This is a genomic window from Mesorhizobium sp. M1399, assembly GCF_040317735.1.
In the GTDB taxonomy this organism is placed as follows: domain Bacteria; phylum Pseudomonadota; class Alphaproteobacteria; order Rhizobiales; family Rhizobiaceae; genus Mesorhizobium.
Map to the genome: position 1 here is coordinate 1 of NZ_JAMYKZ010000017.1, position 56,487 is coordinate 56,487.

At 62.9% G+C, this 56,487-nt stretch carries 49 protein-coding genes and 4 pseudogenes (1 of these 53 only partly in view); 23 read left to right on the top strand and 30 right to left on the bottom strand.

What is annotated here, in order from left to right; genetic code table 11:
* Positions 1-312, top strand: a pseudogene (locus tag NKH05_RS25705) (hypothetical protein); the annotation flags it as partial.
* Positions 313-431: 119 nt separating this feature from the next.
* On the opposite strand, the gene grpE reads toward NKH05_RS25705, so the two are convergent.
* Complete coding sequence (gene grpE, locus NKH05_RS25710; RefSeq protein WP_023675250.1) at positions 432-1,067, bottom strand: nucleotide exchange factor GrpE; 636 nt, start codon at positions 1,065-1,067, stop codon at positions 432-434.
* A 236-nt stretch (positions 1,068-1,303) separates the two neighbouring features.
* Here grpE and NKH05_RS25715 point away from each other — a divergent pair, with 236 nt between their 5' ends.
* The gene (locus tag NKH05_RS25715; protein ID WP_023718943.1) at positions 1,304-1,507 is read left to right on the top strand and encodes a hypothetical protein; all 204 of its coding nucleotides are present in this window, start codon (positions 1,304-1,306) and stop codon (positions 1,505-1,507) included.
* Positions 1,508-1,627: 120 nt separating this feature from the next.
* Positions 1,628-2,650 carry a fatty acid desaturase gene (locus tag NKH05_RS25720; RefSeq protein ID WP_023675248.1) on the top strand — a complete coding sequence of 341 codons (1,023 nt, stop codon included), beginning with the start codon at positions 1,628-1,630 and terminating at the stop codon, positions 2,648-2,650.
* A gap of 146 nt (positions 2,651-2,796) precedes the next feature.
* On the opposite strand, the gene NKH05_RS25725 is transcribed toward NKH05_RS25720, so the two are convergent.
* From NKH05_RS25725 to cysG, 6 genes are all read right to left on the bottom strand, one after another.
* Positions 2,797-3,417: a DJ-1/PfpI family protein gene (locus NKH05_RS25725; protein WP_352483597.1), complete on the bottom strand. Its 621-nt coding sequence runs from the start codon at positions 3,415-3,417 to the stop codon at positions 2,797-2,799.
* 137 nt (positions 3,418-3,554) lie between these two features.
* A complete protein-coding gene (locus tag NKH05_RS25730; RefSeq protein ID WP_023718941.1) occupies positions 3,555-4,091 on the bottom strand; it encodes a DUF934 domain-containing protein in 537 nt (178 codons plus the stop codon).
* Positions 4,092-4,306: 215 nt separating this feature from the next.
* The gene (locus NKH05_RS25735; protein WP_023718940.1) at positions 4,307-5,071 is read right to left on the bottom strand and encodes a phosphoadenylyl-sulfate reductase; all 765 of its coding nucleotides are present in this window, start codon (positions 5,069-5,071) and stop codon (positions 4,307-4,309) included.
* Positions 5,046-6,716, bottom strand: a complete 1,671-nt coding sequence (locus tag NKH05_RS25740; RefSeq protein WP_352495494.1) for a nitrite/sulfite reductase — start codon at positions 6,714-6,716, stop codon at positions 5,046-5,048. The genes NKH05_RS25735 and NKH05_RS25740 overlap by 26 nt, the downstream gene beginning before the upstream one ends.
* Positions 6,717-6,789: 73 nt before the next feature.
* Positions 6,790-7,095, bottom strand: coding sequence for a DUF2849 domain-containing protein (locus tag NKH05_RS25745; protein ID WP_023718938.1), 306 nt, complete (start codon positions 7,093-7,095; stop codon positions 6,790-6,792).
* Positions 7,092-8,543 carry a siroheme synthase CysG gene (gene cysG, locus NKH05_RS25750; protein ID WP_353026360.1) on the bottom strand — a complete coding sequence of 484 codons (1,452 nt, stop codon included), beginning with the start codon at positions 8,541-8,543 and terminating at the stop codon, positions 7,092-7,094. Before cysG ends, NKH05_RS25745 begins: the two co-directional genes overlap by 4 nt.
* Before the next feature lie 441 nt (positions 8,544-8,984).
* Between cysG and NKH05_RS25755 the strand changes: the two genes are divergently transcribed.
* Positions 8,985-9,434 carry a baeRF12 domain-containing protein gene (locus tag NKH05_RS25755; RefSeq protein ID WP_023718936.1) on the top strand — a complete coding sequence of 150 codons (450 nt, stop codon included), beginning with the start codon at positions 8,985-8,987 and terminating at the stop codon, positions 9,432-9,434.
* Positions 9,435-9,854: 420 nt separating this feature from the next.
* Here the strand turns inward: NKH05_RS25755 and NKH05_RS25760 are convergent.
* Positions 9,855-10,351 (bottom strand): annotated as a pseudogene (locus NKH05_RS25760) (GNAT family N-acetyltransferase).
* Positions 10,352-10,802: 451 nt separating this feature from the next.
* Here NKH05_RS25760 and NKH05_RS25765 point away from each other — a divergent pair.
* The 4 genes and pseudogenes from NKH05_RS25765 to NKH05_RS25780 all read left to right on the top strand — a co-directional run.
* Positions 10,803-11,273 (top strand): annotated as a pseudogene (locus NKH05_RS25765) (cation:proton antiporter domain-containing protein); the annotation flags it as partial.
* 177 nt (positions 11,274-11,450) lie between these two features.
* The gene (locus tag NKH05_RS25770) at positions 11,451-12,161 is read left to right on the top strand and encodes a hypothetical protein (protein WP_353026362.1); all 711 of its coding nucleotides are present in this window, start codon (positions 11,451-11,453) and stop codon (positions 12,159-12,161) included.
* A gap of 78 nt (positions 12,162-12,239) precedes the next feature.
* Positions 12,240-12,860, top strand: coding sequence for a DUF488 domain-containing protein (locus NKH05_RS25775; protein WP_352742220.1), 621 nt, complete (start codon positions 12,240-12,242; stop codon positions 12,858-12,860).
* 4 nt (positions 12,861-12,864) lie between these two features.
* Entirely contained in the window at positions 12,865-13,311 is a 447-nt protein-coding gene (locus tag NKH05_RS25780; protein ID WP_352742222.1) for a DUF488 domain-containing protein, read from the top strand.
* A gap of 267 nt (positions 13,312-13,578) precedes the next feature.
* Here the strand turns inward: NKH05_RS25780 and NKH05_RS25785 are convergent, their stop codons facing one another.
* The 5 genes from NKH05_RS25785 to NKH05_RS25805 all read right to left on the bottom strand — a co-directional run bounded on the left by NKH05_RS25785 (position 13,579) and on the right by NKH05_RS25805 (position 19,504).
* A complete protein-coding gene (locus NKH05_RS25785) occupies positions 13,579-14,331 on the bottom strand; it encodes an SDR family NAD(P)-dependent oxidoreductase (RefSeq protein WP_352717420.1) in 753 nt (250 codons plus the stop codon).
* A gap of 60 nt (positions 14,332-14,391) precedes the next feature.
* Positions 14,392-16,647 carry a transglycosylase domain-containing protein gene (locus NKH05_RS25790; RefSeq protein ID WP_353026365.1) on the bottom strand — a complete coding sequence of 752 codons (2,256 nt, stop codon included), beginning with the start codon at positions 16,645-16,647 and terminating at the stop codon, positions 14,392-14,394.
* A 291-nt stretch (positions 16,648-16,938) separates the two neighbouring features.
* Positions 16,939-17,190: a hypothetical protein gene (locus tag NKH05_RS25795; RefSeq protein WP_352483601.1), complete on the bottom strand. Its 252-nt coding sequence runs from the start codon at positions 17,188-17,190 to the stop codon at positions 16,939-16,941.
* A gap of 204 nt (positions 17,191-17,394) precedes the next feature.
* Complete coding sequence (locus tag NKH05_RS25800) at positions 17,395-18,015, bottom strand: ribonuclease D (RefSeq protein ID WP_031193995.1); 621 nt, start codon at positions 18,013-18,015, stop codon at positions 17,395-17,397.
* A 103-nt stretch (positions 18,016-18,118) separates the two neighbouring features.
* Positions 18,119-19,504, bottom strand: a complete 1,386-nt coding sequence (locus NKH05_RS25805) for a M20/M25/M40 family metallo-hydrolase (protein WP_352483602.1) — start codon at positions 19,502-19,504, stop codon at positions 18,119-18,121.
* 445 nt (positions 19,505-19,949) lie between these two features.
* On the opposite strand from NKH05_RS25805, the gene polA reads away from it, so the two are divergent.
* The gene (gene polA, locus NKH05_RS25810; RefSeq protein WP_352643906.1) at positions 19,950-22,898 is read left to right on the top strand and encodes a DNA polymerase I; all 2,949 of its coding nucleotides are present in this window, start codon (positions 19,950-19,952) and stop codon (positions 22,896-22,898) included.
* A gap of 223 nt (positions 22,899-23,121) precedes the next feature.
* Here polA and NKH05_RS25815 read toward each other — a convergent pair whose 3' ends face one another.
* On the bottom strand, positions 23,122-23,526 hold the full coding sequence (locus NKH05_RS25815; RefSeq protein ID WP_023721937.1) for a Fur family transcriptional regulator: 405 nt from the start codon (positions 23,524-23,526) through the stop codon (positions 23,122-23,124).
* 211 nt (positions 23,527-23,737) lie between these two features.
* On the opposite strand from NKH05_RS25815, the gene NKH05_RS25820 reads away from it, so the two are divergent.
* From NKH05_RS25820 to NKH05_RS25830, 3 genes are all read left to right on the top strand, one after another.
* Positions 23,738-25,939, top strand: a complete 2,202-nt coding sequence (locus NKH05_RS25820) for a caspase family protein (protein WP_352847353.1) — start codon at positions 23,738-23,740, stop codon at positions 25,937-25,939.
* 111 nt (positions 25,940-26,050) lie between these two features.
* Positions 26,051-26,422: a hypothetical protein gene (locus NKH05_RS25825; RefSeq protein ID WP_352483640.1), complete on the top strand. Its 372-nt coding sequence runs from the start codon at positions 26,051-26,053 to the stop codon at positions 26,420-26,422.
* Positions 26,419-27,123, top strand: coding sequence for a DUF4760 domain-containing protein (locus NKH05_RS25830; RefSeq protein WP_352964123.1), 705 nt, complete (start codon positions 26,419-26,421; stop codon positions 27,121-27,123). Before NKH05_RS25825 ends, NKH05_RS25830 begins: the two co-directional genes overlap by 4 nt.
* A gap of 151 nt (positions 27,124-27,274) precedes the next feature.
* Here NKH05_RS25830 and NKH05_RS25835 read toward each other — a convergent pair whose 3' ends face one another.
* Complete coding sequence (locus NKH05_RS25835; RefSeq protein ID WP_031194911.1) at positions 27,275-28,357, bottom strand: trypsin-like serine peptidase; 1,083 nt, start codon at positions 28,355-28,357, stop codon at positions 27,275-27,277.
* 350 nt (positions 28,358-28,707) lie between these two features.
* Here NKH05_RS25835 and NKH05_RS25840 point away from each other — a divergent pair, with 350 nt between their 5' ends.
* Positions 28,708-29,841, top strand: coding sequence for a S1 family serine peptidase (locus NKH05_RS25840; RefSeq protein ID WP_352495500.1), 1,134 nt, complete (start codon positions 28,708-28,710; stop codon positions 29,839-29,841).
* Positions 29,842-29,914: 73 nt separating this feature from the next.
* Here NKH05_RS25840 and NKH05_RS25845 read toward each other — a convergent pair whose 3' ends face one another.
* Positions 29,915-30,265 (bottom strand): hypothetical protein, encoded by a 351-nt coding sequence (locus tag NKH05_RS25845; protein ID WP_353026369.1) that lies wholly within the window; start codon positions 30,263-30,265, stop codon positions 29,915-29,917.
* Between the two features lie 191 nt (positions 30,266-30,456).
* Here NKH05_RS25845 and NKH05_RS25850 point away from each other — a divergent pair, with 191 nt between their 5' ends.
* The gene (locus tag NKH05_RS25850; protein ID WP_352592770.1) at positions 30,457-30,786 is read left to right on the top strand and encodes a DUF2934 domain-containing protein; all 330 of its coding nucleotides are present in this window, start codon (positions 30,457-30,459) and stop codon (positions 30,784-30,786) included.
* Positions 30,787-30,867: 81 nt separating this feature from the next.
* Here NKH05_RS25850 and mgrA read toward each other — a convergent pair whose 3' ends face one another.
* From mgrA to NKH05_RS25885, 7 genes are all read right to left on the bottom strand, one after another.
* Positions 30,868-31,914 (bottom strand): L-glyceraldehyde 3-phosphate reductase, encoded by a 1,047-nt coding sequence (gene mgrA / locus NKH05_RS25855; protein ID WP_352495501.1) that lies wholly within the window; start codon positions 31,912-31,914, stop codon positions 30,868-30,870.
* Positions 31,915-32,043: 129 nt separating this feature from the next.
* Entirely contained in the window at positions 32,044-33,192 is a 1,149-nt protein-coding gene (locus tag NKH05_RS25860; RefSeq protein ID WP_352816858.1) for a Gfo/Idh/MocA family protein, read from the bottom strand.
* A 12-nt stretch (positions 33,193-33,204) separates the two neighbouring features.
* On the bottom strand, positions 33,205-33,951 hold the full coding sequence (locus tag NKH05_RS25865; RefSeq protein WP_023721947.1) for a sugar phosphate isomerase/epimerase family protein: 747 nt from the start codon (positions 33,949-33,951) through the stop codon (positions 33,205-33,207).
* Positions 33,952-34,038: 87 nt separating this feature from the next.
* Positions 34,039-35,169 carry an ABC transporter ATP-binding protein gene (locus NKH05_RS25870; RefSeq protein ID WP_353026372.1) on the bottom strand — a complete coding sequence of 377 codons (1,131 nt, stop codon included), beginning with the start codon at positions 35,167-35,169 and terminating at the stop codon, positions 34,039-34,041.
* A gap of 5 nt (positions 35,170-35,174) precedes the next feature.
* A complete protein-coding gene (locus tag NKH05_RS25875; protein WP_352483609.1) occupies positions 35,175-36,110 on the bottom strand; it encodes a carbohydrate ABC transporter permease in 936 nt (311 codons plus the stop codon).
* Positions 36,103-36,996: a carbohydrate ABC transporter permease gene (locus tag NKH05_RS25880; RefSeq protein ID WP_353005913.1), complete on the bottom strand. Its 894-nt coding sequence runs from the start codon at positions 36,994-36,996 to the stop codon at positions 36,103-36,105. Before NKH05_RS25880 ends, NKH05_RS25875 begins: the two co-directional genes overlap by 8 nt.
* Before the next feature lie 107 nt (positions 36,997-37,103).
* On the bottom strand, positions 37,104-38,342 hold the full coding sequence (locus tag NKH05_RS25885; RefSeq protein WP_353026374.1) for an ABC transporter substrate-binding protein: 1,239 nt from the start codon (positions 38,340-38,342) through the stop codon (positions 37,104-37,106).
* Between the two features lie 397 nt (positions 38,343-38,739).
* On the opposite strand from NKH05_RS25885, the gene NKH05_RS25890 reads away from it, so the two are divergent.
* The gene (locus NKH05_RS25890; RefSeq protein WP_353026375.1) at positions 38,740-39,810 is read left to right on the top strand and encodes a LacI family transcriptional regulator; all 1,071 of its coding nucleotides are present in this window, start codon (positions 38,740-38,742) and stop codon (positions 39,808-39,810) included.
* Between the two features lie 207 nt (positions 39,811-40,017).
* Here the strand turns inward: NKH05_RS25890 and NKH05_RS25895 are convergent.
* Positions 40,018-40,305, bottom strand: a pseudogene (locus NKH05_RS25895) (tyrosine-type recombinase/integrase); the annotation flags it as partial.
* Positions 40,306-40,480: 175 nt separating this feature from the next.
* On the opposite strand from NKH05_RS25895, the gene NKH05_RS25900 reads away from it, so the two are divergent.
* The 3 genes from NKH05_RS25900 to NKH05_RS25910 all read left to right on the top strand — a co-directional run bounded on the left by NKH05_RS25900 (position 40,481) and on the right by NKH05_RS25910 (position 43,645).
* On the top strand, positions 40,481-41,563 hold the full coding sequence (locus tag NKH05_RS25900; protein WP_352856907.1) for a type 1 glutamine amidotransferase family protein: 1,083 nt from the start codon (positions 40,481-40,483) through the stop codon (positions 41,561-41,563).
* Positions 41,564-41,685: 122 nt separating this feature from the next.
* Complete coding sequence (locus tag NKH05_RS25905) at positions 41,686-42,708, top strand: AraC family transcriptional regulator (protein WP_353026376.1); 1,023 nt, start codon at positions 41,686-41,688, stop codon at positions 42,706-42,708.
* A 109-nt stretch (positions 42,709-42,817) separates the two neighbouring features.
* Positions 42,818-43,645, top strand: coding sequence for an SDR family NAD(P)-dependent oxidoreductase (locus NKH05_RS25910; protein WP_353026377.1), 828 nt, complete (start codon positions 42,818-42,820; stop codon positions 43,643-43,645).
* A gap of 313 nt (positions 43,646-43,958) precedes the next feature.
* On the opposite strand, the gene gnd is transcribed toward NKH05_RS25910, so the two are convergent.
* The 6 genes from gnd to NKH05_RS25940 form a co-directional block, all read right to left on the bottom strand.
* A complete protein-coding gene (gnd, locus tag NKH05_RS25915) occupies positions 43,959-45,383 on the bottom strand; it encodes an NADP-dependent phosphogluconate dehydrogenase (protein ID WP_353026378.1) in 1,425 nt (474 codons plus the stop codon).
* 139 nt (positions 45,384-45,522) lie between these two features.
* Positions 45,523-47,160, bottom strand: a complete 1,638-nt coding sequence (locus NKH05_RS25920) for a copper resistance CopC/CopD family protein (RefSeq protein ID WP_502899442.1) — start codon at positions 47,158-47,160, stop codon at positions 45,523-45,525.
* Positions 47,161-47,212: 52 nt separating this feature from the next.
* A complete protein-coding gene (locus tag NKH05_RS25925) occupies positions 47,213-47,731 on the bottom strand; it encodes a YcnI family copper-binding membrane protein (protein ID WP_352483616.1) in 519 nt (172 codons plus the stop codon).
* 25 nt (positions 47,732-47,756) lie between these two features.
* Positions 47,757-48,293, bottom strand: a complete 537-nt coding sequence (locus NKH05_RS25930; protein ID WP_352483617.1) for a copper chaperone PCu(A)C — start codon at positions 48,291-48,293, stop codon at positions 47,757-47,759.
* 99 nt (positions 48,294-48,392) lie between these two features.
* A complete protein-coding gene (locus NKH05_RS25935; protein WP_352483618.1) occupies positions 48,393-48,749 on the bottom strand; it encodes a DUF2946 family protein in 357 nt (118 codons plus the stop codon).
* Positions 48,750-48,868: 119 nt separating this feature from the next.
* Positions 48,869-49,771 (bottom strand): GntR family transcriptional regulator, encoded by a 903-nt coding sequence (locus tag NKH05_RS25940; protein ID WP_352483619.1) that lies wholly within the window; start codon positions 49,769-49,771, stop codon positions 48,869-48,871.
* A gap of 256 nt (positions 49,772-50,027) precedes the next feature.
* Between NKH05_RS25940 and NKH05_RS25945 the strand changes: the two genes are divergently transcribed.
* The 5 genes from NKH05_RS25945 to NKH05_RS25965 form a co-directional block, all read left to right on the top strand.
* On the top strand, positions 50,028-51,533 hold the full coding sequence (locus tag NKH05_RS25945; RefSeq protein WP_352789298.1) for a UxaA family hydrolase: 1,506 nt from the start codon (positions 50,028-50,030) through the stop codon (positions 51,531-51,533).
* Positions 51,534-51,865: 332 nt separating this feature from the next.
* On the top strand, positions 51,866-52,861 hold the full coding sequence (locus tag NKH05_RS25950; protein ID WP_353026379.1) for an ABC transporter substrate-binding protein: 996 nt from the start codon (positions 51,866-51,868) through the stop codon (positions 52,859-52,861).
* A 103-nt stretch (positions 52,862-52,964) separates the two neighbouring features.
* Complete coding sequence (locus NKH05_RS25955) at positions 52,965-54,518, top strand: sugar ABC transporter ATP-binding protein (RefSeq protein ID WP_023721964.1); 1,554 nt, start codon at positions 52,965-52,967, stop codon at positions 54,516-54,518.
* On the top strand, positions 54,515-55,480 hold the full coding sequence (locus NKH05_RS25960; RefSeq protein ID WP_352483622.1) for an ABC transporter permease: 966 nt from the start codon (positions 54,515-54,517) through the stop codon (positions 55,478-55,480). The genes NKH05_RS25955 and NKH05_RS25960 overlap by 4 nt, the downstream gene beginning before the upstream one ends.
* Before the next feature lie 69 nt (positions 55,481-55,549).
* Positions 55,550-56,487: the 5' portion of a zinc-binding alcohol dehydrogenase family protein gene (locus NKH05_RS25965; protein ID WP_352856926.1), read on the top strand. It continues 79 nt past the right edge of the window; only the first 938 of its 1,017 coding nucleotides appear in the window; it begins with the start codon at positions 55,550-55,552; its stop codon lies beyond the right edge, outside the window.

Below are 56,487 nucleotides of genomic sequence, written 5' to 3' on the forward strand. Positions count from 1 at the left end.
GCGAATGGTTCGAGGCCAAGACCCAGTTCGCCGTCGTCTTCGGCGAAAGGTTCGTCAGCCAATGACGAAACCGGCCTCGCGCACAGAATTCCTGACAGTTCCGGGCCACGCGATGTGCCGCACCGCTATACGGTCAAGCGTGGGCCGGCCCGGATGCTGTTCTTCTTCACGCCTGGCGGTTTCGAGGAACTTCTGAGGGCGACCAGTGTGCCCACCGCCGACAGGCGCATTCCTCCGGACGGCGAAGGAATGCCGGACATGGAGACATTCCCCGACGTGGTCCGCCGCTATGGCTGTGAACTGCTGAGCTGAGGGCAGGAAAGCCTGCACGGCGAACTGTTTGATCGCCCTGAAATCGGATAGGTTGGGGGCGGTCGATCATCCCTCACGCTTTGATGGCGGTTGCTGGCTAACGGAGCCCTACTCCCAGTTCACGCATCCTTCTCAGCCTGCTCGTTCACCGGCCCCGGCTCCACCGGCGCTTCGCTTGCCACATGCTTGGGGCCGCCCTTGGCGACGCCGACCATGGCCGGCCGCAGCACGCGCTCGCCGATCGAATAGCCGGGCTGCACGACCTGGACGACCGTGTTGGCCGGCACGTCGGGATTGGGCACCTCGAACATCGCCTGGTGGAAATTCGGATCGAATTTCTCCCCCTCGGGCTCGAGCTTCTTCACGCCGTGGCGCTCCAGCGCCGACAGCATGGCGCGCTCGGTGATCTCGACGCCGTCGATCAGCGCCTTGAAGCCGGCATCACCCGACGCCTTGGCCTCCTCCGGGATGGCATCCAGCGCACGGCGCAGATTGTCTGATACCGACAGCATGTCGCGGGCAAAATTGGCGACCGCATAGGCGCGCGCATCGTGGACGTCTCGGGCGGTGCGGCGGCGCAAATTCTCCATGTCGGCCGCCACGCGCAGCGCGCGATCCTTCAGCTCTTCGTTTTCCTTCAGTAGCCGCACAAGCGCTTCATAGTCGCCGTCGACGCCGCCTTCCCTTGGCTCCGCGGCAGCCTCGGTCTTCTCGGCTTCATCGGGCGCGCGTTCGTCTTTTGCCTGGTCGCTCATCGCCGTTTCCCGTCATTTTCAAATGGTGTGGATTTGCGCCCGATATCGAGGTTTAGCGGCCAAAAATCAAGGGGCAAGCGATACTGCAGCCGCTGTTGCGGCTCGATGGCGGACGGCGCAAACCTTTCGATTTAATTCAAACTTTACCGTAACCGCCGGCTTTGCTTGCCAGGCTACTACAATGCGGGAACCATTCCTCCCTTGGAAGAGTTTCGAAGCCGACACAGGATTTTGAGATGATGCCCCGCAGGAACGGCGAAAAACGCAACGGGCTCGCCGCCGATATCCGGCGCCAGCTCGGCACCGAAGCGACCAAGCGCTTTCTGCGCACCTTGCCGGCCTTCCGCACCGAGTCCGATATTCCCGACCGTCTGAAGGAATTGCTCGACCGCCTGGACGGCGTGGAAGCCAAGGTGGTCGCAGGCGGGCGCCGTCGGTAGGCGCCGTTGCCAGGGACGCGACCGGCAATTGTGGCCGGTTGCCATCGCGCGACGTTTACGCGCAGTAACTTTGCGTGATCTCCGTCTTGCGGCAGCGCCCTGCTCCGCCTATGTTTCATGATGAACATGATTTCCCCCGAAGCTGTGGCAAACAGCAAGCGCGCCTGGTTGAAAATCCTGTCGCGCTATAAAAAGCCCGACAGACGTCGCAGCGCTGTCGAACTCGCCATCACCCTCATCCCTTTCGCCACGTTATGGGCGCTGTCCTCGGCCGCCTATGCCTATGGCCATTGGTGGGGTCTGGTCCTCATCCTTCCGGCCGCCGGCTTTCTGGTGCGGATCTTTATGATCCAGCACGATTGCGGTCACGGCTCCTTCTTTGCCAATCGCTATGCCGACGACTGGATCGGCCGCGTCCTTGGCGTGCTGACGCTGACGCCCTACGATTGCTGGCGCCGCGCCCACGCAACCCATCACGCCAGCGCCGGCAATCTCGACGAGCGCGGCACCGGCGACATCAAGACACTGACCGTCGCCGAATACCGGCAACTGTCGTGGCGGGGCCGGCTCGCCTATCGCCTCTATCGCCATCCGCTGGTGATGTTCGGCCTTGGCCCGATATGGATTTTCATTTTCGAGCAGAGACTGCCCTTGGGCATGATGCGGGGCGGCCTCACCCCTTGGGTGTCGTCGATGTCCACCAACCTCGCCATCGCCGTCATCGCCGCTCTGCTCATCTGGTTCGTCGGCCCCGGCGCGTTCCTGGTCGTGCATCTGCCGATCGTCATTCTCGCCGGATCGGCCGGCATCTGGCTGTTCTACGTCCAGCATCAGTTCGAGGAAACGGAGTGGACAAAGGACTCCGAGTGGGAATTCCAGCACGCTGCCCTGCACGGCTCGTCCTATTACGACCTGCCACCGGTTCTGAACTGGATCACCGGCAATATCGGCGTCCACCATGTGCACCACCTCTCGGCCAAAGTGCCGTGTTACCGGCTTCCGGAAGTGCTGAGGGACTATCCGGAGTTGCGTGAGATCGGCCGCGTCACGCTTCTCGACAGCCTGCGCTGCGTCAAGCTGGCGCTATGGGACGAGAGCCGCAGCAAGCTGGTCTCGTTCCGCGAAGCGCGGATGGCCGTGTAGACGCACCGCCGCACCTAAAGCGCGTCGCGCTCGACCGGCCTCATGCGACGCGCTTTAAGTTCTTGTTTATGCATGCCGTTATCGCAAAACCGCTGCACACTTTTGCGCGACATGCATTAGGGGCGCGGCGGCTCCAAATTCCGAGCTTAAGCCGCCTGGCGTTGGTCGCGCATCAGGATCTCTCCCTGGCGGATCTCGGTGCCCAGCACTTTCAGACATTCGCGCATGAAGGCGGCAAGGCCCGGCCAGCCCTTGGCCGACACCAGATTGCCGTCGACATGGGCACCGGTCGGCGCAACATCGATATAGATGCCCCCGGCCAGCGTGACTTCCGGCTCGCAATATTGCAGCGCCGCGACTTCCCTGCCGCGCACCACGCCGTCGACCGCGATCAGGATCTGCACGCCGTGGCAGATGGTGAAGATCGGCTTGCCGGCCTCATGGAAATGCCGCACCAGCGCCTGCACGCGCTTGTCGATGCGGATATATTCCGGCCCGCGCCCGCCCGCCGCGTAGACGGCGTCGTATTCGGCCGGGTTGACCTCGGAAAACGTCTTGTTGAGGATGTAGTCGTGGCCGAGCTTTTCCGTATAGGTCTGGTGGCCTTCGAAGTCGTGCAACGAGGTCTTCAGGATGTCGCCGGCCTTCTTGTCGGGGCAAACGACATGGACCGTATGGCCCACCGCATGCATGGCCTGTTCAAAGACGAAAATCTCGTATTCCTCGCTGAACTCGCCAACGAGCATCAATATCTTCTTGCCAGCCATACCCGGTTCCTCCCTTCTGGCCACATTTATTCGGATCGCGAAATAATGGACCTATCCTAAGACGGGGACGGGCAAAATAAAAGATCGAATCGGCAATGTGGTCCGACCAGATCGTGCTTCTGGTCCCCTGGAGCAGATCAGCTGGCGCGCACCCGCCGCCAGGAATATTTCGGGCCTTTGGCCTCCGGCTTCACCGCCGGCTGGTAGAACAGCGGCAGTCCGCCGGTGCGGCCTTGCTCGAGCCGCTTCAGCAGCACCGGGTGCGAGATCTCGAATTCGTCGAAGCCGAGGCGCAGCATGTGCGGCAGCTGGTCGATAAGCACCTGCCCGGTGGCGCGCATGGCGCCGGTGAAATGGTAACGGCTGCGCAGCAATTCGCCCTTGGAGAACGAGCGGCCGTCATTGAACGCCGGGAAGGCCAGCGCCACCAGCGACAGCTGGTCGAGCAGGCCGGCGATCTTCTCGAGCTGATCGCCGGGCTGCAGCAGCACGCCGATGCGTTCCTTCGCCGACCGCCGCACCTCCCGATCGAGGCCGAGAAACGCCTGCAGCGGCAGGATGAAGCGGCCATTGCCGACCAGCGCCTCGGCGCTTTCGGCATGAACCCACTCGTCCTCGCAAAAACCATTCGGCGTCCACAGCCGGGTGGCGTTTTCCGCTATCAATTCGCTCATCAAGAAATTCCCAAGTCCACAAGGTTCTAAAGTGCAAAACACCTCAGGGGGTGTTGAGATTCAGGTCAGGCCGAGCCGGAGCCGAAGGCGGGCGCGAAGCGACCAAACTGCGTGGCTTCCGAGAACCGGAGCGGAGCGTACTTTTGGGTACGTGAGCGCCGGAAGCGCAGGAAGCCGCCGTTTGCAGGCCGGCATCACCTGAATATCAATATATCCTAAAGTGAGGCATCGGTCAGCGACTTCTCCAGCCCCGACAAATGGATGCCGCATTCGGTCTTGGCGTGCCCGGCCCAGCGGCCACTGCGCGCGTCGTCGCCCGGCTGCACCGGCTGCGTGCAAGGGAAACAGCCGATCGACAGATAGCCATAGGCGACGAGCGGGTTTTCACGCAGCGCATGTGCGCGCATGTAGCTGGCCTGGTCTGATGTCGTCCAGTGCGCCAGCGGATTGATGCGGATGCGCGAGCCGACCGCCTCGAACACCGGAAGCGCTGCCCGGGTCGCGGCCTGGAAGCGCTTGCGTCCGGTGAACCAGGCGCGGAACGGCTCGACGCCGCGCGCCAGCGGCTCGACCTTGCGCACGTCGCAGCAGGCGTCGGTATCGGTCTCGTTCAGATTGCCGGTCGGGTCGATCCTTGCCAGCGCCGCATCGTCGGGCCTGATCACCCGGATATCGGTCAACCCGAAATCGGCGACCAGCGCGTCACGATAGCCGAGCGTTTCCTCGAAATGCTTGCCGGTGTCGAGAAAGATCACCGGCAGCGTGCGGTCGATCTCCGCGATCATGTGCAGCAGCACCGCCGAATCCGCGCCGAAGGACGAGACGGCGGCGATTTCGCCGTGAAAGAATTCCCGGGCCGACCGCTCGATAATCTCCAGCGGCTTTAGATGGCCATAGAGCGCGTCGAGACCCGCCGCTTCGGCGGCGATGCCGGCCTCGACGTCGATGATCCGGTCAAGCGGCCTTGGTTTCGCCAGCATAGAGCGCCTCCTTGAACGGCGCGGGACCGACACGGCGGTAGGCGTCGATAAATCTTTCGTTTCTGTCCAGCCGAAGCCCGAGATAGGTCTCGACGATCTGCTCGATGGCATCGGTGATCTCTTCCGAACTGAAGCCGCGGCCGATGATCTCGCCGACCGAGGTGTTCTCGTCGGCCGAGCCGCCGAGCGTCACCTGGTAGAGCTCGGCGCCTTTCTTCTCGACGCCGAGGATGCCGATATGGCCGACATGGTGATGGCCGCAGGCATTGATGCACCCGGAAATCTTCAGCTTCAATTCGCCGATCTCGCGCTGGCGCTCCAGCGAGGCGAAGCGCCGCGAGATTTCCTGCGCCACGGGAATGGAACGCGCGGTTGCCAGCGCGCAATAATCGAGGCCGGGGCAGGAGATGATGTCGCTGATCAGGTTGGAATTGGCCGTCGCCAGCCCGATATCGACAAGCGTGTCATAGACCGCCTTGAGGTCGGCACGCGCCACATGCGGCAGGATCAGGTTCTGCTCGTGACTGACGCGCAGCTCGTCGAAGGAATATTTTTCGGCAATGTCTGCGACCGCTTCCATCTGGCTGTCGGACGCGTCGCCCGGCGTCTCGCCGATGCCCTTGAGCGAGATGGTCACCGCCGCATAGTCGGGATGGCGATGGGTGACCACATTCTGGTCAAGCCATTCGGAAAAGCTCTTCGAGTCGAGCCGGGCAAGCTTGACCGCCTCGTCGCCTTCCGGCCGGTCGACAAGCGCCGGCGGCGCGAAATAGGCGTCGATGGCGCGGATGTCTTCTTCCGGCAGCCTCAGCTCGGCGTCTTTCAACTCCTGCCATTCGGCCTCGACCTGACGGGTGATCTCCTCGACGCCGGTCTCGTGGACCAGGATCTTGATGCGCGCCTTGAACTTGTTGTCGCGCCGGCCATAGAGGTTATAGACGCGCAGGATCGCCGTGCAGTAGGACAACAGATCCGCTTCGGGCAGGAAGTCGCGGATCTTCTTGGCGACCATCGGCGTGCGGCCCTGGCCGCCGCCGACATAGACGGCGAAACCGAGGTCGCCGGCGGCGTTCTTCTTCAGATGCAGGCCGATGTCGTGCGTCTGGATGGCGGCGCGGTCGCGCTCGGCGCCGGTCACTGCGATCTTAAACTTTCGCGGCAGGAACGAGAACTCCGGATGCACCGACGACCATTGCCGCAGGATTTCGGCATAGGGGCGCGGATCGGCAACCTCGTCGGCGGCGGCGCCGGCGAAGTGGTCGGCGGTGACGTTGCGAATGCAGTTGCCGCTGGTCTGGATGGCGTGCATCTCGACGCTTGCCAGATCCGCCAGGATCGCCGGAATGTCCGACAGCGCCGGCCAGTTGAACTGGATGTTCTGGCGCGTCGTGAAATGGCCATAACCCTTGTCGTATTTGCGGGCGATGTGGCCGAGCATACGCAGTTGCTTGCTGTTCAGCGTGCCGTAGGGCACGGCGATGCGCAGCATATAGGCATGCAGCTGTAGATAGACGCCGTTCATCAGCCGAAGCGGCCGGAACTGGTCCTCGGTGATCTCGCCGGCAAGCCGCCGTGCGACCTGGTCGCTGAACTCGGCGACGCGGGCCTTGACGAAATCGTGGTCGAACTCATCGTAACGGTACATTTTCAGGTCTTTCCGGGCGCGTCCGCCCGTTATTTTCTTCGTTCGAGCACGATCGGGATCATGCTTGTGTCATCTATGCCGCGCGTGCGGCCTGCGGACGGGCCTGCTTGCCCAGATCGTGGCGGGTGGTCGGGCCGGCGGCACGGATCTTTTCGCGCAGCCGGACCGCCTCGACAGTGCCGTTGACCACAGTCACGTCGATCAGATTGACGTCGACCACCTCGTTGTCGGCGGAGGCCTTGGCGCCGATCGCCTCCAGCCGGTCCTCGGCCGCCTTGTCATGGGCGATGTCGGCATGGTCGATGATCTCGGCCCAGCCGCCATTGGCGTACCAGACGGCTATGCCGTCGGCGAGACGGTTCGCGGTCAGCACTTTCATTGGTTCACTCCTTCCGCGGCAGCACGGGCCACGCTGTCCTGCCTGTGTGCGGCCAGCGGCTCGGACCGTTCGAAATTGGCGCCGGCGACGGCGTCGCCGATGATCGTCATCACCGGGCCGCTGAGGTCGGCGCGCGCCTCCAGCGACGGCAGGTCGGCGAGCGTGCCGTGGAAACGGCGGCGGTTGGCAAGACTGGCATTCTCGACCACGGCGACGGCCGTGTCCGGCGACAGGCCGGCTTCGATCAGCCGGCCGGCGACCTCGGCGGCGACCGAGCGCCCCATATAGACGGCGACCGTCGCGCCCGAAATGGCGAGCTTTGCCCAATCGGGCAGCGAATTTCCCTTGAGGTCGTGGCCGGTGGTGAACACCATCGACGACGACACGCCGCGCAACGTCAGCGGCAGTTCGAAATCGGCGGCGGCGGCGAAGGCCGCGGTGACGCCCGGAACCACTTCGTAGGCGACGCCGGCATCGCGAAGTGCCGCCATCTCCTCGCCGGCCCGGCCGAACACCAGCGGGTCGCCGGACTTCAGCCGCACGGCGCGCTTGCCGGCGTGGCCAAGCTCGACCAGCAGCGCATTGATCTCGGCCTGGCTCTTGGAATGGCAGCCCTTGCGCTTGCCGACCGGCAGGCGTTCGGCATCGCGGCGGCCCATGGCGACGATGGCCTCCGGCACCAGCGCGTCATGGACGATCACGTCGGCTTCCATCAGCAGGCGATGGGCGCGCAGCGTCAAAAGGTCCTCGGCGCCGGGACCGGCGCCTACAAGCGCGATATGGCCCGATGCCGGTTCGTTCGAAAGCAGCAGGCCGACGGCGGCATCATGCGCCTGCGAAAGCTCGCCGGCCTCCACGGCACGGGCCGGCGCGCCGCCAAAGAAATCGCTCCAGAAGCGGCGGCGGGCATTGCCCTTCGGCAGCAGCTTTTCGGCGGCGCCGCGAAACGACGCGGCAAGTGCCGCTAGCGGCCCGAGCGAGGGCGACAGCATGCGGTCGATGCGGCTGCGCAGCATCTGCGCAAGCACCGGGCCGGCACCTTCCGTGCCGATGGCAATGGCGACCGGCGCGCGGTTGACCAGTGCCGGCGTGAAGAAATCGCAGAGCTCCGGCCGGTCGACGGCATTGACCGGAATGCCCAGCCGGCGCGCATCCCCGGCAACGCGGCGGTCGAGCGCCTCATCGCCGCTGGCGGCAAACACCATCACCGCACCATTGAGATGTGCTGCATTATAGGCGTCGGCAATGTGGGTGGCGCCCGTCTCGGCGATGCAGGCCAGCAGATCGGCGCTTGCGGCATCGCTGACGATGCGCAGCACAGCGCTCGACTGAGCGAGCAGCCGCGCCTTGGCCAGCGCTTCCTCGCCGCCGCCGACGATGGCGACGGCTTCGCCCTCGACCCGCATGAAGACGGGAAAGGCATTGAGCTTAGGCTTGGCTTGCGGCATGACGAGCGGAATCCTGGAACCGTTTGCCAGTTCTACGCGGGGGCGCGAAAAACCAGAAGGCACCCACTCGCGCATCGCTTCGTAGCAGGCAATCTCTTTTCTGCAAGCATAACGGTCAAGAGAAAAATATTCCACATTCAGATGCGGAGCGGATTGAAGCTGCTGTTGCGGCCCTTGATCCGCTGCCTTTCTAGCGGCTTGCCGAGCCAGCCACAAAACAGATTTTTCCAATTTCTACCAATTTAGTAGATTAAAGCCGCCGCATGCCAGCCGAGCCATCAAAGACAGCCTGGCGCTCTCGCCGGCTCCTGTCGGAGATACCGGGTCCGAGTACCGGAACATTCACGCCTCGGCACGCGTTTGCTCTATAGGGCCAAGCCCGGTCATGCCCCTGCGGCAAAGGCCCGGCTATGGGCTTGAAAAATCAAAAAGGAGCGCCCCATGAGCAACGTCAGACTGAAACGCGGACTGTGGATCGTGGTGGCAGATGGCGAAAAGGCGCTGTTCCTCGAGAACCGTGGAGACGTCCAATATCCCGACCTTCAGGTCGTGCACGAGATGGAGCAGGAAAATCCGGCAACCCGAGAGCAAGGCACGGACCGCCCCGGCCGCTACAGCGACGGCCCTTCCGTCCACCGCAGTGCGGTCGAGGACACCGATTGGCACCGCCTCGGCAAGGAGCGTTTTGCCGACGAGATTGCCGACCGGCTCTACAAGCTCGCGCATCGCGGCACCTTCAAGGAGATCGTGCTGATCGCACCGCCGCCAGTGCTGGGCGACATGCGCCGGAAACTGCACAAGGAGGTCACCGACAAGATAACGGCCGAAATTCCAAAGACGCTGACCAACCACAGCATACCCGATATCGAGAGCCTGCTGCAGGCGACCTGATCGGGCATCGGCGGTGCGTACATTCCTTATTGATCGTGAGGCTGAAGCAGCCCAGGGCAATCGCATCAGGTTTGTGCTGCCCCTCACCCTTACCCATTCCGGGGCGAGCCGCTTGTCTCGCCCGTCCTTCGGCCCCCCGTGAAAGACGGGGAGAGGGGGTTGCCAGCGTTGCGTCCAAGCCCCTTCTCCCTGTCACTTACGGGGAGAAGGTGCCGGTAGGCGGATGAGGGGCAGCGTTCCGCCCTCCCACCCCGACGCAAGGGTGAGGAGAGAAACACAAGGCGGCACGTTCACCCTCCAAGCCTCGCTCCGGAAGATCTCGAAATGGGCCTCCTTCGCCACGTTCCAATCGGTTCAAAGCTGACCGGGGGCCGGATCACGGCGACAAAACGTACTGTCGGTCGGGATGCGCCAGCATCGTCATTGACCGTCGAGCATCACGGCCATGCAGATGGTGTCGACATAGCGACCATCAATGCAAACGCTACGCCTGAGGACACCTTCCGTAACGAAACCAGTTTTTTCATACAGCGTTATGGCCCGGCTATTATCGGCGTGCACGAGAGTTCAACGCGAACGAAGTTTTCTTGCAGAGCCTTTTCTAAGGCGGCGGTGATAAGGCGACGGCCCAATCCTTGTCCACGAAAACCGGGTATGATTCCCATCGCTAAACTTCCGCGATGAGCGTGGGATGGAAAGAAATGGCGGGTGATGTCGCACCATCCCACAACGCGGTCTCCTTCCGTCGCCACGATATGCGGGTTTCGCTGCTTAATCATATTCAAAACGAAATCGCGTGTCTCAGGAAGCGGGAACGCTTCAAGCATGGTCAGGTATTTTCGCTCCCGCGCGACAACGTCGAGAGCCGCATGGAAACTCTCAATGTGCTCTGCGGCCGTATTGGCGATTTCAACCATACTTCCTCCAAGGTTCTCCGCTTTCCCAAAGTCTTTGTCGAAGATTGTCTCATCCGCAAGCGCCCGGCTTCAAAAACGCCTGTGGCGCAGTAGGAGGCTGCCACGATCTGACAGGACACGGGTTGGCGAATCGTGCCTGATGCGTCGCACCCATCTTCCATCCCGAGGACCGCTTCGGTCTGCTAACGGATGAATCCCAGTTCTATCAATGCACAATTAACAGCGTCTGCCTGCGCGAACGGGATAAGCCCTTTTCCGTATCAATCGCCTGCCTGGAGCAGGCCGCGCCGGGTGGCAACGCTTGCCGGCTCTCCGTCTTTTGCTGCCTTGTCATCGATTTCATGGGGATTGCGGGTTGTCTCGCGACTGTCCCAGCCTCCATACTGCCAAGGCGGCGGCTTTTGGACGGCGCATATCCGACATCGCGATTCCTGAAGGCGCTCCATAGACAATGCCGCATGACACGCCCCTTATCGCCACCATCGTCGCCGGTCTGGGGCTGGCTTTCGTCTTCGGCGCACCTGCCAACCGTTTTCGCGTGCCGCCGCTGGTAGGCTATCTCATCGCCGGCGTTCTGGTTGGACCGAACACGCCGGGTTTCGTCGCCGATGCCGGCCTCGCCAATGAACTTGCCGAGATCGGCGTCATCCTGCTGATGTTCGGCGTCGGCCTGCATTTCTCGCTGAAGGACCTGTTGTCGGTCCGCGCCATCGCCGTGCCCGGCGCCATTGTGCAGATCGGCTTCGCGACAGCCCTCGGCGCCGGCCTTGCCTGGATGCTCGGCTGGTCGATCGGTGCGGGACTGGTCTTTGGCCTGGCGCTTTCCGTGGCCTCGACCGTGGTGCTGTTGCGCGCCCTGCAGGAGCGGCGGCTGATCGAGACCGAGCGCGGCCGCATCGCCGTCGGCTGGCTGATCGTCGAAGGCGCGCGCAGAAATCTTCCAAGGAAGAATCGTGAAAAAGCCGGTTGGTGACGCCGGACTTGTACGGCCCGTGTCTAAAAAATAGAACGGTTGATAATAGGAAGGGAGCCAAAGAAGCGTAGCCTCATGGACTTTAACTCTGTTAGGAAGAGGTAGTATTTTCCGCGGGAGGGGATGATGACTACTTATGAGATCATTGTGACTGATGTAACTCGCTATGGCACGCTCTACTGCGTCGCTGGCTGGGATCGGATCAGAGGCGGCATGATCCGACCCGAACCATCCGGTGCTATCGCCGCGAATGAGCCTTCAAGGTTTTGGGACGGGCAACATGCGGGACCTAATAGAACGTTTGCGGTAGGCAATATCGTAAGGTTTGACGCAAACGCGCCGGCTGCCAATTTTCAATTCCCACATGCGACGGAAGACCGAATTTTAGTCGCAGGACAACCAATTATGTTGTTGGCGCAACAAACGGTGGCCCAAACCGCTCAAGCCGTAGCAGGAGGAATATCGCCGACGCTCGAAGCCGCCTTTAACAACGGCTTGATAAGGGCCGCGTCCAATAAGGCGCACGTACCCATCGGTTACAACGGGCGGTCCCTAGGAGCGATTGAAATAGCACCTAACCAAATTCAGTTTTATGTCCAGTCGTTTGATCCTGCAAAGCCGCAGCTGCGATCTAGGATTACCGTTGGAAACAACCTGTATGATCTTTCAGTGCCTGCTGACGCCGCCAAAAGCCGCTGGCAGGGTCAAGGCTTAGCCGGTTTGCAAGCCGATGCTCAGGCCAGCATGCGCATTCATGTGCGGGTTGGATTGTCACGGCCTTTCGCAGCGATGCCAAACTCGTGCTATTCACAGGTCAATGGCCTATATTTCCTGTAAGAGTCTGGTGCCTGTGCGGGAACGGCACTGGCTGAATCCATTCGGTAATGTGAAGGCATCTGAAAAAGAAGCGATCTGATGACTGACCAACTAGAGGTGCTTACGATTGGGCATTCGACACTGACTTATGAGCGGCTGCTTCACCTATTGCGGCAAGCGTCGGTAACGGCGGTTGCCGACGTGAGGTCCGCGCCGTACTCTCGCCATTTCCCTCACTTTAATCGTGACTCTCTTAGAAAGGAGTTGGCTCTGGACCAGATAGAATACAGGTTCGTGGGCGAAGCGCTCGGAGGCAGACCGACAAATACAGGATTCTTTTGTGAAGGCGTTGCTGACTATGAGAAGATGGCAAAAGCGCCGAACTTTGAACGGGGATTAGCGCTCATAGCTGAAGGGGCAAAGAAGCATCGCATTGCGATGATGTGCTCGGAGCATGATCCGCTTGATTGCCACCGATGCTTGCTGGTTGGCCGAGCATTGAACGACCGAGGCTTAGCCGTCAGACACATCCTTTCCAACGGACAAATTATCGGCCAATCCGATATTGAATCCAAGTTGCTGGAACTCGCAGGAGCGACAGATGACGATCTTTTTGATCCGAGCCACAAACGACTCGCGTTCGCGTACAGGCAAAGGGCTATGAAGGTTGCATATGTGGATACAAAGCTAGTCTCAGGGAAATCCTTGGCTGCGGAGTAATATATTGGATAATATAGAAGTCTCGACGATCGGTTTTACAAAATCGACAGCGAAAAATTTCTTCGAAAGATTGAAAAAATCCGGTATAAAGAAGGTAATTGACGTACGCCTTCATAATACATCACAGCTTTCTGGGTTTGCGAAGGCAGATGATCTTTCATATTTTTTGAAAGAAGTTTGTCATGCCGAATATGTTCATGTACCGATGCTGGCACCAACCGACAACATACTCAAAGCCTACAAGAAAGATAAGGGTGATTGGTCTGAATATGAGAGATTATTTCTGAAACTCATATCAGAAAGACAGATTGAAAAACGCCTTAAGCCGGACCTGTTTCATGGGACATGTCTCCTGTGCTCCGAGGCCACTCCGCATCATTGCCACCGCAGATTGGTTTGCGAATACTTGAATGAGAAATGGGGCGGCTCGCTAACCGTTCGCCATCTATAGTGGCGCTGTCGAAGCGCCTTGATTAGTCGCCATTCAAATGCTGGGGCGGCTCCGCCCGCGTCTGCACTCAAACTCAAACATAAGTCCTGTCGCCTTGGTGCTGCGCGTGAGGGTGGCTGATAGACATTCAAGGTCGCCGAGACTCCAGCCCGTGGTTCAAGGATGAGTGCCGATCATCTGCATTCAACAGGGAACTTGCGTATGGTCGGCAGCGCGTCCCTCAACCTCTCCCCCAGGGCAGCGTCAACGATTGATCAAACCAACCGCTCAAACGTGCTGGCCGCCGTTGATGTGGATTTCTGAGCCGGTCACGTAGGACGCCTGCTGCGAGCACAGGAAGAAGATGATGTCGGCGACTTCCGCCGTGGTGCCTAGCCGTCTCAGCGGGATGGTCCCGACGATTTTTTCCGTGCCCGGCGACAGGATCGCGGTGTCGATCTCGCCCGGCGCAATCGCGTTGACGCGAATGCCGTGCGGGCCGAAATCATGCGCCATCTCGCGTGTCAGCGAGCCGAGTGCCGCCTTCGAGGTCGCATAGGCGGTGCCGGCGAAAGGATGCACGCGGGTGCCGGCGATCGAGGTGACGTTGACGATCGAACCCTTGGCCGACGCCAGCTCCTTGAACAGGCCCCGCGCCAGCATGATCGGCGCGAAGAAATTCACCTGGAAGACGTCGCGCCAGACATGCATCGGCGTGTCGATCGAGTTCATGCGGCTGTTGCCGTCCTTGAGCTTCGGCGAGATGCCGGCATTGTTGACCAGCGCGTGCAACTGCCCGCCATGCGCCTCCAGCCGGTGGCGGATCTCGGAGATGGCGATGCCGACATCTTCCTGGTCGGCGAGGTCGACCTTGATGTGGTCTTCCGGGCCGGCCGGCCACGGGCAGTCCTCGGCAAAGGCCTGGCGCGAGCAGGTGATGACGCGCCAGCCTTCACGTGAAAAGCGCTTGACCGTGGCATGGCCGATGCCGCGGCTGGCGCCGGTCAGCACGATGGTCTTTCTGGTGTCGGGTTCAGCCATGTCGCGTCTCCAAGCGGGAGATGTAGCGGAACGCGGCAGCGGTGGCGAGGGGCCTGTCGTTCAGCCGCCTGTCAGAATGTCCAGGATCGAGGTCTGCCGCTTCTTGACCGGGCCGCCAACTTCGCCGGGCGGCACCGGATGCTTGATCGATCCGGTGGCACTGTCGACGCCCGGCATGGCAAGGCCGCCGGCATCGACCGTCTCAGCAGGGCGCACGGGACGCGAAGCGGGCTGCGTAGCTGCCGCAGGCGGCGCCGATTGGCCAACGGACGCGACCGGCGCCGGCGGTGCCGTGTCGGCCGGTATCTCGTCCGGGACGACGGTGTCGGGCGGCGTCGATTTCCAGGTTCCGGGCAGCGGCCGCACCGGCACGCCCTCATGCGCGGCGACCATGAACTCGTGCCAGGCCTGCGCGGGCAAGGCGCCGCCGGTGACCTTCTTCATCGCGCTGCCGTCATCATTGCCGAACCAGACGCCGGTGGTCAGGTTGGCGGTATAGCCGATGAACCAGGCGTCGCGCGAGTTCTGGCTGGTGCCGGTCTTGCCGGCCGCCGGCCAGGCGAACGCCGCCTTCCTGGCCGTGCCGATCTCGACCGTGCCGGTCATCATCGAGTTCATCATGCCGACGACATCGGGCTTGACGACGCGCGGCGCACCGCCGCCATTGTTTTCGTAGAGCACCTTGCCGTCGCTCGTCGTGACGCGGCGGATGAAATGGATGTCGGGCTTATAGCCGCCATTGGCGAAGGGAACATAGGCCGACGTCAGTTCCAGCGGCGTCACTTCCGAGGTGCCCAGCGCGATCGAAGTGTTGGCCGTCAGCTCGGACTGGATGCCCATGCGGTGCGCCGCCTCGACCACCGCATTCGGTCCGACTTCCATGGTCAGCTGCGCGGCCACCGAGTTCAGCGATTTTGCCAGCGCCGTCGCCAGCGTCACCTTGCCGAAATATTTGCCGCCGTAATTGTCGGGCGTCCAGTTGCCGATCTTGATCGGCGCGTCATTGCGCACGCTGTCCGGCGTACGGCCGGATTCCAGCGCCGCCATATAGACGAACGGCTTGAACGCCGAGCCCGGCTGGCGGCGCGCTTCCGAGGCGCGGTCGAACTGGCTGGTCGAATAATCATAGCCGCCGACCATGGCGCGCACCGCGCCGGAATTGTCGATCGACACCAGCGCGCCCTGGCTGACATTGAGCTTCTTGCCGCTCTGGTCGATCAGCCGGCGGATCGATTGCTCGGCGAGCTTCTGCAGCGTCAGATCGACGGTCGTGTCGACGACGATGTCGCGGCGCACGTCACCGATCAGGTCGGGCAGTTCTTCCATGATCGTATCGGCGACATAGTTTTCCGAGCCGGTCCAGTAGGACGGCGCGCGCGTCGCCGGCGCGCTCATCGCCGTGGTCATCTCCTTGGCGCTTATCTTGCCCTCGTCGCGCATCGCGGCGAGCACCAGCTGCGAGCGCTGCTCGGCCGCCTTTGGGTCGCGTGCCGGCGACAGCCGCGACGGCGCCTTGAGCAGACCGGCGAGAAGTGCCGCCTCCGACAGCGTGACGTCGCGCGCGCTCTTGCCGAAATAGCGGCGCGAGGCCGCTTCGACGCCATAGGCGCCCGAGCCGAAATAGACCCGGTTGAGGTACATTTCGAGGATCTGGTCCTTCGTATGCTTGTGCTCGAGCCACAGCGCCAAAAGCACTTCCTGCACCTTGCGTTCCAGCGTGCGGTCCGGCGTGAGGAACAGGTTCTTGGCCAATTGCTGGGTCAGCGTCGAGCCGCCCTGCGAAAAATGCCCGCCGAGCACATTGGTCACCATGGCCCGGGAAAGGCCGATCGGATCGATGCCGAAATGCGAATAGAAGCGGCGGTCTTCGATGGCGATGACGGCCTCGGGAATATAGGGCGACATTTCGTGCAGGCCGACGGCCTCGCCGCCGCTCATGCCGCGATTGCCAAGCAGCTGGCCGTCGACCGAGACGATCTTGATGTTGGGCGCGCGGTCGGGAATGGCCCAGGTGGTGGCCGCCGGCATCTTCGCGCCGTAGTAGACGACGATGCCGGCAGTGGCGATGCCGCCCCAGATGGCCAGCACGAAGCACCAGTAGAACAGCCGGCCGAGCACGCCGAACAGGCCGCGCCGGCCTTTGCCGCGCCCGCCACGCGACGGCTTGGCCTTGGACGATTTGCGCTTTGCAGTAGAGGCGTTACGGTTGCTCGGCACGACGCGGTCCTCCTCGCTCACCGAAAAACCCGCCGAGGACCTCGCCCCCGGCGATGTCTCGAAGCTGGGTTCGATGCGACTGTCTTTCCGGTTCGCCATGCGCTGTGCTGTCTTCCCCATGCCTATGGCGTTCGGGTTGAAGACTAGATGCGGCGATTTAAGGGCGGGTTAAGTCGGGAAAAATCGAAGTAAACTGTATTCAATCACTTGCGAAGCACGCGCGGCCCGCGACAGTGCCAAAGCCGAAACGAAAAAACCCGCCTCGGCGGGCGGGTCGTTGGCGCCAATAAGCACCATAGCGGGATTAATAGCATAGCTGCCGGCACAAAGCAAGAACAAAATACGCTTCGCCTCAGAATAATCACTTCAGTTCGACGGTTGCGACCACCCTCAGTCGTCCGCGTCCGGGTCGTCGGAGGCGGGCCGCCAGCTGATCGGTTCGATCTTCTTTTGCGTATGGCCGTCCGTATAGGCCCACCAGCCGGCGTCGCTTTCGTCCCAGTCGCCGCCGGCCGCCTTCAGCCGGTCGAGCGAACGGTATTGCGCGATGCTTTCGTTCATCACGCCGTCCCTATCCTGCCAGTAGACGGTGACCTTGGAACCGTCCTTGGGTGCCGTTTCGATCGGTTTTCGCGCAGCCATTTCCATTCCTCCCGGTGAAGCGAACGGAGCGCCGGGACAAGCGCCCTCGGTTCCTGGCCGATGGCCTTTATGAGAATTCGCTCCGGCGAGACATATGGCGTGGTTTTCGAGAACCGGAGCGCAGCGGACATTTGGGTCCGTGAGCACCGGAAGCGGAGAAAACTGCGCCAGATGGCCGCCGGAGTAGAATTATCATGAAGGCCATTAGCTGTGGGCGAAGATATCCTCCTCATCCCAGCCCATCAGGTCGAGTTTCGCACGCGTCGGCAGGAAGCGGAAGCAGGCATCGGCCTCCCTGGTCCGGTTGTCGCGCGCCAGCCGCGCGCTCAGCACGTCGCGCAGCCGGTGCAGGTAGAGCACGTCGGAGGCGGCATATTCGAGCTGCTCGGGCGACAGCGTCTCGGCCGCCCAGTCCGAGGATTGCTGCGCCTTCGACAGGCCGACCCCGAGAAGCTCGAAGCAGATGTCCTTCAGCCCGTGCCGGTCGGTGTAGGTGCGCGTCAGCCGCGACGCGATCTTGGTGCAGAACACCGGCTCCGGCATGACGCCAAAGGCGTTGTAGAGTACGGCGAGATCGAAGCGGCCGTAGTGGAAGAGCTTGGTGATGCTGCGATTCTTCAGCAGGCTGACGAGGTTCGGCGCCTTCCTCTGGCCGGGCGCGATCTGGATGACGTCGGCCGAGCCGTCGCCCGGTGAGATCTGCACGACGCAGAGCCGGTCGCGATGCGGGTTCAGCCCGAGCGTCTCGGTGTCGATAGCGACCGCCCCGACATCGTAATGCAGCAGGCCGGGCAAATCGTTTTTGTGGAAACGTATGTCGCTCATCGTCTTCTCCGGTCGCGGCCCCGTGCAGCGATACGCGACGGGCCGTGCCCGTCCTTGCCGTGATCCGGTGAAAAATCAACACAAAGTTGATTGTGACGCAATTTCAGCGTGTCAGCGCCTCGAGAATGCGCGCCCAGGAGCGCTGGCCCTTGTGGAAAGAGCTCATCTCGTACTTCTCGTTCGGCGAGTGGATGCGGTCGTCGTCAAGACCGAAACCGACCAGCAGCGATTCCATGCCGAGATAGGTCTGGAAATCGCCGACCACCGGGATCGAGCCGCCGCTGCCGGTCACCACCGCCGGCTTCGGCCACTCGTCGGACAGCGCCTGCTTGGCCTTGGCGAGAAAGGGCGAGTCGTAGGAAAGCTGGATCGCCGGCGAGGCGCCGTGCGGATGGAATTCAACCGAGCAGTCGGCCGGAACGCGCTGCCTGACGAATGCCTGGAAGGCGGCGCGGATTTTTGCCGGATCCTGTTTGTGGACGAGGCGGAAGGAGACTTTTGCCGAGGCTTGCGCGGCGATCACCGTCTTGAAGCCCTTGCCGGTATAGCCGCCGATGATGCCGTTGAACTCGGCCGTCGGGCGCGCCCAGGTCAGTTCGAGCACCGAGCGGCCCTTTTCGCCGGACGGAATCGACAGGCCGATCGGGCCGAGGAAGGTCTCGGCGGTCTCGCCCAGCGACAGCCACGACTGCAATATCTGCGAGGGCGTTTCCTCGACGCCGTCATAGAAACCCGGAATGGTGACGTGACCATCCTCATCGTGGATGTCGGCCAGGATTTTTGCCAGGATGCGGATCGGATTGGCGGCCGCACCGCCATACAGCCCGGAATGCAGGTCGCGGTCGGCGGCCGTCACCGTGATCTCCTCGCCGACCAGCCCGCGCAGCGAGACGCAGATCGACGGCGTATCGCGGTCCCACATGCCGGTGTCGCAGACCAGCGCGAAATCGGCCTTGAGCTCGTCCGCATTCGCCTCGAGAAACGGTTTCAGCGACGGCGATCCGGACTCCTCCTCGCCCTCGAACAGGATCGTGATTCGGCACGGCAATCCGCCATGCACCTGCTTCCACGCGCGGCAGGCCTCGACGAAGGTCATCAGCTGACCCTTGTCGTCGGCCGCGCCGCGGCCGGTGATCACCTTGTGGCCGGGCTCGATCTCCTTGACCGCCGGCGCGAACGGGTCGCTTTCCCACAACTCGATCGGATCGATCGGCTGCACGTCGTAATGGCCGTAAAACAACAGATGCGGCGCGCCGGCTGGCCCGTCGTGATGCGCGACCACCATCGGATGCCCTGGCGTGTCGCGCACGCTGGCGTCGAAGCCGATCAACTTGAGTTCGGCGACCAGCCATTCGGCGGCCTTGCGGCAGTAGGCCGCGTAGTCCGGATCGGTGGAGATCGACTTGATACTGAGCAGGCCGAACAGGCGTTCCAGGCTCTGGTCGAAGTTCTTGTCGAGGCGGTCGAGGACAGGGGAAACTGCGGACATAGGCGGGCCTTTCGATTCTGGCGGCGAATCTAGAGCCCATGCGGCCAAACGGAAAGCCCGCGAACGTTGGGCCACGGGCAGGATCGGGTCGAAAGGCAAAAAAATGCCGCCGTGGTGGAGGGGGAACCACGGCGGCCTTACTCGAAACGATGCGGCAGCCCGGAGAGGGGGGATAGGCTGCCGCAAGTGTCCGGGATAGGCGGGGGACGGGCCTTGCTCCGGACTTCGGCGAAAACTGCCGATGGCGTTTATCTGTGTCTGCGAACGTGGCGATTCAAGGGCACAAAAATTACACTTTCGTAACATAGGCGTGAGCGAACAAAGCTCCGGCCAAGCCCTCATGGGTCGGCCGATCTCGCGCCATTTGTCAGGGTGTTGCCGGAACGCTTGCCACAAGCCGCCTTTGGCATGGACCGCGGCGCTGCGCCGCGCTATCCCTCGTGCCATGAAAAAAGGCGATCATCTCTTCCTTATCGACGGCTCCGGCTACATCTTCCGCGCCTATCACGCACTGCCGCCGCTGACGCGCAAGTCCGACGGGCTGCCGACCAGTGCCGTGCTCGGCTTCTGCAACATGGTCTGGAAGCTGACGCAGGACGCCCGCAACACCGATGTCGGCATCGTGCCGACGCATTTCGCCGTGATCTTCGACTATTCGTCGAAAACCTTCCGCAACGACCTCTACCCCGAATACAAGGCCAACCGCTCGGCGCCGCCGGAAGATTTGATCCCGCAATTCGGCCTGATTCGTCAGGCGACCAGGGCCTTCAACCTGCCATGCATCGAAACGGAAGGCTACGAGGCCGACGACCTGATCGCCACCTATTGCCGGCTTGCCTGCGAAGCCGGCGCCGACACCACCATCATCTCTTCCGACAAGGATTTGATGCAACTGGTTGGCCCAACGGTTGCCATGTACGACCCGATGAAGGACCGCCAGATCGGCGTTCCCGAGGTGATCGAGAAGTGGGGCGTGCCGCCGGAGAAAATGATCGACCTGCAGGCGCTGACCGGCGATTCGGTCGACAATGTGCCAGGCGTGCCCGGCATCGGGCCGAAGACGGCGGCGCAATTGCTCGAACAGTTCGGCGACCTCGATACGCTGCTCGCCCGCGCCGGCGAGATCAAGCAGGACAAGCGGCGCGAATCGATCATCGCCAACGCCGACAAGGCGCGCATTTCGCGTGATCTGGTGACGCTGAAGAACGACGTGCCGGTGACCGAAGGGCTTGACGAATTCGTGTTGCACGCGCCGGACGGTCCCAGGCTGATCGGCTTTCTCAAGACCATGGAATTCTCGACGCTGACCCGCCGCGTCGCCGAAGCGACCGGAACCGACGCGGGCGACGTTGCGGCCACTGCCGTCACGATAGAGCGTGCCGATACCGCGCATGGCCCCGATATGGGTTTTGGCGTGCCCGCGGCCGCCGAGAGCGCACCCCCGTCGGACGAAGCGGCTTCCGAAGTCCCGGCCGAAGCCAAGCAAGGCGACACCCCATCGCTGCTTTCGGCGCTTCGCCTGGAGGCTGCGACCGCCCGCAAGATCGACACCGGCGCCTACGCCTGCATCCGCGACGCCGCGACGCTGAAGGCCTGGATCGCCGAGGCGATGGAGAGAGGCATCGTCGCCTTCGACGTTAAGGCCTCCTCGCCCGATCCGATGCGGGCCGAACTGATCGGCCTTGCCATGGCCGTCGCGCCTGGCCATGCCGCCTACGTGCCGCTTGCCCATAAAAACGGCAATGGCGACCTGCTCGGCGGCGGCGCGGTCGACAACCAGATCTCGATCCGCGACGCACTAGCGTTGCTCAAGCCGCTGCTCGAGGACAAATCTGTCCTCAAGATCGTGCACGACATGAAATACCGCCTCGTCGTCATGAGCCGTCATGGCATCGAGATCGGCCCCTATGACGACACCATGCTGATCTCCTACGTGCTCGAGGCCGGCACCCATGGTGGCCATGGCCTGGAGGCGCTGGCCGATAAATGGCTCGGCCACGCGACCATTCCGCTGAAGGAACTGGCCGGTTCGGGAAGAAACTTCGTCGGCCTCGATCAGGCCGACCTCGGCAAGGCGACGGCTTACGGCGCCGAGCACGCCGACGTCGCGCTCAGGCTCTGGCAGGTGCTGAAGCCACGCCTTGCCGCCAAGGGCCTGGTCTCGGTCTATGAACGGCTGGAACGGCCGCTGGTGCCAGTCCTGGCACGGATGGAACAACGCGGCATCTCCGTCGACCGGCAGATCCTGTCGCGGCTCTCCGGCGAACTGGCACAAGGTGCGGCGCGGCTCGAGGACGAGATCTACCAGCTGGTCGGCGAGCGCATCAACATCGGCTCGCCAAAACAGCTCGGCGACATCCTGTTCGGCAGGATGGGCCTGCCCGGCGGTTCGAAAACCAAGACCGGCCAATGGTCAACCTCGGCGCAGCTTCTCGAAGACCTCGCCGCCGAAGGCCACGAATTGCCGCGCAAGATCGTCGATTGGCGCCAGCTGACCAAGCTGAAATCGACCTATACCGATGCCCTGCCCGGCTTCATCCATCCCGACACCAAGCGCGTCCACACCTCCTACGCGCTTGCCGCGACGACGACCGGCCGGCTGTCGTCCTCGGATCCCAATCTGCAGAACATCCCGGTGCGCACCGTCGAGGGGCGAAAGATCAGGACGGCCTTCATCGCCGACAAGGGCAACAAGCTGGTTTCCGCCGACTACAGCCAGATCGAATTGCGCGTGCTCGCCCATGTCGCCGAAATCCCGCAGCTCAAGCAGGCCTTCGCCGACGGCGCCGACATCCACGCCATCACCGCCTCGGAAATGTTCAACGTGCCGGTCGAGGGCATGCCTTCGGAAGTGCGCCGCCGTGCCAAGGCGATCAATTTCGGCATCATCTACGGCATTTCGGCCTTTGGCCTCGCCAACCAGCTGTCGATCGCACGCGAAGAAGCCGGTGACTACATCAAGAAATATTTCGAGCGCTTCCCCGGCATCCGCGACTATATCGACGCCACCAAGGCCTATGCGCGCGAGCACGGCTTCGTCGAGACCATCTTCGGCCGCCGCATCCACTACCCGGAGATCAGATCGTCAAACCCCTCGATCCGGGCGTTCAACGAGCGCGCCTCGATCAACGCACGCCTGCAGGGCACCGCCGCCGACATCATCCGTCGCGCCATGATCCGCATGGACGAGGCGCTGGAGAAGGCGAAGCTTTCCGCCCGCATGCTGCTGCAGGTGCATGACGAACTGGTCTTCGAGACGGCCGAAGCCGAGGTCGAGGCGACGATTCCCGTCGTCTGCCACGTCATGGAGAACGCCGCCATGCCGGCGGTATCGATGTCGGTGCCGCTGCACGTCGACGCCCGCGCCGCCAACAACTGGGAAGAGGCGCATTAGGGCGGGGCCGATCAACTGCAATCTGTAGCGATTCGTCGCGCCCCCCTCTGTCCTGCCGGACATCTCCCCCACGAGGGGGGAGATTGGCAGCTTGGGCGCTGCGCACCATCGATTGGAAGTGGCAAACGCCGGGATGTTAGCCGATCTCCCCCCATGTGGGGGAGATGTCCGGCAGGACAGAGGGGGGCGCTGTCCCGCCAGCATCTCGCGGCTTAGTAAGCCCTCAAGCCGCCTCAGCCAAACACTTCGCACAGGTGCCGCGGAACTCGATCACCGCCTTCTTGGCGGCGAAGCCGGTCGAGCGCACCCATTCGTCGAGCCGGTGGCCGACATCGTGGTCGGAGAACTCGGTCACCTGGCCGCAGCTGTCGCAGATGGCAAACGCCGTCATCGAATGGCTGTGGTCGTGCGGCTCGGCACAGGCGACGAAGGAATTGAGGCTTTCGAGCCTGTGCACGAAGCCGGACTTCACCAGCGTGTCGAGCGCCCGATAGACCTGCAGCGGTGCACGAAAACCGCGCTCGCGCAATTGGTCGAGCAACGTATAGGCGCTGAGCGGCCCGCTGGCGGCCTCGAGTTTCTCGAGAACGCAAAGCTGGTTCTTCGTCAGTACATCCCTTGCCGCCATGATCCCGTTCCAAGCCGCTCCGTGCCGATCACTGCCAGTTCGCATGCAATTCGACCTCTTGCACTGAGATAGCGACGAACTGCTATTTTTGCTACTGTTTCTATTCGCAGCCGGTGGTCGGCTGGCCGGCGGCGCCATATTCAAAATACTGACAAAATCGTCAGCCAGGCTGGCTGTGCTTGGAAATTCGATCGGGCTTGGGGAAGCAACCATGATCAAAGTGACGCGGCGGACGCTGCTTGCCGGCACGTCTGCGCTGGCCGCTGCCGGCCTGGTGCCGTTTCGGGCATTCGCAGCGGCGCGCACCTACCATGCGCTGCTTGTTGCCTGCACCGATTACCCGAACCTGCCGAAGAAAAACTGGCTGATCGGACCGAAAAACGATGCCGGCCTGGTGCGCGATTACCTCCTGGGGAACACGCCCGCGCCGGTAAAATTCCTGGCCGAAAACGTCACGCTGCTCGCCAAGGATGTCGAAGGCGCCAACGGACCGCCGACACATGCGGCGATCAAGGCAGCACTCGCCGACCTTGCCGCCAAGGTCCAGCGTGATGATTTCGTCTATCTGCATTTGTCCGGTCACGGCGCGCAACAGCCCGCGGCGACCAAGGGCGACGAGACCGACGGCCTCGACGAAATTTTCTTGCCGTCCGACATCGACAAATGGGTCAACCGCGAACAGGGCGTGCCCAATGCGCTGGTCGACAACGAGATCGGCACCGCGCTCGACGCCATTCGCGACAAGGGCGCCTTTATCTGGGCCGTGTTCGACTGCTGCCATTCCGGCACGGCGACGCGCGCCGCCGAGGTCGACGACGAGCTGGAACGCAAGGTCGAGTTCGCCGATCTGGTCGGCGGCGACGATGCTGCCAGGGCGGCTGCGGTGAAAGCCTATGACGGGATTGCGTCGGCCGCGCCGCGCGGCTTTGACGAGGACGGGCAGCGCAAGCCGGCCTTCAAGCTGGCGCCGACCGGCGCCGAGCCGACCACCAAGGGTAGATTGGTCGCCTTCTACGCGGCGCAGACGGTGGAGACGACGCCTGAGATGCCGCTGCCCAGGGGCACGGCCGATGCGCCGCGTTTCGGGCTGTTCACCTTCACCATCCTGTCGAAACTGGCCGAGAACCCCAACATCACCTACCGCCAACTCGGTCAGTCGGTGCTGCAGCAATATTCGGCGGACGGCCGCACCCGGCCAACGCCGCTGTTCGAGGGAGAACTCGACGCACGCGTCTTCGGCACCGACAAGACCGATGCGGTCATGCAATGGCCGATCGTCGTCAAGGACGACAAAGCCACCATCGGCGCCGGACTGCTGCATCGCCTCACCCCCGGCAGCAAGCTGGCAATCTTGCCGTCGGCGCTGTCGCCGCTGTCCGAGGCGCTTGGTTATCTCCAGGTGCGATCGGCAAAGAACCTGGAGAGCCGGGTCCAGCCGGTCGAGTTCGGCGGCAAGCCGGCGCTCAAGCTGGCTGACATCCCCGCCAATGCCTATGCCCGGCTCGCCGAGCTCGCCGTCGACTACAAGCTCGTGGTCGCGCGGCCGGCAGCGGCCAAAGGCCTCGAGAAAGAGGCTGCGCTGGCGAACTCGGTTCTCGACGATCTGGCGGCCAGGGAGAACTCAGGGTTCCACATCGCGCTGGTCGAGCCGGGCAAGAGCGCAGATCTGCGTCTCGCCGTGCTGCGCGAGAATGCCATTGCCGGCGCCGCAGAAGACGCCACCGACGCGCCGGCGCTGTGGTTCCTGCCAGCTTCGGGCGACATGACGCTCAAGGATGGCAGCAAGCCGCCGCTGATCGTCATTCATCCGGACGGCCGCGAAAAGCTGATCGACGCCGCGGCCAGGAACCTGACGAAAATCTTCCGCGCCATCGGCCTGTCGAGGCTGGCCGCCGCTTCGGATTATCGGCCGGAAGAGGTCGACGTCGAGTTCCGGATCAAGCGTCTGGACAGTGACGCGCTGCAGCCTATCGAGCCGTCGACGGTGCCGCGTGTTTCGCCCGACGATCAGGTGCATGTGCTGGTCTGGAACGGCTCGACCAACCTGGTTGACATCAACGTGCTCTATGTCGGCTCCGACTATTCCATCCAGCATTTTCTTGCCGAGCGCCTGACCGAGGGCGCCGTGCTCGAGGAAGGCCTGTTCAAATTCACCGACACCAGCTTCGGCATGGAGCAGATGATCGCCGTCTTGACCGAGGCGCCGCCGCAGAGCGAGAAGCAGGACCTGAGCTTCCTGGCGCAAGCGGGGGTTGTCTCGGTAACGCGCGGACTGGGACAGCCAAGTTTCTCCGATATGCTGGCCGATATCGGCATGGCGCCGGCGACGCGGTCGGCCATGCGGCTCACCGACGACAAGGCATCGAAGGGCGCCGTGATGATCTTCCCGATGGAGACGGTGCCGCGCGCCTGAGGCGGGATCAAGCGCCCGGCCAGGCCTCTTGCCTGATCGGCTGATAATGAACATTCTTCGACCGCCGCTGTCGGCGGCCGAACGGAACGGATGAGGGCGTTCGTGAACAGGATGGTATTTTCGTGGCGCGCAACAACCGCCGGCCTTGTCGCCGGGCTGTTGCTGGCCGCCAATGCCTCGGCGGACGAGATCTGCGGCCTTTGCGCCAAGGAGGTCGTCATCAACTCCGAACTGGCGAGTTGCTTTCTCGATCAGTACGACCAGATCGCCAAAACCGGCAACACCGCCGTCGTCGTCGATCTCAGCAGCTGCACCTCACGTGGCGTGGTCGAGCCGTTGCCGTCGCCTGGCAAGCCGCAGGTGGAGCCTGACGTGCAGTTCATCGTTTCGCGGGCGCAGCTGGATTGCCTGAAGAAGAAGCTGGAGACGCCGGGCATCGTGCTCGATCCGTCAGCTATCATCGAACTGGACAGCTGCGGATGACGAAAGCAGGGAGCGACGCAACGCAGCAGGCAGGGGCGGCGCCGGTACCGCAAAAGAAGCCGGCGTCACTGCCGGAAACCGTCGAAGGCCTGCCTTGGGTGAGCAATCACGAGGTCAAGAAGGAGGCGAACCCGTTCACCGATCGCGACTGGCGCATGCTTGTCTATGCCTGGTCCGGATTGCTGGTACGGCTGGCGATCATCTTCACCTTGATCTTTTCGGTCTACCAGTTCCTGGCAAACCAGGAGCAGAAGCGTGTCGAACAGACGATGTCGCTGGTCGAGCTCTGGGAAAGCAAGGATTACCAGCAGGCGCAACGGGCCCTCAAGCAACGCCTGGCGACGCTCAATGCCAAATACGGCAATCTGCTCAGCGCCAATCCCACGCCGACCGAGGAACAGGTCTATCGGCAACGCATCGGCATCGAGGCGATGAGCGCAACCGGCGGCGACATGCCGCTTGCCGAGTTCAGCGACAATTTCGACCGCATCGTCTATTTCCTCAACCGTCTTTCCTTCTGCGTCGAAGGCAGGCTTTGCTCGCGTCAGGTCGCCGACTCGTATTTCCGCGACTATGCCGCCTCGTTCTGGAGCTATTTTGCCGACTATATCGACAAGGAGCGCAAGGCCGGTTCGCCGACCTTCGCCCTGCCAATCGAGAACTATGTCCGCCAGGCGCCACCCCCGGCCCAATCCAGATAATCCCCGAAAATGCGAAAGCCGGCGACGGAAATGCTCCGCCGCCGGCTTTGATTGGAGCATTTTGCAGCCAAGTGTGATCATATTTGGCGTCGCAGAAATGCCGCTAAAATAGATAACCCGCCCCGATGATCGCGGCGCGCACTCTGCAGGCCTATTTGTACAGGCTGTTGATCCACTGGACGTTGATGGCGTTCAGGCGCACGGCGGTATTGGCATCCGGGCTCTCGGCCACGTTCACGCCGGTGATGACGCGCTGCTTGGAGCCATTGTCATAGGCATAGACCGAGCTGCCGCTCGAACCTGGATACGTGTCGCAGTCGTACTGGAAATACTCGGTGGCGATGTTTTCGGCGTGCACTTCGCAGGTCGCCTTCCACATCGTGCCCATCGGCTTGTCGCCGGGATAGCCGATGATGTTGGCGGTGAAATCGCCGAGATCCACATAGTTGGCATAGCCCAGCCAGCCGAGATTGGTGCCGACATCCTGCTTGAGAGTGACGATGCCGAGATCCCACGGCACGACAGAGCCGTAAAAGCCTTGGTAATTGTCGATGAAGCCCTGGACGATATAGGCGCTTTCATAGGTGAAGGCGCCGAACGGAGCGTCGTCGGCGGTCTTGCCATTGAGAGCCGGCACGAACAGGATATCGTCGAGCCAGGCCTTGTCCTCGTGGCTGTAGAGGCAGTGCGCCGCGGTGAGCACCGTGCGCGGGCCGATCAGTGTCGCCGAGCAGCTGCCATAGCTGCCGCTCTTCGATTTGCCTTCGAGATAGCCGATCGCGGTGAACGGGTAGGTTTTGGTATTCTTGATCTGCTCGCGGTCGTCCGTCCCGAACACCTGGCGGCCGGCCTCTTCGCCTCCGCTTAGTCCGGAATTATCGGACTTCTGCCCGTCGGCGGGCGCGTTCATTTCCTTGATGACAAGGTCCTTCAGCGTCTCGTTCGGGTCGATCTTGATGTCCTTGCCATCGGCGGAGCGGCCGACGATGCCATAAGATTTGACTGCCGTTGCTTCGTCGGCGAGCGGCGCGGCGCGGTTGGCCTCGTCGTCGGTCAGTTTCGGCGGGGCGATCGGTTTCGCCCGGCCGGGCTTGTAATCGCCCGATGTCACGTCCCGCATGCTTTCGCCGTTGCCAGCATTGGCGGAGCCTGGATCGGCAGCCAAGGCAGGAACCGCCCACATTGCGGTGGAAAGCAACGCGGACGCAATAATGCTATGTGTCAGTTTTGTCATGGTGAGACTCTCCCAAAAGTCAGCAAGGACTGGATCAAGATAGAGAAATATTGTCGAGATCGTGGTGGTGACGAAAAATGAAATTGGTTGCCGGCGCCTTTACCGGGCCATTATTCAGTGCAGCCAGTTTAGGTCCCCGCCAAAAATGCCCGCAACGGTATACTGCCTAAATTAATCCAACATTGGCAATGACAAATTGCTTTCACATAGCCCGTGGGGGGCTATAGGATTTGGGCGGGCTTGGTTCGACAGCACGATTAGCAAAAGTGGTGCTCGGTTTTGTGACGGATCGCGCTCCGCCTTGGAGCATGATCTCACCGGCCGGTTCCATTTCAGTGGATCATGCGTCCGTGGCTGACCTGTCGGAATATTGTCTCAGGGGGTTCGAGGTGAAGATCATCCATAGGTTCAGACCGATTGCCGCCGCCGCGCTGCTCGGCATCGCGGCGGCCTTGCCGGTCGTTGATTCCGTTCATGCCACGGACGCGGCCGCCCGGCCGGAGGCGGCGATCTCGCCGATGAAACGCGTGGCCGAGGCCAGGGCAAAGGCCAGGGCGGAGAACCCCGACGGCGCCGATCGCGTCTACGGCGGCAAGCAGGCCGAGACGGGCGCCTACCCGTTCCAGGTGGCATTGCTGACCACGGGCAAGCTGGACAAAAGCCCGGCCTCGCAGGCGAATGCGCAGTTCTGCGGCGGCAGCCTGATCGCGCCGCAATGGGTGCTGACCGCGGCGCACTGCCTCAATGACGACGGCGAGCCGATTTCGCCTGATGTGGTCACCGTGCTCACGGGCGCCACCGATCTCAGCGAGGGCAAGCGCTACAAGGCGGTGGAGATCATCGTCAACGAGGGCTACAGCGAGCAGACGCTGGACAACGATCTCGGCCTGATCCGGCTGGCCGAGCCGGCCGATGCCCCGACCATCAAAATTGCCAGTGAGCCGACCCCCGACGCCGGCAAGACGACAGTCACCGGCTGGGGCAAGATGCAGGACGGAACATTTCCCACCGCGCTGATGGTCGCCGACCTGGACCTCCAGCCGAACGCAACCTGCAACAGCGGCATCAAGGCGATTTATGCGCATGATTTGAAAGCAGCGCTCGGCGAGCTCGCCCGCCGCATGCGTTATTCGGAAAGGGGCATCGAGGCGGCCGCCAACGCGATTGCTGCCGACATGGCGGATCCGCTGACCGGCAACATGATCTGCGCCGGAACGGCCAGCGGCGAGCGCGACGCCTGCAATGGCGACAGCGGCGGACCGCTGTTCATGACCGGCGCCGATGGTCCGGTGCAGGTCGGCGTCGTCAGCTGGGGCGAAGGTCCGGCCGACGGCGGCACCGCCTGCGGCCACAAGAACGCCTACGGCATCTACACGCGGCTGGCCAATTACACCGGCTGGATCGAGGAGAAGATGAAAACGGCAGCGCCCGTGCCCGCAGCACCCAAAGCCCTCGGCACGGCGCAGAAGCCGGCGACGCCCTGACCGGCGTCACTTGCTGAACCAATGAACAGCGGGAGCAATCCCGCTGTTTCTGTCCCAAAACCTGGGGTCGGGACTAGAACCAGCGATCGCGGCGCTGGTCTGTGGCGGCCAAGGCGAGGCCCAGTAGCGCCCCTACTGCCGCTCCGAGTATGAATGCGGACGATACTGTGCCAGGATTCTCCTGGACGACCCCGGAAACCGTTTGCGCCCTGTTGCGCAGGGCTTGCGCCGTCCGGGACGCGCGGTCAGCAGCGCTGTCATACCAGTCGCCGGCCTCTTCGATCGCCTCTTCCGCGCGTTCGGCCAAGGTCCGATTGATCTTGTTGATCTCACGCCTCAGCTGCGCGACCTGCTTCTCCAGGGCTTCCTGAGCTTCACGTTGAGTCATCTTCGGTGCTGCGGATTCGTTCGGGTCGTCGGCCATAGTAATCTCCTTTGCGGAAGGCTCGGCTCAACGGTCGGCCCACTGTACAGGTTCCTCGGCAAAACGATTCTGTCCGGTGTTTGTTCTGTGAGAACCCGGGATTTGTCCGGCATGTGTGCGAAATCGGCTTGAACATCGGATCGTTCCGGCGCTCCCCGCGTTGGTGAAAACGCCACAAGGGAGGAGCCGTCATGGACAACGATCGGCATGAAAAGATTCGGCAACGAGCCTATGAAATCTGGATGCGCGAGGGCCGCCCGGATGGCGCGCATGAGCGTCATTGGCAGCAGGCGAAGCAAGAGCTTGGCTACGATGAGACGATGACCGGCCAGGCTGATGATGACGCGGCCGAGCACGGTCCGGCTGGAACGATCGCCAGTTCCGACGTTCTGACGGTCGAGGCACTGGCGATGCGCACCGGGATAACCGGTGATCAGGCGCAAGAGTTGATCGACAGGCTCGGCAACGACAGAGCCGCACTCGAAGAAGCCGCGCGGAACCTCAAGGCAGCCGAAAGTTAGCCGCTGGCCACCGTGTCGAAGACAGCTATCAGTTTGCGCTGCCGCGTCTTTCGATGAAAACGGACCGCGGACCGTCTCCGCCTACTTCCTTGGCGGCCCCTTGCGCTCGGCCGACGTCGCCCAGAGATTGATGTCCGACTCGCGTGCAAAGGTGTCGATCTCGGCGAGCTCGGCATCGCTGAAGTCGAGCGTCTCGAGCGCGCCGACGCAATCCACGACCTGTTCCGGCCGGCTGGCGCCGATCAGCGCCGACGTCACCCTGCCCCGGCGCAACACCCAGGCCAGCGCCATCTGCGCCAGCGTCTGGCCGCGGCGACGGGCGATGACGTTCAGCGCCTCGATATTTGCGATCGATTTGTCGTTGATGAATGCCGGGCGCAGCGACTTGCCCTGGCTGGCGCGGCTGCCATCGGGGATGCCGCCGAGATATTTGTCGGTCAGCATGCCTTGTGCCAGCGGCGAGAACACGATGGAACCGACGCCAAGCCCCTCGAGTGTATCGAGCAGGCCGTCGTCCTCGACCCAGCGGTTAAGCATCGAATAGCTCGGCTGATGGATCACGCAAGGCGTGCCGAGCTGCTTCAAAATGTCGGCGGCTTCGCGGGTGCGCTGTGAATTATAGGAGGAAATGCCGGCATAGAGCGCCTTGCCCGAGCGCACCGCGTGATCGAGCGCGCCCATCGTCTCTTCCAGAGGGGTGTCGGGGTCGAAGCGATGGGAATAGAAGATGTCGACATAATCGAGCCCCATCCGCTTCAGGCTCTGGTCGAGGCTGGCCAGCACATATTTGCGGCCGCCCCATTCGCCGTAAGGTCCTGCCCACATTTCGTAGCCGGCCTTGGTCGAGATGATCAGCTCGTCGCGATAACCGGCAAAGTCCGTCCGCAGGATCTCGCCAAAGGCCCGCTCCGCCGAGCCGGGCGGCGGGCCGTAATTGTTGGCGAGATCGAAATGCGTGATGCCGAGATCGAAGGCCTTGCGCGTGATTGCCTGCTTGGTTCTATGCGGCGTGTCATCGCCGAAATTGTGCCACAGCCCGAGCGAGATCGCCGGCAGCTTCAGGCCGGACCGCCCGCAGCGATTGTAGACCATCTTTTCGTAGCGGTTCTCGGCGGGAACATAGGGCATGGGAAATCCTCATATCGAAACGAGCCCGACGGCTGTCGCCGCGACGCACGGCAGCCGAGCCTTCCGCACCTTTAGCCTCTCCCCGCGCAAACGGGGAGAGGCTTTTACGGTGCTTGGGAGGTGCGCCGCCTACTTCGTTTTCTTCTTCGCCAGCAGCTCCTTCGCTGCCTTGACGCCGAGTGCCGCGGGCCGCTCGCAGCTGGTCTGCATGGCGACGAACTTTCCGGTCTCGCCAGAACGCAACAGGCCGGTCATGACATCGACGGCATGCAGCGCCAGTTCCATCGAGCAGCGGTGCGGCCGGCCTTCGGTAATCGCGATCGCCATGTCGGCAAGGCCGGCGGTGCGGTAGTTGGCCATCATGCCATGCGAATGCATCTCGTTGGGCACGCCGAACGGATGCCGCCATTTCGGCAGCTTCTTCACCGGCTTGGCGGCCTCGGTGTAGCGCACCTCGCCGCCGAAGAAATTCGGATCCGGCACGAACACCGTGCCTGCCTCGCCATAGAGCTCCATCGGCGCGTGGCCATGGCTCCAGACATCCCAGCTGGTGTTGAGCGTCACCACGGCGCCGTTCTCGAATTCCAGCACGCCATGGATCGTCGTCGGCGTGGAGACCGGGATCTTTTCGCCGGCGCGCGGCTTCGAGCTGATGATGCGTTCCGTCATCGGGATCGAAGCAAAAGCCGCGACCTGCTTCACCGGCCCGATCAGCTGGATCAGGTTGGTGATGTAATACGGTCCGATATCGAGCACCGGCCCGGCGCCCGGCTGGAAGAAGAAGTCCGGATTGGGGTGCCAATGTTCCATCCCATGGCTCATCACATGACAGGTGCCGCTGGTGATCCTGCCGAGCCTGCCGGTGTCGATCAGGTCGCGGACAAGCTGGTGCGCGCCGCCGAGGAAGGTGTCGGGCGCCGAACCGATGCGCAGCCCCTTGCTTTCGGCCCGTTTCTTCAGGTCGAGCCCTTCCTTGACCGAGAGCACGAAGGGCTTCTCCGAATAAACATGCTTGCCGGCGTCGAGAATCTGCTTCGACACCTCGTAATGCACCGCCGGAATGGTCAGGTTGACGATGATGTCGATATCGTCGGCCTTGAGTAGCCCCTCGACGGTCTCGGCGCGCAGCTTGAACTCTTTTGCCCGCGCTTTCGCCGCTTCCATGTTGATGTCGGCGCAGGCGCGCATCTCGATGCCACGGAACAGCGGCGCCAGCGAGAAATACGCCTTCGAGATGTTGCCGCAGCCGATGACGCCGATGCCAAGTTTTGTTGCCATGCTGGTGTGCTCCTAATAGGTCTTGGCGGCTGCGATCGAGCGGCGGGCGAAGCGCGCGATATCGTTGGGATTGTCCTGTTCCATGACGTAGTATTTTGCGGCGCTTTTGGCGCGCAGCGCCTTGATCAGGCCGGGCCAGTCGATGGTGCCGTGGCCGACATCCGACCAGCCGTCCTCGTCGAGTCCCTCGCCCGCCTTGGCCATGTCCTTGACGTGGACGGCGACGATGCGCTTGCCGTGCTTCTCGATCCAGGGCAGCGGATCGACGCCGCCGCGCACCACCCAGGCGACGTCCATCTCCCAGCCGATGTCAGGCGCCGAGGACAGAATATGGTCCTGCGGCACCGAGCCGTCGGCAAGCGCCTTGAACTCGAAATCATGGTTGTGCCAGGCAAAGCCATAGCCGGCTTTCCTGGCCGTCTCGCCGACCTTGGCCAGGCGTTCGCCGAAGCCGCGCCAGCCGGCTGTGTCGGCCGGCCTGAACTCGGCGTTCAGGAACGGGCAGATGAGCAGCGTGATGCCGAGCGCGTCGGCCGTCCTGCGCACGCCATCGAAATCCTTCTCGAGCGCGTCGATCGAGAAATGCCCGGTCGGCATGGCAAGCCCGTTCTTGTCGAGTTCCGCACGGAATGCCTTGGGATCGTCATAGACACCACCGAACCCTTCGACTTGGCTGTAACCAAGCTCGCCCAGCATCTTGAGCACGCCCTCCCAGGGCTGGAAATTGCGGGCACTGTAAAGTTGGAATGACCAGTTCATCGTCTCTGTCCGTTTTCTTGTGGATGGTTAGTCTTGAGGGGATGAGTCTTGGGGGGAATGGAAGAGTCTTGGGTGGCTAGATCTGCTCTAGAGGCGGTTACCTGTGGCGGCGTCGAACAGCGAGGCGCGCATCGGATCAAAACCGATGCCGACCGCCTCGGCGTTGTTTGGCGTGCGCTCGGCTGTCACCCGTACCGTGAAATTCTGGCCGCCGAGCTTCAGCCAGACCAGCGTGTCGGAACCCATGGGCTCGACGACCTCGACACTTGCCGTGGCTGCGAATGGCCATCCCGTGCCGCTGTTGAACGCGACGTGCTCGGGGCGGATGCCGAACACGGCCGGCCCCGCCACCGGGTCCTTCTCGAAAGCATAGGTGGCAAGCGGAATCCGTACATCCTCGGCGACGAAGTGCCAGTCGCCGTCCGCCTGCTCCAGCCTGCCGTCGAGGAAGTTCATCGCCGGCGAGCCGAGGAAGCCGGCGACAAACCGGTTGACCGGCCGGTTATAGATGGTCTGCGGTGCATCGAGCTGCTGGATGACGCCGCCCTTCATCACCGCGATGCGGTCGGCCAGCGTCATCGCCTCGATCTGGTCGTGGGTGACGTAGATCATGGTGTTCTCGAGCTTGCGATGCAGCAGCTTTATCTCGACGCGCAATTCCGCGCGCAGCTTGGCGTCGAGGTTGGAGAGCGGCTCGTCGAACAGAAAGACATCGACGTCACGCACAAGTGCGCGCCCGATCGCCACGCGCTGGCGCTGGCCACCGGACAGAGCCGCCGGCTTGCGATGCAAAAGCGGCTCGATCTGCAGGATCTCGGCGGCCCGGGCGATGCGCTTGGCGATCTCGTCCTTGGCGAGGCCGGCAACGCGCAGCCCAAACGACAGGTTCTTCTCCACCGTCATCTGCGGATAGAGCGCGTAGGACTGGAACACCATGCCGATGCCGCGATCCTTGGGCTCTTCCCAGGTGACGTTCTTGCCCTTGATGAAGATGCGGCCTTCGGAAACGTCCAGCAGCCCGGCAATGCAGTTGAGCAGGGTCGACTTGCCGCAGCCGGACGGGCCGAGCAGCACGATGAACTCGCCTTCTGCGACATCGAGGTTGAGCGTCTGCAGCACCGATATCGCGCCGAAATTCAGCGACAGGTTCTGGATCGAGACGCTGGTGCCGTTTGCCCCGCTGCTGCCGTTTACCTCAACACTGCCGGTTGCGTTCATCGCCATCATCCTTTCACCGCGCCGGCGGCGATGCCGCGCACAAACAATTTTCCGGACAGGAAATAGACGATCAGCGGCACCAGGCCGGTCAGGATGGTGGCTGCCATGTTGACGTTGTATTCCTTCACGCCTTGCACCGAGTTGACGATGTTGTTGAGCTGCACCGTCATCGGATAGGTGTCGGGGCGGGTGTAGACGACGCCGAACAGGAAGTCGTTCCAGATGCCGGTCACCTGCAGGATGATGGCGACGACGAAGATCGGCAGCGACATCGGCAGCATGATGCGGAAATAGATGCCCCAGAAGCCGGCGCCGTCGACACGCGCTGCCCGGAACAGCTCCTCCGGCATGGAGGTAAAGTAGTTGCGGAACAAAAGCGTGAGGATCGGCATGCCGAAGATGGAATGGACGATCACCAGGCCGCTGAGGCTGCCGTAGAGGCCGACCTCGCGCAGGATAATGACGATCGGATAGATCATCACCTGATACGGGATGAAGGCGCCAACGATCAGGATGATGAAGAAAGTGTCGGCCCCTTTGAAGCGCCAGTTGGCCAGCGCATAGCCGTTCACCGAGGCGAGCGCGATCGACAGGATCACCGACGGGATGGTGATGCGCACCGAATTCCAGAAGCCACGCGACAGCCCGTCGCAGTTGAGCCCGGTGCAGGCGCTCGACCAGGCCTTGACCCAGGGCTCGAAGGTGATCTCCATCGGCGGCGAGAAGATGTTGCCAAGGCGTATCTCAGGCATGCCTTTAAGCGATGTCACCACCATGACGTAGAGCGGCAAAAGATAGTAGAGCGCCACCACGATCAGCGTGCCGTAGAGGAAGATGTTGCGGCGCGAGAACGTGTGGCGCGGCTTCGGTCCGCTCGGCCCGTAGGCTTCGAGCCCGCCGGCGCCGCCAATGGCAGGCAATGAGACGGCATGGTCAGACACGCTTCTTGCCTCCGAACTCGAGATAGGCCCACGGCACGATGACGATGATCACCGACAGCAGCATCATCGTCGAAGCGGCGAACCCTTGGCCGAGGTTCTGGGCGAAGAACATGTAATCATAGACATATTTGGCCGGGACTTCGGAGGCGATACCGGGCCCGCCGCTGGTCTGGGCGACGACAAGGTCGTAGACGCGAACAATGTTGGAGGCGACGATGACCAGCGTGGTGATGAAGACCGGCCGCATCATCGGTATGATGATGAACAGATAGGTCTTCCAGGTCGGTATCCCGTCGACCCGCGCGGCCTTCCAGATATCCTCGTCGATGCCGCGCAGGCCGGCCAGCATCAGGCACATTATCAGCCCGGTGCCTTGCCAGAGAGCGGCGATCAATATGCCGTAGATGACGATGCTGGAATCATAGAGCGGATTGAAGCTGAAGCTCGTCCAGCCGAGGCTGCGCACCACTGCCTGGACACCGAACTCGGGGTTGAGCAGCCATTGCCAGACGAGACCGGTGACGATGAAGGACAGGGCGAAGGGATAGAGGAAAATGGTCCGGAATGTGTCCTCGAACCGGATCTTCTGGTCGAGCAGGGCAGCAAGCAGGAAACCGATTACCAGCGAGAACACCAGCGACAGCACGCCGTAGATCAGCAGGTTCTCGATCGAGATCAGCCAGCGCGGCGTCGCCCACAGCCGGTAATACTGGTCGAGACCGACGAAGTGCAGCCGCGGCAGCAACTTGGAATTGGTGAAGGAATACAGCACCGTCCAGACGGTGCCGCCGACGAAGATCACCAGCGCGGTGAAGATCATTGGGATCGAGGCGATTTTCGCATTGAGGTTGCGAAAGAGTTGGCTGGGGCGTTCGCTCTTGCTCATCTGCACAGCCGCGCTGGATCGGGTAAGGGCGGGAGGGTCAAGAGGTCTTGACCCGAGCTCCCGACCCTGCGCTCGCAGGGGCGGGAGTGAGGCGCTTGATCGATCGCTCAATCGGCCGAACCGACGATGGCGGCGAAGCGCTTCTGCGCATCTTCCACGGTCATGTCCTGCTTGGCGAAGAACTCGGAGAACAGATCCTCCTTTTGCTTCTGCGTATCCTGCGAAAGCAACTGGTCCGTCCAAGGCATGACATTGCCCTTGGCGAGGATTTCGAGGCCCTTCTTCATGCAGTCGTTCGCCGCCTTGAGGTCGACGTCGCCGCGCACCGGCAGCGAACCCTTCTTGAGATTGAAGGCGACCTGCGTCTTGGGATCAAGCAGTGTGTGGGCCAGCACTTCCTGCGCCTTCGATTTTTCGGGATCCTTCAGCAGCGGGAAGTAGAAAGCGTCGCCGCCGGTGGCGATCATCTCGTTGAGACCGAGGCCCGGAAGGCAAGTATAGTCCTTGCCGGCGACCTGGCCGGCAACCTGGAACTCGCCCTGCGCCCAGTCACCCATGATCTGGCCGCCGGCCTTGCCGGTGATGACCAGATTGGTGGCCTGGTTCCAGTCCTGCACATTGGTGTTCTTCGCCATCTTGCGGGCGTCGTCCGCGGCCTTGAAGACCTTGGCGACTTCGGGCCCGGCGGCGAATTCCGCGTCCTTGTCCTTGTAGACCTTGAGGAAGGCATCGGTGCCGCCGACCGCCGCAAGCAGCACGTCGAAAGCGCCGGAGGCTTGCCAGGGCTGGCCGCCGACCGCGAGCGGCTGGATGCCTGCTTTTTCAAGCGCGGGCGCCGCGGCGACATATTCATTCCAGTTCTTCGGCACCGGCACGCCGGCCTTTTCGAAGGCGGCGTTCGACAGCCACAACCACTGCCAGGAGTGGATATTGACCGGCACGCAATAGATTTTGCCGTCGAGGGTACAGCCATCGAGCAGGCTCTTGGGCTGCACGATTTCCGTCCACTTTTCCTTGGTGGCGAGATCGGTGAGGTCGCGCATCAGCCCGGCCTGCACCAATTCTTCCGCCTGCCGGCCATGATTGAACTGGGTCGCGCCCATCGGGTCGCCGCCGGTGATGCGGCTGATCATGATCGGCCGCGCCGTGCCGCCGGAGCCGGCGATAGCGCCGTCTACCCAATGATTGCCGGTTGCGTCGAAAGCCTTGGCGAGTTCGGCGACCGCTGCCGCCTCGCCGCCGGAGGTCCACCAATGGGTGACTTCCAGATCCGTCGCGGCCGCCGGGCCGGCGAATTGCAGCGCGGTCGTCAATGCCAGCGCAGCAGTCATGAGTTGGTATCGCATTTCGTTCCTCCCAGAATCTGAAACGTTACAGATTTTGGATACGGCAATTGCTTCGGACGCGCAACCCCTCAGGCAAATCCGGCATCAAATTTTTTCGAAGCGCGAATAAAATCACCTGGCCTGTCGAGCTACCGCACCGCAACAAGCAAGGTTGCGCTGCAAAAAAATCGATGCTGCGACGCCAGAAACCCGGAAAAGCCCGTTTCAATCGTTCTTTTTTGCGCCGACCGGAGTACCGCTCGTTTTGCGCCTATCACCAGTGATATCGCGACGGCAGTGACAATCTGTAACGTTTCAGTATATAGCGGTCTCATTCGGTGAAGGCCCGCGGCGTACCCGCGGCCCGCCGATTGCCGGCCTGCCCGGCAACTGCTATGCGCCTGACGGGGCGGGACGAATGAACAGGCATCAAAAAGAGAAGGCCGACGAAGCGTCGGGGCAGGGCCGGCCGACACTGAAGACGCTCGCCTTCATGACCGGGCTGGGCGTCACCACCGTGTCGCGCGCGCTGAAGGACGCGCCCGAGATCGGCGCCGAGACCAGGCGTCGCGTCCAGCTTGTCGCCAAACAAATCGGCTATCGGCCCAACCGTGCCGGCGTCCGCCTGCGCACCGGCAAGACCAATGTCATCAGCCTGGTGCTCAACACCGAGCACGAGATCATGAGCTTTGTCTCGGACATCATCTACGGTGTTTCGGAAGTCATTGCCGATACGCCCTATCACTTGATCGTGACGCCCTATTCACGCTCGCAGGATCCGCTCGACCCGATCCGTTACCTCGTGGAAACCGGTTCAGCCGACGGCGTCATCATTTCGCGCACGCAGCCGAACGATCCGAGGGCCCGTTATATGCTGGAGCGCGGCATCCCCTTTGCCACGCATGGCCGCACCGACATGGGGCTGATCCATCCCTATCATGATTTCGACAATTACGCTTTCGCAGCCGAGGCGGTGCGCCATCTGGCCGGCCTCGGCCGCCGCCGGCTGGCTCTCTTGGCGCCGCCGGTCGAGCTGACCTATCACGGCCACACGCTCGCCGGCTTTGCCGATGCGCTGAGCGAGGTCGGCGCCAGCGAGATTCCGTTCAACACCGTTTCGATCGATCATTCGATCGAGCAGATCAGAATGCGGACGGCGCAGCTGATGCGCCGCGAAAGCCGCCCGGACGGTTTCATCAGCAGCGCCGCCGCCGCGACGCTCGCCATCGTCGCCGGCATCGAAGACGCCGGCCTCAAGCTTGGCCGCGATGTCGATGTGGTGTCCAAACAATCGTCGGAGCTTCTGCACCTGTTTCGCAGCGAATTGCTGGTCGTCAACGAGAACTTCCGGCTGGCCGGCGCCGAACTCGCCCGCTCGGTGCTGGGCTGGATCGGCGGCGCCGCACCTGGCTCCCTGCAGAGCCTGAGCAAGCCGGGCGAAGTGCAGGCTTATCGCCCTCCCGACCAGAGCGGGATACGTTCAAATTGAACTCCCGCTCCATCTATTTGTCATAGCCGCATTTCTGCGGCGCCAAGTGATTCCACTTGGTTGCAAAATGCGCGCTGCTGACTGGTAACCTTGGGGCCGGTAGTTGACCGGCAGCTTCGAGGATCGGATCTTAAGAAGCGGACCTTCAGGAACCCGCGGCGCTCGAGACGGTTCGCGAAACGGGCGATCCGCAGATGCTTTTTCGTGTTATGATGCGGTTACAACACGCGTAGTCTCGACCTCGGCAATCTGGCAGGGCCGGAAAGCTATATGTTGCCCGGCGCAGGAAAGTTTTGCGCCCGTCCGGCATCGAACTGTGTTCTCGATCTTGCTATGTCCGAGCAAAGTCTGAATCGCTCGTAGATTGCCGGTCGCCTTGTATATGAGCGACGCTTTCGTCCTGCGCAGCGAGTGAGTGCCGTACTCCTCAGGTGTCAGCCCAATCGCGGTCCCCCACTCGTCGACCAGCCGCGCGTACTGACGCGTGCTCAGGTGACAGGCGTCACCCCCGCACAGTGGCGCGAGCAGAACACCGAGAGATTGGCGGCCATCGCAAGTTTTCTGTCGCATCCTGTAAGTGAATGCGACAGGAGGCGTGCCTAAATCCGCCGATGAATGGCAGGGACGGCCTGACCCTCACCCCGGCCGAAAGCATTGAAAGGAACAAGTCATGCCCACCACCAAGCGCCGCGCACTGATCCTCATCTCGTCCGGCCGCCAGCTGCCGCTGGCCGAACCGGCCGACGTCAAGTCGATCTCGACCGGGTTCTTCCTGGTCGAGATGGCTCAAGTGCTCAAGGAGTTCGAGAACGACTACGAGTTCACCTTCGCTACCCCCGACGGCAACGCCCCTCAACTCGACATCAACGGCATGGCGCTGTCCGTGCAATCCATCGAGAAGACCGGCGCCATGACCATCCCCCTCCGTATGCAGCAGCGCCGCCGCTCGTTCGACGTCAACAGCTTCCGGCAGCGCCACCCCGCGTTGGTCGCCCGCCGCGAGCAGGAAGTTCAGCTGCTGGAGCGGCACATCGGCCGGGTCCCGGTCTCCGAACTATTGCCTAACAGCGAGCCGGAGCTCGCCGAGTACCGCCCCGAACTGGTTCGCCGCCTCGACAAGCTGCCCGAGGGCACCTTCCACTCGCTACAGGAACTCGTCCAGCGTCACCGCGACTCGGCCGACCCGTTCACTTTCGCCGACTTTGACTTCATCCACACCCCCGGCGGTCACGCCCCCATGGTCGACTTCCGTGACAACCCGTGGCTCGGCGAAACCCTCCACATAGCCCGGGAGAACGGCGTCATCATCTCGCTGATCTGCCACGCGCCTGTGGCGGTGACCTCCACCCGGCAGCGCATCGACGCTCAGGGCCACCCCTACCTCGTCAGCGACAACCCGTTCCTCGCCGCCACCATCTCGACCGTCCCCACGATCGGCGAGCTGTTCGCGCTGCGGTTCCTCTACCCACGCGTCCCCGGCAAAAAGACCCGAACCTCCTACTTCGTCGACGCGGCCATCAAGGAAGCTGGCTTCACACTCGCGACCTCCCTCAACATCGCGGCCCCGCTACTGGCCTACGAGCCGTCCGTGCGGCTGCTCACCGGCAACGGCCCGCAGGCCATCGACCAGCAGGCCGCTAAGCTGCGCAGTGTCCTCACCAGCACTCACGCCGCCCGACGCGCTAGCGCCACGCAGTTGAGCATGCAACCGTTACGGTCCACCCTGCCGGTCACACAGTGGACGACCCGGTAGGGCAGATGGATGACTGGATCGGTGGCGGATTCGGGTACGCTGTGATCGAACTGGGGCCGGGCTAGACGACGATAGGACAGCGGCGCTCATATGCCGCCATTACGGGTGAGTGAAAGACTGCCATGACACGGCTACCAATCGACAGATGCAAAGTCCCACAGGCCTTTTGGCGCGCTGTCGAGCGGGCTGGCATCTCACCAGCGGCATTGTTGAGGCAAGCTCGGTTGCCTGCGACCCTCCACATTTCCGAAGACGCTTGGGTCAATACCGCCCAATACTTCGAACTCTGGCAAGCACTGGAGGAGCTGTCGGGCGACCCTGCGATCGGGCTGCATATCACAGTCGCGGCAGATACATCGGTCCATCCCCCCGCGACCATGTCGGCCTTCTTCGCCAAGGATTTCCGTGACGGCCTCAACCGTCTTGCCAGGTTCAAGCGGCTTTGCACCCCGGAAGAGCTGCACGTGATAGAACGTGATGGTGAGGCTTTTGTCAGCTTCGACTGGATCCACGCCGTTGGCACGGAGCCTGACGTAGCGGTCGATGTGACGTTTGCAGCAATCCTTGAACTGGGACGACGCGGAATAGGTCGTCACATCGTCCCGCTGCGAGTGGACATGACCCGAAAAGGCCCTACGACCCGAGCGCACAAGGAGTACCTCGGAGCGCCAATAACCTTCGGGGCGCCCAAGAACCAGCTGGTGCTGCGTGCCGATGATCTGGATCGACCGTTCGCTGGGCACAACCCCGAGCTGCTCGCCATCCTTACACCGGCACTGTTGGCCTCGCTCGACGAGATCGATGCGCAAAGCTCGTTGCCAGAACAAGTGAAGATTGTCCTGAAGCGGCGGTTGGCCAGCGGCAAGCCCGAACTATCGGACGTGGCCAACGTCCTGGGGATGAGCGAACGCACGCTGCAGCGCCGTATTTCGGAATCTGGGACAAGTTTCAGGCTGCTACTGGAGGCTTCCCGCCAGGAACTCGGTCGCGAAATGCTGGCCAGCGGCGCGAACGCGGCTGATGAGATTGCCTATCTATTAGGGTATCAGGATACCAGCTCGTTCTATCGCGCCTTCCGCGAATGGGAAGGTGTCACCCCCGCACGGTGGCGCGAGCAGAACACCGAGGCCTCTCGCCTAAACTAGAGATTGGCGCCCATCGCCAGTTTTCTGTCGCAACCTGCAAATGAATTCGACAGGGGGCCTGCCTACCTCAAGAGAAGTGCCCAATGGCACGCAACCATGAGGTAGATCGATGTCGAAAGTCTGGTTCATTACAGGCGCCAACCGTGGCTTTGGTCGAGTGTGGGCGGAAGCCGCACTCAAGCGCGGCGACAGGGTTGCCGCGACGAGCCGGCAGCCTGAGGCCTTGCAGGATCTCGTCACTCAATTCCGCGATGCGGTCCTGCCCCTGCGGCTGGATGTGACCGATCGCGCCGCCGCAATTGCCGCTGTCGGACAGGCTGCCAAAACATTTGGTGGTCTCGACGTTGTCGTCAACAATGCGGGCTACGGCCTTTTCGGTGCGGTCGAAGAAGTCACGGAGCAGCAGGTGCGCGATCAGCTCGAAGTGAATTTCTTCGGTGTGCTGAACGTCACGCAGGCTGTCTTGCCCATCCTGCGCAAGCAGGGGCATGGCCATATCATCCAGGTGTCCAGCATCGGTGGCCTGATGTCCTACCCCAATCTGGGGGCCTATCACGCCTCCAAGTGGGCGGTCGAAGGCCTCACCGAGTCGCTGGCGCAGGAGGTTGCCCCGTTCGGCATCAAAGTGACCTTGGTGGAACCGGGCGGCTATGCCACCGACTGGGGCAGGGGCTCGGCCGTCCACGCGAACCCGGCGCCGCAGTATGACCCTCTGCGCCGTGGCCAGGCAGACATCTGGGCCAACCTGCCCGCGGAGTTCATTGGCGAACCGACGGCGACGGGTCCGGCGATCCTGCAGGTCGTCGATGCCGCCGAGTCCCCGACCCGGATCTTTTTCGGGCTCACCCCAACCAAGACCATCGTGGATATCTACGCCAAGCGCCTCCAGACCTGGAAGGATTGGGAGGCGGTTTCGATCGCGGCCAACGGCCACTGAGGCAGCAGCCTGCGGGGCCTGCCGATTGGCGGCCCCGCACAGGTCAAACGACCGCCACTGACCGCTTCCAATCGGGCATTGAGGTAGCTCCAACGTTCGCCTCCGCTTCGTTTCGTCCTGCGCGGGTCACGCTTTTTTCGTGGTCGGATAGCGGCGCGCGCCGAAGCTGCCACAAGCATTGGTCGGATCGGCTCGGGGTGCCTTGCTTTTGGACGCGCTATGATGCGCAGCAGACAGTTGCGGCGTTGCCCCGGCGAAAGAACGGCAGCTATTGGGAAGTCGCCGAGGCGGCTTGGACGGCCGAAATAGGGCGCTAACCCGCCGCCCCACTCCCCCATGGGCCATGGAAAGCGCCCTGCCCGTCGATGCGCTCGAAGCCGTGCGCGCCGAAGAAATCGCGCTGCGCCTGGATCAGGTTCGAGGTGCCGCGGCCCTGCCGGTAACTGTCGAAATAGGCAAGCGCCGATGACAGGGCCGGCACCGGCGAGCCCGCTTCGGCTGCACTTGCCACGACACGGCGAAGCGACGGATGGGCCTCCTGCATCAATGAAACGAAGGCCGGCGCCATCAACAGGTTGGTGACTGCGCCGCCGGCGCCGAAGGCCTCCGCCATCGTATCCAGCAATTGCGAGCGGATGATGCAGCCGGCCCGCCAGATCTTGGCGATGACCGGCATCGGCAGGTTCCAGTTGAATTCCTTCGACGCGCCGCTCATCACCGCGAACCCTTGCGCATAGGCGGCGATCTTGCCGGCAAACAGCGCCAGCTCGAGATCGCCGAGCAGCGCGTCCCTGTCTCCGGAAATCTTGCTCACGCCGCCGCCATAGGCCTTTTCGGCGGCCAGCCGCTCGTCCTTGATCGACGACAGCACGCGGGCCGCCACAGCCGCCTCGATCGCTGTGGCCGGGATACCGAGCTGCTGCGCCTCGATCACCGACCATTTGCCGGTGCCTTTCTGGCCGGCGCGGTCGAGAATGATGTCGACCACCGGTTTGCCGGTCTTGGGGTCGTCGGCGGCCAGTACCTTGGCGGTGATCTCGATCAGGTACGAGTTGAGCCGGCCCGTGTTCCACTGGGAAAACACCTCAGCGATTTCTTTCGGCCCCATGCCGAGCCCGTCACGCAAGATGCCGTAGATCTCGGCGATCATCTGCATGTCGGCATATTCGATGCCGTTGTGGATGGTCTTGACGAAATGGCCGGCGCCGTCGGTGCCAAGCCACGCCGCGCAAGGCTCGCCCTTGAACTTGGCCGAGATCGCGGTCAGCACCTTTTCGACGCGCTTCCAGGACTCTTCGGTGCCGCCGACCATGATCGAGGGACCGTGGCGTGCGCCCTCCTCGCCGCCGGACACGCCCATGCCGATGAAGGTCAGGCCCGAATCGGTAAGCTCCGAGAAGCGCCGCATCGTATCGCGGAAATTGGCGTTGCCGGCGTCGATGACGATGTCGTTGGCCGACAGCACGCCGCGCAATGCCGCGATCTGCTCGTCGACCGGCTTGCCGGCCAGCACCATGATGATGATCGGCCGCGGCGGCCGGATCGCGGCGGCCAGTTCCTCGAGGCTGTAGCAGGGCACCACCCTATCCCTGAGCGCGCCGGCATTTTCGACAAAGGCATCGGTGCGCGCCGCCGTGCGGTTGAAGACGGCGATGCGGTGCCCCTTCTCGGCGATGTTGAGCGCCAGGTTGGAGCCCATCGTGCCAAGGCCGATCAGGCCGATTTCGGCTTTTTCCATTGTTTCTTCCCTGCTTTCGGATCTTGTTGCTTTGAGCCGCGATTGGGTTGGATGCCCATTCTTGATGACGATGATTGACGGGCCTTCAAGGCCGCGTCAACCGTCTCGCCGAATTGTGTTGCGCGGACCAGCGCTCTCGTCACGGCCTGATGTCGATCGGCGCCTCTATCTTCACCATCTCGAAATCGGAGACCAGGATATCGAGCCGCGCCGTCCACCGGCCGGCGATCGGAATGACGAGATCGTCGACGCGCCAGGTGCCGTCGCCGGGCTTCGTCGCAGGGCGTTTTATCGGCTCGATGCCGGAATCGGGCTTTGACAGCACCAGCGTCACCTGCTTGGCGTCGAGCGGGCCGAAATCGCCGGTCATGATGAAGATCGAAGCAGCAACAGGTCCGGTGTGGCCGGGCGCAATGCTGAGATCGGCCATCGCTTGCTGCGTGTGGATATGCACCGATGCCGGCTGTGCCGCGGCGATTGCCAGCGCCCGCGGCGGCGGCGTGAAGCGCCAGCCGGCGCCAACTCCGAAGATCGCCACCACGATCAGCACCTCGATGGCGATCGAGCGGGCCAGCCGCCGCTGGACTTCCGTATTTCCTGCCTCGGCCGAGGCCGTGAGCTTGAAGCGGTTGACGGCGGCGAGCGTGAACAGAAAGACGAGCAGCACGAGCTTGAGCAGCAGCAGCCGGCCATAAGCGGTGTGGACCAGCGCCGACGGCGTTTGCACCTGGATGACGGCGAGCACGATGCCGGCTGCCGCAAGCACGGCCACGACGAACAGGATCGCTCGCGAAAACCGTCGCAGCAATGGCCCGGCTTTGGCCGGCTGCCGTTTCAAGGCAAGACCAAGCGGCGCCAGCGCCCCGGCCCAGACGGCGATACCAGTTCCGTGCAGAAACACCATCGGCCTGGTCAGCCATTGCGGCTCGGCGGCACTGGCATGCCCGCTGGCGGCAAGTGCTGCGCCGACGCCAGCCAGTCCGGCCAAGGCGAGCGGCTTTGCGTCGGCGGGCGGCACGACCAGCGATAATAGGCTGAGGCCGAGCGCCATCAGCGCGATCAGCACCGTCCAGCCGAAGCTGGTGCCCAGCCCGGTCTGCCAGATGACCGGCTGCGCCAGCCGGGCAAGCGGCGCGCCAAGCGCATCCAGCCCCTGCATGCCGAGCGACAGGGGTGCGGCGGCCAGCCCGCACAGGATTGCCGCGACGATCAGGCGCTGGCCGGATCGACCGCCTTGCGCCAGCCAGGCCAGCGCAAAGGCACCGCCGACGCCGAAAAACAGGCCGATATATAGAAAAACCTTGCCGATCCAGATCGCCGTTCGAAGCCCCCGGTCGACGGCTTCGGAGGCGGCCGGCGCAGCACTCGGTGCGCCGACCGAGAACAGCACCGAGCCGCCGACCGGATGCCCGTCGGCGGAGATCACTCGCCAGCTCAGCACATGCGTGCCGGATGTCAGCGCCTGCGGATTGTCGATCTCGACGGTCTGGCCGCTGAGCTGGAAAGAGCTCAGCGGGACCGCCGTGCCGTCGGGCCGCACCAGCGTCAGCACCAGCGGCGAAACCGGCTCGCTGAAGGTCAGCGACATCTGCGACGGGCTCTGCGCCAGCACCGCACCGTCAGCCGGCTCGGCCTTGATCAGCGCCGCATGGGCGAAGGCCGGATCAGGCATGGCAATTACGGCGAGCAGCACGATGGCGGCGAGCAGGCCAGCCACAAGCCGGCCAGAATGGTTGCCGGCCATGCAAGCTCGCCGCAGGAAGGATGCCGCGCTCATCTCACCGCCAAGAGCAGCGGCGCGCTCATCCGCCAAAGCGCGCCGCTGGAGCTCACTTCTTCGGCAGCAGCTTGAGGCCGGGCGCCGGAAATTCCAGCGCGTCCTCAGCCTGCCCGACCGCCGGAATTTCGATCCAGCGATCGGCGACGCCGTCACATTCCTGCACCACCGGGAAATGCAGCGTCTGGCCTGCCGGCAGGTCGGACGCCAGTGTCGTGCGAAAGACGAATTCGTCGTAGAATTCGTCCGGCAGGCTGCCGGCGCTCCAGTCGACCTCCTTGACGCCGCTGGTCACTGCCTGGCCGTAGAGCTGGTAGGACTTCTCGTATTTGCCGTTCTTGACCTGCAGCGTCCAGCCCGGCTTCGGCATCGGTTTGACCGAGAGCACCCCTTCCGGGATCTGCACGCGCAAGGCGGTCATTGCCTTGCCCTCGCAGCCATGCGGCACCCGAAGAACCGCCTTGTAGGTCGAGCCGACCGCCGCCTCCGGCGTTTCGAGCGTGATGTGGGCGAAGGCCGCGCTGGTCCCGAGAACAAGAAGCACGCAGCCGGGCAAAAGAGATTTCTTCATGATGGTACCTCTCGAAGCGGCCAAGTCAGTCGTCGTCCTGGGGTGCCGCACTGCCGATGCCTTGCACGGCGAATTCAATCTGCACGGGCCCGGCTTTCTCGAAGGTCAGCGTGGCGGAGAACATTTCGCCCTCCTTGGGCCGCCGCTTCAAATCCATGAACATCAGATGATAGCCCTTAGGCGCCAGCGCGACCTTGCCGCCGGCCGGGATTTCGAGGCCGCCGGTGACCGGCCGCATGGTCATGACGCCATTGCTGACGCCCATCTCGTGCAGTTCGGCCTTAACCGAAATGTCGGAGGTGATCGACAGCAGGCGATCCGGCGCACTGCCGGTGTTGGTGATGGTGAAGTAGCCGCCGGCTACCTTGGCGCCGGCTGGCGTGGCGCGCGACCAGGGGTGCCCGATCTCGAGACCGCCAAGCTTGAACTCATGTGCCAACACCGTCTGGGCGTTGGCGAACAGGAGGGCAAGAACGCAAAGGGCGACGCCGAGACGCTGCTCGAAACTACCCAGTGAGAAGCGCCTGCGGCTGGATGCGGCAGCGCGAAAAGAGTGAGACATGATTGCTCCGTGGATTTTAAGAGATCGCGCCGATGCCGGTCGCGAACGATGTCGATAAACGCGCCGGCCAAGGGTGTGCGCGGCGCAAACCAGAACGGATCAGGCCGTCGCCGGTGGTGCGCGCGGATTGGACGGAGTGCGGGCGCGGGCGAAATCGCGATGCCGGAAGGCCGGCAGGAAAAAGGCGATGGTTTCGACGGAAGGGCTGCGAGACAGGCTCCCGGTGGCATCGGGCGGCGCGTAGACCGCCGAAACGAGGTTGCAGCCAAGCATGCAGCAAGCCGGCATGTGCTGCTGATGCGGATCCCCTGCCGGGAGTTGCGCCGCACCGTCATGGGTGCAGATCGTGTTGCCGAAAGCATCGAATTGCGAGGCGTTCGGCTCGATGCCGGAAGCAAACGCGCCGAACATCGACTGGAGCACGAAAAGCCAGGCCGCGGCGAACGCGACCGGCATGCTCCATCGTCTCCGGCGTATGGTCAAGAACCAGCCTCTTCACGCAGCAACGTCAGCTCTCTAGCACGGAGCCGGCGGCCGGAAAATCGCCAAAACGTTGCTGCGGCAACGCAACACAATCACGCGCGCAGCGGCTGCCTGCCCTCCGGGATCGACGTCAGCAGCGTGTGGCGGGCCGATTTCAGGTGCTTGCGGCAGGCGGCGTCGACCTTGGCGAGATCGCGCGATTTGAGCGCGGCGATATAGGCGAGATGCTCCTGGACCGCGACTTCGTTGCGCTCGCGCTCCTGCGCCTTGTTCCACTGGTAGTGGTAGTGGAAGATCATGGCGATGACGTCGTAGAAATCGACGATGAAGCGGTTGTGCGAGGCGCGGTGGATCAGCCGGTGAAAGCGCTCGTCGAGCTCGGAGAACGCGTTGAAGCGCACGGCGATCTCGCGCGCCAGCAGGCGATGCTCGTCTTCCAGGCTGTCGAGGTCGGCCCAGACCGGGCTGTCCTCGGGCAGAGCGGCAAAGGCGGCGGCCGAGCGCAGTTCGAACATCTCGCGGATTTCGGTCAGCTCCAGCGCGAAGGCGCGGGTAAAGCCTTTCAGCACCCAATGACTGTTGCGGCGCTTCTCGATCAGGCCGAAGCGCGAGAAGCGGATCAGGAATTCGCGCACGCTGGTGGTGCCGACGCCGATCTCGCGCGCCAGTTCGAGTTCGTTGATCTGCATGCCGGCCTCGGCGCCACCGGCAAGCAGCCGCCGCATGAAGGAGCGTTCGATGATCTCGGCCAGCGTGTCGGTCTCTTCCTCGGGAAAAAAATCGTCCGGCCGCGGCTCGCGCAGAACCGTCTTGCTGCGCTTGTTCCAATCGATCAGCCCGGTCTCTTCCATGCGGGCAAGGATGGTGCGGACGGTCGTGCGGCTGACGCCGAGCAGCGTGCCCAGCTCCGGCTCCGAAGGCAGGCTCCTGGTTTCGTCGAGCAGCCTAAGACCGCGATTATAGGCGTCCTTGTATACGTTGTTGCTCTTCGACATCCCCTGCCCCGTGGCGCGCCGGCGTTTGCGGCCGGCGTGAAGCTTTTCTCGCGCATGAAATCGGAATCGCTTCGGAAAACATCATGCGCAACGCTAGTTTTGGTTGTAGAGCCTACGTCGCGCATCCAAAAGACGCGTCGCGCTCTGGCGAAAAAACAATTGACGCAAAAATGTTTTTTCACGATAAAAGACATTATATGTTAAGAGCCGCGTGTCAATCCGCTCGCGCACCCAGGAACATACCCAGGAAGCTCCCGTGAACGCCGCAAACAGCATTCTTCTGTCTCCCGCCGACAATGTCGCGGTCGCCAATGGCCGCATCGAGATCGGCACCGTACTGCCGGGCGGCGCCGCCGCCGCCGCGCTGATCGAGCCGGGCCACAAGGTGGCGATCAAGCCGATTGCCGCCGGCGAAGCCGTGGTCAAATACGCCCAGGCAATCGGCCGTGCCACGCAGGATATCGCGCCCGGCGAGCATGTCCATTCGCACAATCTGGTCTTCGAAAGCGGGCGTTTGCCGGTGGTGCCGCCGAGCGAGGCCGTGCACGCGACCGAGGCCGACCGCGCCCGCGCCTTCATGGGCTACCGCCGTGCCGACGGCCGTGCCGGCACGCGCAACTTCATCGGCATTCTCGCCAGCGTCAATTGCTCGGCCACCGTCTGCCATGCCATCGCCGACGCGGCGAACCGCACGCTTCTGCCGCAATATCCCGGCATCGACGGCTTCGTCCCGATCGTCCACGGCCAGGGCTGCGGCATGAGCGCCACCGGCGATGGCATGATGGTGCTGCACCGTACGCTGGCCGGCTATGCACGTCATCCGAATTTCGGCGGCGTGCTGATGGTCGGGCTCGGCTGCGAGGTCAACCAGCTCACCCTCTATGGCCAGAAGGGCGTCGCCGCGGGAAAACGCCATTTCAACATCCAGGAAGCCGGCGGCTCGCGCAAATCGGTCGAGAAGGCGCTGGTCGTGCTGGCCGAGATCGCCGAAGAGGTCGGCAAGCTTCAGCGTGAGCCGATCCCGGTCAGCGAGATCGTCGTCGGCCTGCAATGCGGCGGCTCCGACGGCATGTCCGGCATCACTGCCAACCCGGCGCTGGGTGCGGCCGTCGACATTTTGGCCGGCGTCGGCGGCGTCGGCATCCTCTCCGAAACGACGGAGATCTACGGCGCCGAGCACCTGCTTGCCTATCGCGCCGCAACTCCCGAGATCGCCGCCAAGCTCGACGGCTACGTGAAATGGTGGGAAGACCATGTCGCCAAGCATGGCGCATCCATCGACAACAATCCCTCGCCGGGCAACAAGCGCGGCGGCCTGACCACCATCCTGGAAAAGTCGCTCGGCGCGGTCGCCAAGGGCGGCCAGACGCCGCTCAACGGCGTCTTCGGCTATGCCGAAAAGGTCACCGGGCACGGGCTGGTGTTCATGGACACGCCCGGCTACGACCCGGTCTCGGCCACCGGCCAGGTGGCGGGTGGCGCGAACGTCATCGTCTTCACCACCGGCCGCGGCTCCTGCTTCGGCTGCCGGCCGACGCCGTCGATCAAGGTCGCCAGCAACTCGACCATGTACCACACCATGGAAGAGGACATGGACGTGAATTGCGGCGTCATCGCCTCGGGCGAAAAGACCATTGCCGGCATGGGCCGCGAGATCTTCGAACTGATCGTCGAGACAGCTTCGGGCCGCAAGACCAAGAGCGAGGAATTCGGCTACGGCGACAACGAGTTCGTGCCTTGGCACCTCGGCGCGACGCTCTAAGCCGGACCGCTCGCGACAGTCGCGAACACCTGACGTGATCGCCAGGTGTCGCAGTTCGTACATCCCCGAAAAAAGAATGAACATTCCATATTGACTGAGTGATGGAATTAATATTCCATGCGACATATTGGAGGAGATTGGCAGCGGAGTTCCGACAGAAAAAACTCTTCCGCCCAGCCATCCGAGGCAGGCATCAAACAGCGCTTGCGCCTACCAAGATGATGCATTATCAAAATGCGGTAAATGTTTTTTATTGATAAAGTTCCGTTTCGGCCGCGCCATCCGAATGGAGCTTCCATAACATTCACCGGGCGACTTAGGGAGGACTCCTAATGAAATTCGTGACCAGCATTCTCAATCGCCGCGCCTTCGTGGCACTCACAGCCGCCTCGATGCTTGCCGGCGTGATGCATTCGGGCCCGGCATCCGCGGCCGACGTGACCATTCCGATCATCGTCAAGGACACCACGTCCTTCTACTGGCAGATCGTTCTGGCCGGCGCCCGCAAGGCCGGCAAGGACCTGGGCGTCAACGTGCCGGAGCTCGGCGCCCAGGCCGAGACCGACGTCAACGGCCAGATCTCGATCCTCGAAAATGCCGTCGCCGGCAACCCGGCCGCCGTCGTCATCGCGCCGACCGAAGCCAAGGCGCTCGGCAAGCCGATCGACGAGGCCGCCACCAAGGTCAAGATCATCGGTATCGACTCCGGTGCCGACTCCAAGGCCTTCACCTCGTTCCTGACCACCGACAACATTCAGGGCGGCCGCGTCGCCGCTGACGGCCTTGCCGCAGCCATCGGCGAAGCCAATGGCGGCAAGGTCGAGGGCGACGTCGCCCTGATCACCGCGCTTCCGGGCGCCGGCTCGCTCGAACAGCGCGCCCAGGGTTTTAAGGAACAGCTCGCCGCCAAATATCCCGGCCTCAAGCTGGTCGCCGACAAATACGCCGACGGCCAGGCCACCACCGGCCTCAACATCGCCACCGACCTGATCACCGCCAACCCCAACCTCAAGGGCATCTTCGCCTCCAACCTGATCATGGCGCAGGGCGTCGGTCAGGCGATCGCCGAGAACAGCCTCGCAGGCAAGGTCGGGCTGGTCGGCTTCGACAGCGACGAGAAGCTGATCAAGTTCCTCAATGACGGCGTCATTTCGGCGCTCGTCGTCCAGGATCCGTACCGGATGGGCTATGACGGCATCAAGACGGCGCTTGCCGCCTCGAAGGGCGAGAAGGTCGAAGCCAATGTCGACACCGGCGCCAACCTGGTTACCAAGGCCAACATGAAGGATCCGAAGATCGACGCGCTGCTCAACCCGAAGCTCGACTGAGCATCGCCGCTGTGAACTGTTTCCGGGGCCTTTTCGCCCCGGAAACATCCCACTCGTGCCAATCGCGAGGCCAATCTTTGGGGGCCAATCTGGGAGGATTGTCATGATGTCGACGGCGCAGGAACTCCATCCGGCTCCAACGCTTGAACCGGGCAGGACCATCCTCGAACTCCGCGGGCTGGAAAAGCGCTATCCCGGCACTCACGCGCTGAAGCCGGTCGACCTCGCCTTCAAGGCCGGCGAAATCCACGCCATCGTCGGCGAGAACGGCGCCGGCAAATCCACCCTGATCAAGCTTCTGACCGGCGTCATGCCGCGCACCTCCGGCGACGTCATCTGGGAGGGCAAGCCTGCCGCATTGGCGACGCCGCATGAGGCGATGGCGCTCGGCATCAATGCCGTGCATCAGGAAGTCGTCCTGTGCCGCCATCTCACCGTCGCCGCCAACATGTTCCTCGGCGAGGAGGATTCCCGTTTCGGTATCCTGCAGCAGCGGGCGATGGTCAGGCAGGCGCAGAAGATCATCGACGATCTCGGCTTCGACCTGCCGGCGCATGTCAAGCTGGGTGACCTGACCATCGGTCAGCAGCAGTTGATCGCCGCCGCCCGCGCCACCGTGCGCGGCACCAAATTCCTGATCTTCGACGAACCGACCGCCTACCTCACCCGCAAGGAGGCCGACCAGCTGTTCACGCTGATCCGCCGGCTGAAGGGCGAAGGCGTCACCATCATCTACATCAGCCATCGCATGGAAGAAGTGTTCGAGCTCGCCGACCGCGTCTCGGTGCTGCGCGACGGCACGCTGGTCGGCACCAGGAATATCGCCGAGACCAATGACGCCGAGCTGGTCAAGATGATGATCAACCGCTCGATCGAGCAGGTCTACCACAAGGAGCATTTCACCCCGGGCGCGATGCTTGTAGAAACCAGGAACCTGTCCGGCAAGGGTTTCGAAAATGTCTCGATGTCCGTCCGCGCCGGCGAGATCGTCGGCCTCTACGGGCTGATCGGCGCCGGCCGCAGCGAGTTCGTCACCACGCTCTATGGCCGCCACCGCAAGGCGGCCGGCCAGATCCTCTGGGAGGGCAAGGAGGTCAAGGTCAATTCAGAACATGACGCGATCAGGCTCGGCATGGCGCTGGCCCCGGAAAGCCGCCGCGACCAGGGCCTCTGCCTCAACCTGCCGGTCGGGCTCAACCTCAATCTGCCGATCTACAAGCGCATCTCAAGCAATCTGCTGATCTCCCGCGCGCAGGAAAAAGCCCAGGCCGATCGCCAGATCGCCGACCTGCGCATCAAGACGCCGACGCGAAGTGCGCTGGCCTCCAGCCTGTCCGGCGGCAATCAGCAGAAGATCGTCATCGGCAAATGGCTCGCGCACGGCGCCAAGCTGTTCATCTTCGACGAGCCGACCGTCGGCGTCGATGTCGGCACCAAGGCCGAGATCTACCGCCTGTTTGGCGCGCTGTTATCCAAGGGCGCCGGCATCATTCTGATCTCGTCCTACCTGCCCGAGGTCTATGAGCTCGCCGACACGCTGCACGTGTTCCGGCGCGGCAAGCTGGTGGCCACGCATGGGTTTCATACCGCTGATCACGAGGAGATCCTCACCCAGGCGCTGGCCGAGAAACAAGAAAGACCGGGAGGACGGATATGAGCACCGAGGCGATCGCTGCCGAAAGGCCGAAACGCAACTACAACGCCCTGTTCGGGCTGACACTGCTGGCACTGCTGGTTCTTTTGTGGATCATCCTGTCGGTGGCGACGCCGAGCTTCGCCTCGGCCAACAACATCTCGAACCTGTTGCGGCAAGGGTCGATGATCGCCATCCTGGCGGTCGGCCAGACCTTCGTCATCATCACCGGCGGCATCGACCTTTCCGTCGGCGCCGTTGTCGGCTTCGCCACCGTCATCGTCGCGATGCTGATCAACGCCGGCACACCGGTTTTCCTAGCCATCCTGATTACCTTGCTGGTCGGCGTCGCCATTGGCATGTTCCATGGCTTCGGCATCGTCAAGATGGGCTTGCCACCCTTCATCATCACCCTGGCGACGCTGACCTCGCTGCGTGGCATCGGCCTGTTGATGACCAACGGCAACTCGATCTCGATCAACAACGACGCCTTCCAGACGTTCTCGCGCAGTTCCTTCGTCGGCGTCCCCAATCTGTTCTGGATGGTGATCCTGGTCGGCATTCCGGCCTACATCTTCCTGCACCACAGCCGCTGGGGCCGCTACCTGTTCTCGGTCGGCTCCAACGCCGAGGCATCGCGTCTGTCGGGCGTCAACGTCCAGCGCACAATCTACATGGCCTATACATTGTCGGGGCTGTGTGCGGCCTTCGTCGGCGTGCTGCTCGCGTCCCGCATCGGCATCGGCAATCCGACGCAGGCCGAGGGCTGGGAATTGCAGGCGATCGCTTCTTCGGTGATCGGCGGCACGTCGCTGTTCGGCGCTGTCGGCTCCGTGCACGGGCCGCTGCTCGGCGCCTTCATCCTTGCCACCATCAACAACGGCGCCAATCTGCTCAACGTCAACGCCTTCTGGCAGCGCATCATCACCGGCGTGCTGATCATCGTCATCGTCTATTTCGACGGGCTGCGCCGCCGCGGCAAATAGATCGCCCCTAACAGCCGCCGGCCTCGCAACAGCAGAGCCGGCGGTGCCATGAACCGACTGGATTGAAGCATGAAAGCCGTCGTCTGCCGCTCGCCCGGCGAACTTGTCCTCGAAGATCGCCCGGCGCCTGGCGCGCCGCCCTCGGGCTGGGCGCTGGTTGCGGTCAGTCATGTCGGCATCTGCGGCACCGATTATCACATTTTTGAAGGCAAGCACCCGTTCCTCGCCTATCCCCGCATCATGGGCCATGAAGTCTCGGGGACCGTGCTGGAGACCGGCCAAGGCGTCGATCTGGCAATAGGCGAAGCGGTGATCGTCAATCCCTATCTCGCCTGCGGCAAATGCATCGCCTGCCGGCAAGGCAAGCCGAATTGCTGCGTCAGGATCGAGGTGCTCGGCGTCCATCGCGACGGCGCCATGTGCGAGCAGATCCTGGTGCCGGCGCAAAATCTTTATCCGGCAAACGGCCTGTCGCTGGCCGATGCGGCCGCCGTCGAATTCCTGGCGATCGGGGCGCATGCGGTGCGGCGCTCGCTGGCTCAATCGGGCGCGCGTACCCTGGTCATCGGCGCCGGCCCGATCGGCCTCGGCACGGCGCTGTTCGCCCGGATCGCCGGGCTCGACGTGACGCTGCTCGACATGAGCGCTGAACGGCTTGGCTTTGCCGAAAGCGGACTCGGCTTCGCGACCCTCGACGGTTCGCGGGGAGCCGCCGCCGATCTGGTGCGACAGGCGACCGACGGCGATGGTTTTGACGTGGTCTTCGACGCCACCGGCAACACCCAGTCGGTGCAGTCGGCCTTCGCCCATGTCGCGCATGGCGGCACGCTGGTGCTGGTCAGCGTCGTCAAGGACGACATCGCCTTTTCCGATCCCGAATTCCACAAGCGCGAGATGATGCTGATCGGCAGCCGCAACGCTCTGCGCGCCGATTTCGACCATGTCGCCGCTTCAATCCGCAACGGTGCGGTGCCGCTGGCAAAGCTAGTCACCCACCGCACCACGCT

What these genes read in the sequence shown, in the direction of transcription:
- grpE (WP_023675250.1), bottom strand. Translation starts at nt 1,067, where the DNA reads ATGAGCGACCAGGCAAAAGACGAACGCGCGCCCGATGAAGCCGAGAAG.
- NKH05_RS25715 (WP_023718943.1), top strand. Translation starts at nt 1,304, where the DNA reads ATGATGCCCCGCAGGAACGGCGAAAAACGCAACGGGCTCGCCGCCGAT.
- NKH05_RS25720 (WP_023675248.1), top strand. Translation starts at nt 1,628, where the DNA reads ATGAACATGATTTCCCCCGAAGCTGTGGCAAACAGCAAGCGCGCCTGG.
- NKH05_RS25725 (WP_352483597.1), bottom strand. Translation starts at nt 3,417, where the DNA reads ATGGCTGGCAAGAAGATATTGATGCTCGTTGGCGAGTTCAGCGAGGAA.
- NKH05_RS25730 (WP_023718941.1), bottom strand. Translation starts at nt 4,091, where the DNA reads ATGAGCGAATTGATAGCGGAAAACGCCACCCGGCTGTGGACGCCGAAT.
- NKH05_RS25735 (WP_023718940.1), bottom strand. Translation starts at nt 5,071, where the DNA reads ATGCTGGCGAAACCAAGGCCGCTTGACCGGATCATCGACGTCGAGGCC.
- NKH05_RS25740 (WP_352495494.1), bottom strand. Translation starts at nt 6,716, where the DNA reads ATGTACCGTTACGATGAGTTCGACCACGATTTCGTCAAGGCCCGCGTC.
- NKH05_RS25745 (WP_023718938.1), bottom strand. Translation starts at nt 7,095, where the DNA reads ATGAAAGTGCTGACCGCGAACCGTCTCGCCGACGGCATAGCCGTCTGG.
- cysG (WP_353026360.1), bottom strand. Translation starts at nt 8,543, where the DNA reads ATGCCGCAAGCCAAGCCTAAGCTCAATGCCTTTCCCGTCTTCATGCGG.
- NKH05_RS25755 (WP_023718936.1), top strand. Translation starts at nt 8,985, where the DNA reads ATGAGCAACGTCAGACTGAAACGCGGACTGTGGATCGTGGTGGCAGAT.
- NKH05_RS25770 (WP_353026362.1), top strand. Translation starts at nt 11,451, where the DNA reads ATGACTACTTATGAGATCATTGTGACTGATGTAACTCGCTATGGCACG.
- NKH05_RS25775 (WP_352742220.1), top strand. Translation starts at nt 12,240, where the DNA reads ATGACTGACCAACTAGAGGTGCTTACGATTGGGCATTCGACACTGACT.
- NKH05_RS25785 (WP_352717420.1), bottom strand. Translation starts at nt 14,331, where the DNA reads ATGGCTGAACCCGACACCAGAAAGACCATCGTGCTGACCGGCGCCAGC.
- NKH05_RS25790 (WP_353026365.1), bottom strand. Translation starts at nt 16,647, where the DNA reads ATGGCGAACCGGAAAGACAGTCGCATCGAACCCAGCTTCGAGACATCG.
- NKH05_RS25795 (WP_352483601.1), bottom strand. Translation starts at nt 17,190, where the DNA reads ATGGCTGCGCGAAAACCGATCGAAACGGCACCCAAGGACGGTTCCAAG.
- NKH05_RS25800 (WP_031193995.1), bottom strand. Translation starts at nt 18,015, where the DNA reads ATGAGCGACATACGTTTCCACAAAAACGATTTGCCCGGCCTGCTGCAT.
- NKH05_RS25805 (WP_352483602.1), bottom strand. Translation starts at nt 19,504, where the DNA reads ATGTCCGCAGTTTCCCCTGTCCTCGACCGCCTCGACAAGAACTTCGAC.
- polA (WP_352643906.1), top strand. Translation starts at nt 19,950, where the DNA reads ATGAAAAAAGGCGATCATCTCTTCCTTATCGACGGCTCCGGCTACATC.
- NKH05_RS25815 (WP_023721937.1), bottom strand. Translation starts at nt 23,526, where the DNA reads ATGGCGGCAAGGGATGTACTGACGAAGAACCAGCTTTGCGTTCTCGAG.
- NKH05_RS25820 (WP_352847353.1), top strand. Translation starts at nt 23,738, where the DNA reads ATGATCAAAGTGACGCGGCGGACGCTGCTTGCCGGCACGTCTGCGCTG.
- NKH05_RS25825 (WP_352483640.1), top strand. Translation starts at nt 26,051, where the DNA reads ATGGTATTTTCGTGGCGCGCAACAACCGCCGGCCTTGTCGCCGGGCTG.
- NKH05_RS25830 (WP_352964123.1), top strand. Translation starts at nt 26,419, where the DNA reads ATGACGAAAGCAGGGAGCGACGCAACGCAGCAGGCAGGGGCGGCGCCG.
- NKH05_RS25835 (WP_031194911.1), bottom strand. Translation starts at nt 28,357, where the DNA reads ATGACAAAACTGACACATAGCATTATTGCGTCCGCGTTGCTTTCCACC.
- NKH05_RS25845 (WP_353026369.1), bottom strand. Translation starts at nt 30,265, where the DNA reads ATGGCCGACGACCCGAACGAATCCGCAGCACCGAAGATGACTCAACGT.
- NKH05_RS25850 (WP_352592770.1), top strand. Translation starts at nt 30,457, where the DNA reads ATGGACAACGATCGGCATGAAAAGATTCGGCAACGAGCCTATGAAATC.
- mgrA (WP_352495501.1), bottom strand. Translation starts at nt 31,914, where the DNA reads ATGCCCTATGTTCCCGCCGAGAACCGCTACGAAAAGATGGTCTACAAT.
- NKH05_RS25860 (WP_352816858.1), bottom strand. Translation starts at nt 33,192, where the DNA reads ATGGCAACAAAACTTGGCATCGGCGTCATCGGCTGCGGCAACATCTCG.
- NKH05_RS25865 (WP_023721947.1), bottom strand. Translation starts at nt 33,951, where the DNA reads ATGAACTGGTCATTCCAACTTTACAGTGCCCGCAATTTCCAGCCCTGG.
- NKH05_RS25870 (WP_353026372.1), bottom strand. Translation starts at nt 35,169, where the DNA reads ATGAACGCAACCGGCAGTGTTGAGGTAAACGGCAGCAGCGGGGCAAAC.
- NKH05_RS25880 (WP_353005913.1), bottom strand. Translation starts at nt 36,996, where the DNA reads ATGAGCAAGAGCGAACGCCCCAGCCAACTCTTTCGCAACCTCAATGCG.
- NKH05_RS25885 (WP_353026374.1), bottom strand. Translation starts at nt 38,342, where the DNA reads ATGCGATACCAACTCATGACTGCTGCGCTGGCATTGACGACCGCGCTG.
- NKH05_RS25890 (WP_353026375.1), top strand. Translation starts at nt 38,740, where the DNA reads ATGAACAGGCATCAAAAAGAGAAGGCCGACGAAGCGTCGGGGCAGGGC.
- NKH05_RS25900 (WP_352856907.1), top strand. Translation starts at nt 40,481, where the DNA reads ATGCCCACCACCAAGCGCCGCGCACTGATCCTCATCTCGTCCGGCCGC.
- NKH05_RS25905 (WP_353026376.1), top strand. Translation starts at nt 41,686, where the DNA reads ATGACACGGCTACCAATCGACAGATGCAAAGTCCCACAGGCCTTTTGG.
- NKH05_RS25910 (WP_353026377.1), top strand. Translation starts at nt 42,818, where the DNA reads ATGTCGAAAGTCTGGTTCATTACAGGCGCCAACCGTGGCTTTGGTCGA.
- gnd (WP_353026378.1), bottom strand. Translation starts at nt 45,383, where the DNA reads ATGGAAAAAGCCGAAATCGGCCTGATCGGCCTTGGCACGATGGGCTCC.
- NKH05_RS25920 (WP_502899442.1), bottom strand. Translation starts at nt 47,160, where the DNA reads ATGAGCGCGGCATCCTTCCTGCGGCGAGCTTGCATGGCCGGCAACCAT.
- NKH05_RS25925 (WP_352483616.1), bottom strand. Translation starts at nt 47,731, where the DNA reads ATGAAGAAATCTCTTTTGCCCGGCTGCGTGCTTCTTGTTCTCGGGACC.
- NKH05_RS25930 (WP_352483617.1), bottom strand. Translation starts at nt 48,293, where the DNA reads ATGTCTCACTCTTTTCGCGCTGCCGCATCCAGCCGCAGGCGCTTCTCA.
- NKH05_RS25935 (WP_352483618.1), bottom strand. Translation starts at nt 48,749, where the DNA reads ATGCCGGTCGCGTTCGCCGCGGCCTGGCTTTTCGTGCTCCAGTCGATG.
- NKH05_RS25940 (WP_352483619.1), bottom strand. Translation starts at nt 49,771, where the DNA reads ATGTCGAAGAGCAACAACGTATACAAGGACGCCTATAATCGCGGTCTT.
- NKH05_RS25950 (WP_353026379.1), top strand. Translation starts at nt 51,866, where the DNA reads ATGAAATTCGTGACCAGCATTCTCAATCGCCGCGCCTTCGTGGCACTC.
- NKH05_RS25955 (WP_023721964.1), top strand. Translation starts at nt 52,965, where the DNA reads ATGATGTCGACGGCGCAGGAACTCCATCCGGCTCCAACGCTTGAACCG.
- NKH05_RS25960 (WP_352483622.1), top strand. Translation starts at nt 54,515, where the DNA reads ATGAGCACCGAGGCGATCGCTGCCGAAAGGCCGAAACGCAACTACAAC.